Source organism: Ruegeria sp. AL1, assembly GCF_056540905.1.
Window position 1 is genome coordinate 111,495 of sequence record NZ_JBQFXP010000012.1, and the last position, 54,345, is coordinate 165,839.

General features: G+C 58.6%; 62 protein-coding genes and 1 tRNA gene (1 of these 63 cut by a window edge). 17 read left to right on the plus strand and 46 right to left on the minus strand.

Annotation, left to right across the window (positions count from 1 at the left end; all coding sequences use genetic code 11):
* Positions 1-2,798, plus strand: the 3' portion of a protein-coding gene (locus tag ACRZ9X_RS18620) for an aminotransferase class III-fold pyridoxal phosphate-dependent enzyme (protein WP_480521595.1). Its footprint begins 268 nt before the window's first position; only the last 2,798 of its 3,066 coding nucleotides appear in the window; the start codon falls outside the window, past its left edge; its stop codon occupies positions 2,796-2,798.
* A gap of 49 nt (positions 2,799-2,847) precedes the next feature.
* On the opposite strand, the gene ACRZ9X_RS18625 is transcribed toward ACRZ9X_RS18620, so the two are convergent.
* Together ACRZ9X_RS18625 and hemP are read right to left on the minus strand one after the other, a co-directional pair.
* Positions 2,848-3,324 carry a hypothetical protein gene (locus tag ACRZ9X_RS18625; protein ID WP_480521596.1) on the minus strand — a complete coding sequence of 159 codons (477 nt, stop codon included), beginning with the start codon at positions 3,322-3,324 and terminating at the stop codon, positions 2,848-2,850.
* Positions 3,321-3,488, minus strand: coding sequence for a hemin uptake protein HemP (gene hemP, locus ACRZ9X_RS18630; RefSeq protein ID WP_480521597.1), 168 nt, complete (start codon positions 3,486-3,488; stop codon positions 3,321-3,323). The genes ACRZ9X_RS18625 and hemP overlap by 4 nt, the downstream gene beginning before the upstream one ends.
* 227 nt (positions 3,489-3,715) lie before the next feature.
* On the opposite strand from hemP, the gene gph reads away from it, so the two are divergent.
* Positions 3,716-4,381, plus strand: a complete 666-nt coding sequence (gene gph / locus ACRZ9X_RS18635; protein ID WP_480521598.1) for a phosphoglycolate phosphatase — start codon at positions 3,716-3,718, stop codon at positions 4,379-4,381.
* 211 nt (positions 4,382-4,592) lie between these two features.
* Here the strand turns inward: gph and ACRZ9X_RS18640 are convergent, their stop codons facing one another.
* The 3 genes from ACRZ9X_RS18640 to ACRZ9X_RS18650 form a co-directional block, all read right to left on the minus strand.
* A complete protein-coding gene (locus ACRZ9X_RS18640) occupies positions 4,593-5,765 on the minus strand; it encodes an acetate/propionate family kinase (RefSeq protein WP_480521599.1) in 1,173 nt (390 codons plus the stop codon).
* Positions 5,765-7,150 (minus strand): bifunctional enoyl-CoA hydratase/phosphate acetyltransferase, encoded by a 1,386-nt coding sequence (locus ACRZ9X_RS18645; RefSeq protein WP_480521600.1) that lies wholly within the window; start codon positions 7,148-7,150, stop codon positions 5,765-5,767. Before ACRZ9X_RS18645 ends, ACRZ9X_RS18640 begins: the two co-directional genes overlap by 1 nt.
* A 271-nt stretch (positions 7,151-7,421) precedes the next feature.
* A complete protein-coding gene (locus ACRZ9X_RS18650; RefSeq protein ID WP_480521601.1) occupies positions 7,422-8,702 on the minus strand; it encodes a cytochrome-c peroxidase in 1,281 nt (426 codons plus the stop codon).
* 6 nt (positions 8,703-8,708) lie between these two features.
* On the opposite strand from ACRZ9X_RS18650, the gene ACRZ9X_RS18655 reads away from it, so the two are divergent.
* The gene (locus ACRZ9X_RS18655; RefSeq protein WP_480521602.1) at positions 8,709-9,179 is read left to right on the plus strand and encodes a tetratricopeptide repeat protein; all 471 of its coding nucleotides are present in this window, start codon (positions 8,709-8,711) and stop codon (positions 9,177-9,179) included.
* 4 nt (positions 9,180-9,183) lie between these two features.
* Here the strand turns inward: ACRZ9X_RS18655 and ACRZ9X_RS18660 are convergent, their stop codons facing one another.
* From ACRZ9X_RS18660 to ACRZ9X_RS18690, 7 genes are all read right to left on the minus strand, one after another.
* On the minus strand, positions 9,184-9,888 hold the full coding sequence (locus ACRZ9X_RS18660) for a phytanoyl-CoA dioxygenase family protein (protein ID WP_480521603.1): 705 nt from the start codon (positions 9,886-9,888) through the stop codon (positions 9,184-9,186).
* A 98-nt stretch (positions 9,889-9,986) separates the two neighbouring features.
* Positions 9,987-11,054, minus strand: coding sequence for a TRAP transporter substrate-binding protein DctP (gene dctP / locus ACRZ9X_RS18665; protein WP_480521604.1), 1,068 nt, complete (start codon positions 11,052-11,054; stop codon positions 9,987-9,989).
* 25 nt (positions 11,055-11,079) lie between these two features.
* Positions 11,080-12,369: a TRAP transporter large permease gene (locus tag ACRZ9X_RS18670; protein ID WP_480521605.1), complete on the minus strand. Its 1,290-nt coding sequence runs from the start codon at positions 12,367-12,369 to the stop codon at positions 11,080-11,082.
* Entirely contained in the window at positions 12,370-12,957 is a 588-nt protein-coding gene (locus ACRZ9X_RS18675; RefSeq protein ID WP_480521606.1) for a TRAP transporter small permease, read from the minus strand.
* Between the two features lie 53 nt (positions 12,958-13,010).
* Positions 13,011-13,526: a flavin reductase family protein gene (locus tag ACRZ9X_RS18680; RefSeq protein ID WP_480521651.1), complete on the minus strand. Its 516-nt coding sequence runs from the start codon at positions 13,524-13,526 to the stop codon at positions 13,011-13,013.
* Positions 13,526-14,416 (minus strand): aldo/keto reductase, encoded by an 891-nt coding sequence (locus ACRZ9X_RS18685; protein WP_480521607.1) that lies wholly within the window; start codon positions 14,414-14,416, stop codon positions 13,526-13,528. Before ACRZ9X_RS18685 ends, ACRZ9X_RS18680 begins: the two co-directional genes overlap by 1 nt.
* Positions 14,416-15,570 (minus strand): LLM class flavin-dependent oxidoreductase, encoded by a 1,155-nt coding sequence (locus ACRZ9X_RS18690; RefSeq protein ID WP_480521608.1) that lies wholly within the window; start codon positions 15,568-15,570, stop codon positions 14,416-14,418. The genes ACRZ9X_RS18685 and ACRZ9X_RS18690 overlap by 1 nt, the downstream gene beginning before the upstream one ends.
* Positions 15,571-15,677: 107 nt before the next feature.
* Between ACRZ9X_RS18690 and ACRZ9X_RS18695 the strand changes: the two genes are divergently transcribed.
* Entirely contained in the window at positions 15,678-16,388 is a 711-nt protein-coding gene (locus tag ACRZ9X_RS18695; protein ID WP_480521609.1) for a GntR family transcriptional regulator, read from the plus strand.
* A 12-nt stretch (positions 16,389-16,400) separates the two neighbouring features.
* Positions 16,401-17,498, plus strand: coding sequence for a Gfo/Idh/MocA family protein (locus ACRZ9X_RS18700; RefSeq protein WP_480521610.1), 1,098 nt, complete (start codon positions 16,401-16,403; stop codon positions 17,496-17,498).
* Positions 17,499-17,759: 261 nt separating this feature from the next.
* Here the strand turns inward: ACRZ9X_RS18700 and ACRZ9X_RS18705 are convergent.
* The 4 genes from ACRZ9X_RS18705 to ACRZ9X_RS18720 form a co-directional block, all read right to left on the minus strand.
* Positions 17,760-17,836 (minus strand) — tRNA-Arg (locus ACRZ9X_RS18705).
* Between the two features lie 64 nt (positions 17,837-17,900).
* Positions 17,901-19,283 (minus strand): sensor histidine kinase, encoded by a 1,383-nt coding sequence (locus ACRZ9X_RS18710; protein ID WP_480521611.1) that lies wholly within the window; start codon positions 19,281-19,283, stop codon positions 17,901-17,903.
* A gap of 18 nt (positions 19,284-19,301) precedes the next feature.
* Entirely contained in the window at positions 19,302-20,720 is a 1,419-nt protein-coding gene (locus ACRZ9X_RS18715; protein ID WP_480521612.1) for a dihydrolipoyl dehydrogenase family protein, read from the minus strand.
* Between the two features lie 4 nt (positions 20,721-20,724).
* On the minus strand, positions 20,725-21,456 hold the full coding sequence (locus tag ACRZ9X_RS18720; RefSeq protein ID WP_480521613.1) for a TVP38/TMEM64 family protein: 732 nt from the start codon (positions 21,454-21,456) through the stop codon (positions 20,725-20,727).
* A gap of 296 nt (positions 21,457-21,752) precedes the next feature.
* On the opposite strand from ACRZ9X_RS18720, the gene rpmH reads away from it, so the two are divergent.
* The 3 genes from rpmH to yidD are packed head-to-tail and all read left to right on the plus strand — an operon-like array spanning position 21,753 to position 22,569.
* Positions 21,753-21,887 carry a 50S ribosomal protein L34 gene (gene rpmH / locus ACRZ9X_RS18725; RefSeq protein WP_005980833.1) on the plus strand — a complete coding sequence of 45 codons (135 nt, stop codon included), beginning with the start codon at positions 21,753-21,755 and terminating at the stop codon, positions 21,885-21,887.
* 26 nt (positions 21,888-21,913) lie between these two features.
* Positions 21,914-22,339, plus strand: coding sequence for a ribonuclease P protein component (gene rnpA / locus ACRZ9X_RS18730; RefSeq protein ID WP_480521614.1), 426 nt, complete (start codon positions 21,914-21,916; stop codon positions 22,337-22,339).
* Positions 22,336-22,569: a membrane protein insertion efficiency factor YidD gene (gene yidD / locus ACRZ9X_RS18735; RefSeq protein WP_480521615.1), complete on the plus strand. Its 234-nt coding sequence runs from the start codon at positions 22,336-22,338 to the stop codon at positions 22,567-22,569. The genes rnpA and yidD overlap by 4 nt, the downstream gene beginning before the upstream one ends.
* Positions 22,570-22,575: 6 nt before the next feature.
* Here the strand turns inward: yidD and ACRZ9X_RS18740 are convergent, their stop codons facing one another.
* Positions 22,576-23,511: an alpha/beta fold hydrolase gene (locus ACRZ9X_RS18740; RefSeq protein WP_480521616.1), complete on the minus strand. Its 936-nt coding sequence runs from the start codon at positions 23,509-23,511 to the stop codon at positions 22,576-22,578.
* A gap of 109 nt (positions 23,512-23,620) precedes the next feature.
* Between ACRZ9X_RS18740 and ttcA the strand changes: the two genes are divergently transcribed.
* The 8 genes from ttcA to ACRZ9X_RS18780 all read left to right on the plus strand — a co-directional run bounded on the left by ttcA (position 23,621) and on the right by ACRZ9X_RS18780 (position 31,583).
* Positions 23,621-24,514 carry a tRNA 2-thiocytidine(32) synthetase TtcA gene (gene ttcA / locus ACRZ9X_RS18745; RefSeq protein WP_480521617.1) on the plus strand — a complete coding sequence of 298 codons (894 nt, stop codon included), beginning with the start codon at positions 23,621-23,623 and terminating at the stop codon, positions 24,512-24,514.
* Between the two features lie 71 nt (positions 24,515-24,585).
* Positions 24,586-26,127 carry a putative bifunctional diguanylate cyclase/phosphodiesterase gene (locus ACRZ9X_RS18750; protein WP_480521618.1) on the plus strand — a complete coding sequence of 514 codons (1,542 nt, stop codon included), beginning with the start codon at positions 24,586-24,588 and terminating at the stop codon, positions 26,125-26,127.
* Positions 26,128-26,252: 125 nt separating this feature from the next.
* Positions 26,253-28,082, plus strand: coding sequence for a membrane protein insertase YidC (yidC, locus tag ACRZ9X_RS18755; RefSeq protein ID WP_480521619.1), 1,830 nt, complete (start codon positions 26,253-26,255; stop codon positions 28,080-28,082).
* Positions 28,079-28,816 carry an MOSC domain-containing protein gene (locus ACRZ9X_RS18760; RefSeq protein WP_480521620.1) on the plus strand — a complete coding sequence of 246 codons (738 nt, stop codon included), beginning with the start codon at positions 28,079-28,081 and terminating at the stop codon, positions 28,814-28,816. Before yidC ends, ACRZ9X_RS18760 begins: the two co-directional genes overlap by 4 nt.
* Positions 28,813-29,466: a ribosome biogenesis GTP-binding protein YihA/YsxC gene (gene yihA / locus ACRZ9X_RS18765; protein ID WP_480521621.1), complete on the plus strand. Its 654-nt coding sequence runs from the start codon at positions 28,813-28,815 to the stop codon at positions 29,464-29,466. Before ACRZ9X_RS18760 ends, yihA begins: the two co-directional genes overlap by 4 nt.
* 59 nt (positions 29,467-29,525) lie before the next feature.
* Positions 29,526-30,389: an acetylglutamate kinase gene (gene argB / locus ACRZ9X_RS18770; protein ID WP_480521622.1), complete on the plus strand. Its 864-nt coding sequence runs from the start codon at positions 29,526-29,528 to the stop codon at positions 30,387-30,389.
* A gap of 19 nt (positions 30,390-30,408) precedes the next feature.
* Positions 30,409-31,089, plus strand: a complete 681-nt coding sequence (locus ACRZ9X_RS18775) for a ferredoxin (protein WP_480521623.1) — start codon at positions 30,409-30,411, stop codon at positions 31,087-31,089.
* The gene (locus tag ACRZ9X_RS18780) at positions 31,086-31,583 is read left to right on the plus strand and encodes a SixA phosphatase family protein (RefSeq protein ID WP_480521624.1); all 498 of its coding nucleotides are present in this window, start codon (positions 31,086-31,088) and stop codon (positions 31,581-31,583) included. The genes ACRZ9X_RS18775 and ACRZ9X_RS18780 overlap by 4 nt, the downstream gene beginning before the upstream one ends.
* Positions 31,584-31,631: 48 nt before the next feature.
* Here the strand turns inward: ACRZ9X_RS18780 and ACRZ9X_RS18785 are convergent, their stop codons facing one another.
* The 17 genes from ACRZ9X_RS18785 to ACRZ9X_RS18865 form a co-directional block, all read right to left on the minus strand.
* Positions 31,632-32,423, minus strand: a complete 792-nt coding sequence (locus tag ACRZ9X_RS18785; RefSeq protein ID WP_480521625.1) for an amino acid ABC transporter ATP-binding protein — start codon at positions 32,421-32,423, stop codon at positions 31,632-31,634.
* Positions 32,424-32,435: 12 nt separating this feature from the next.
* A complete protein-coding gene (locus tag ACRZ9X_RS18790; protein WP_480521626.1) occupies positions 32,436-33,734 on the minus strand; it encodes an amino acid ABC transporter permease in 1,299 nt (432 codons plus the stop codon).
* A 3-nt stretch (positions 33,735-33,737) separates the two neighbouring features.
* Positions 33,738-34,970, minus strand: coding sequence for an amino acid ABC transporter permease (locus ACRZ9X_RS18795; RefSeq protein WP_480521627.1), 1,233 nt, complete (start codon positions 34,968-34,970; stop codon positions 33,738-33,740).
* A 126-nt stretch (positions 34,971-35,096) separates the two neighbouring features.
* The gene (locus tag ACRZ9X_RS18800) at positions 35,097-36,116 is read right to left on the minus strand and encodes an amino acid ABC transporter substrate-binding protein (protein WP_480521628.1); all 1,020 of its coding nucleotides are present in this window, start codon (positions 36,114-36,116) and stop codon (positions 35,097-35,099) included.
* Between the two features lie 208 nt (positions 36,117-36,324).
* Positions 36,325-37,032 carry an ATP12 family chaperone protein gene (locus ACRZ9X_RS18805; RefSeq protein ID WP_480521629.1) on the minus strand — a complete coding sequence of 236 codons (708 nt, stop codon included), beginning with the start codon at positions 37,030-37,032 and terminating at the stop codon, positions 36,325-36,327.
* 4 nt (positions 37,033-37,036) lie between these two features.
* Complete coding sequence (locus ACRZ9X_RS18810; protein ID WP_480521630.1) at positions 37,037-37,708, minus strand: HAD-IA family hydrolase; 672 nt, start codon at positions 37,706-37,708, stop codon at positions 37,037-37,039.
* On the minus strand, positions 37,705-38,748 hold the full coding sequence (locus ACRZ9X_RS18815; RefSeq protein ID WP_480521631.1) for an RluA family pseudouridine synthase: 1,044 nt from the start codon (positions 38,746-38,748) through the stop codon (positions 37,705-37,707). The genes ACRZ9X_RS18810 and ACRZ9X_RS18815 overlap by 4 nt, the downstream gene beginning before the upstream one ends.
* Positions 38,749-38,857: 109 nt before the next feature.
* Entirely contained in the window at positions 38,858-40,171 is a 1,314-nt protein-coding gene (locus ACRZ9X_RS18820) for a replication-associated recombination protein A (protein ID WP_480521632.1), read from the minus strand.
* 3 nt (positions 40,172-40,174) lie between these two features.
* On the minus strand, positions 40,175-41,560 hold the full coding sequence (locus ACRZ9X_RS18825; protein WP_480521633.1) for a trypsin-like peptidase domain-containing protein: 1,386 nt from the start codon (positions 41,558-41,560) through the stop codon (positions 40,175-40,177).
* 132 nt (positions 41,561-41,692) lie between these two features.
* The gene (gene rplQ, locus ACRZ9X_RS18830) at positions 41,693-42,112 is read right to left on the minus strand and encodes a 50S ribosomal protein L17 (protein WP_480521634.1); all 420 of its coding nucleotides are present in this window, start codon (positions 42,110-42,112) and stop codon (positions 41,693-41,695) included.
* Positions 42,113-42,230: 118 nt separating this feature from the next.
* Positions 42,231-43,247, minus strand: a complete 1,017-nt coding sequence (locus ACRZ9X_RS18835; protein ID WP_480521635.1) for a DNA-directed RNA polymerase subunit alpha — start codon at positions 43,245-43,247, stop codon at positions 42,231-42,233.
* A 115-nt stretch (positions 43,248-43,362) separates the two neighbouring features.
* Positions 43,363-43,752 (minus strand): 30S ribosomal protein S11, encoded by a 390-nt coding sequence (rpsK, locus tag ACRZ9X_RS18840; protein ID WP_008757289.1) that lies wholly within the window; start codon positions 43,750-43,752, stop codon positions 43,363-43,365.
* A 15-nt stretch (positions 43,753-43,767) separates the two neighbouring features.
* Positions 43,768-44,136, minus strand: a complete 369-nt coding sequence (rpsM, locus tag ACRZ9X_RS18845) for a 30S ribosomal protein S13 (RefSeq protein ID WP_008757392.1) — start codon at positions 44,134-44,136, stop codon at positions 43,768-43,770.
* 413 nt (positions 44,137-44,549) lie between these two features.
* On the minus strand, positions 44,550-45,194 hold the full coding sequence (locus ACRZ9X_RS18850; RefSeq protein ID WP_480521636.1) for an adenylate kinase: 645 nt from the start codon (positions 45,192-45,194) through the stop codon (positions 44,550-44,552).
* The gene (gene secY / locus ACRZ9X_RS18855) at positions 45,191-46,555 is read right to left on the minus strand and encodes a preprotein translocase subunit SecY (protein ID WP_480521637.1); all 1,365 of its coding nucleotides are present in this window, start codon (positions 46,553-46,555) and stop codon (positions 45,191-45,193) included. The genes ACRZ9X_RS18850 and secY overlap by 4 nt, the downstream gene beginning before the upstream one ends.
* A 109-nt stretch (positions 46,556-46,664) precedes the next feature.
* Positions 46,665-47,138: a 50S ribosomal protein L15 gene (gene rplO / locus ACRZ9X_RS18860; protein WP_039523401.1), complete on the minus strand. Its 474-nt coding sequence runs from the start codon at positions 47,136-47,138 to the stop codon at positions 46,665-46,667.
* A gap of 228 nt (positions 47,139-47,366) precedes the next feature.
* A complete protein-coding gene (locus ACRZ9X_RS18865) occupies positions 47,367-47,582 on the minus strand; it encodes a DUF1127 domain-containing protein (protein WP_480521638.1) in 216 nt (71 codons plus the stop codon).
* A gap of 343 nt (positions 47,583-47,925) precedes the next feature.
* Here ACRZ9X_RS18865 and ACRZ9X_RS18870 point away from each other — a divergent pair, with 343 nt between their 5' ends.
* On the plus strand, positions 47,926-48,912 hold the full coding sequence (locus ACRZ9X_RS18870; RefSeq protein WP_480521639.1) for a sulfotransferase: 987 nt from the start codon (positions 47,926-47,928) through the stop codon (positions 48,910-48,912).
* A gap of 246 nt (positions 48,913-49,158) precedes the next feature.
* Here ACRZ9X_RS18870 and rpmD read toward each other — a convergent pair whose 3' ends face one another.
* From rpmD to ACRZ9X_RS18930, 12 genes are all read right to left on the minus strand, one after another.
* Positions 49,159-49,347, minus strand: coding sequence for a 50S ribosomal protein L30 (rpmD, locus tag ACRZ9X_RS18875; RefSeq protein WP_008757946.1), 189 nt, complete (start codon positions 49,345-49,347; stop codon positions 49,159-49,161).
* A 12-nt stretch (positions 49,348-49,359) separates the two neighbouring features.
* Positions 49,360-49,923: a 30S ribosomal protein S5 gene (gene rpsE, locus ACRZ9X_RS18880; RefSeq protein WP_480521640.1), complete on the minus strand. Its 564-nt coding sequence runs from the start codon at positions 49,921-49,923 to the stop codon at positions 49,360-49,362.
* Positions 49,924-50,093: 170 nt separating this feature from the next.
* Positions 50,094-50,453 carry a 50S ribosomal protein L18 gene (rplR, locus tag ACRZ9X_RS18885; protein ID WP_039523386.1) on the minus strand — a complete coding sequence of 120 codons (360 nt, stop codon included), beginning with the start codon at positions 50,451-50,453 and terminating at the stop codon, positions 50,094-50,096.
* 11 nt (positions 50,454-50,464) lie between these two features.
* Positions 50,465-50,998, minus strand: coding sequence for a 50S ribosomal protein L6 (gene rplF / locus ACRZ9X_RS18890; RefSeq protein WP_170440485.1), 534 nt, complete (start codon positions 50,996-50,998; stop codon positions 50,465-50,467).
* A gap of 11 nt (positions 50,999-51,009) precedes the next feature.
* Entirely contained in the window at positions 51,010-51,402 is a 393-nt protein-coding gene (gene rpsH, locus ACRZ9X_RS18895; protein WP_068340741.1) for a 30S ribosomal protein S8, read from the minus strand.
* A 13-nt stretch (positions 51,403-51,415) separates the two neighbouring features.
* On the minus strand, positions 51,416-51,721 hold the full coding sequence (gene rpsN, locus ACRZ9X_RS18900) for a 30S ribosomal protein S14 (protein ID WP_068340744.1): 306 nt from the start codon (positions 51,719-51,721) through the stop codon (positions 51,416-51,418).
* A gap of 19 nt (positions 51,722-51,740) precedes the next feature.
* Entirely contained in the window at positions 51,741-52,301 is a 561-nt protein-coding gene (rplE, locus tag ACRZ9X_RS18905; RefSeq protein WP_480521641.1) for a 50S ribosomal protein L5, read from the minus strand.
* Complete coding sequence (gene rplX / locus ACRZ9X_RS18910) at positions 52,294-52,605, minus strand: 50S ribosomal protein L24 (RefSeq protein WP_170749559.1); 312 nt, start codon at positions 52,603-52,605, stop codon at positions 52,294-52,296. Before rplX ends, rplE begins: the two co-directional genes overlap by 8 nt.
* Before the next feature lie 2 nt (positions 52,606-52,607).
* The gene (rplN, locus tag ACRZ9X_RS18915; protein ID WP_008757934.1) at positions 52,608-52,976 is read right to left on the minus strand and encodes a 50S ribosomal protein L14; all 369 of its coding nucleotides are present in this window, start codon (positions 52,974-52,976) and stop codon (positions 52,608-52,610) included.
* Between the two features lie 76 nt (positions 52,977-53,052).
* A complete protein-coding gene (rpsQ, locus tag ACRZ9X_RS18920) occupies positions 53,053-53,283 on the minus strand; it encodes a 30S ribosomal protein S17 (protein ID WP_152459158.1) in 231 nt (76 codons plus the stop codon).
* A 5-nt stretch (positions 53,284-53,288) separates the two neighbouring features.
* Entirely contained in the window at positions 53,289-53,495 is a 207-nt protein-coding gene (gene rpmC / locus ACRZ9X_RS18925) for a 50S ribosomal protein L29 (RefSeq protein ID WP_480521642.1), read from the minus strand.
* A 186-nt stretch (positions 53,496-53,681) separates the two neighbouring features.
* Positions 53,682-54,044: a type II toxin-antitoxin system death-on-curing family toxin gene (locus ACRZ9X_RS18930; RefSeq protein WP_480521643.1), complete on the minus strand. Its 363-nt coding sequence runs from the start codon at positions 54,042-54,044 to the stop codon at positions 53,682-53,684.
* Positions 54,045-54,345 lie beyond the last annotated feature (301 nt).

Sequence of the window (54,345 nt, forward strand, 5' to 3'; positions counted from 1 at the left end):
AGATCACTGACGAACGCGGGCAACCTCGGTTGGTTTGGCTGCTGCAACGGCTACCGGGCACGTGCTACGCGAAAACGCCACGCAAGACGGACGCACTGATCCTGAAGCTTGGCCGGGTTCTCGGCGCAACCGGTCGCGTATTGGAGCAGTTTTCGCATCCGCATTTGCATCGCGGCGTGTTCAAATGGGATTTGACCCAAGCAGGCTGGGTGGGCCCAGAACTCCGGGTCATTGAAAACGCCGAACAGCGTAATCTGTTGGCGCAGATCGTATCGGACTATGAGCGCATTCAGGGTCGACTTGCGGCGTTGCCCAAACAGGCGATCCACAATGACGCAAATGACTACAACATTCTTGTCGAAGGCGCTTTGGATGAGCGTCAGAGCGTCTCGGGGCTGATCGATCTGGGGGACATGTGCGCAGCGCCGCGCGTTTGTGATCTGGCCATTGCCGCGGCGTATATTGTTCTGGATCATCCCAAGCCCGAACGCGCACTGGCCTGCCTTGTGCAAGGGTATCATGCTGCCAATCGCCTGACTGCGGACGAGGTCGATCTGATCTGGCCCTTGCTGCGGATGCGGTTGGCGGTCTCGGTTGTGAACTCGACACTGATGGCGCAAGACAACCCGGACGATCCCTATATCACCATCAGCCAGGCCCCGGCCTGGCGGTTTCTGGAAAACGGCGCGGTCAATGGTGGCCTGATGTCCGCGCGCTTGCGGGTGGCCTGCGGTCTGCCTGTGACGGAGGGGGCTGCGCGAATTCACAGCTATTTGTCAGCTCATCGCGGGCGGTTCGCCCAGATGTTTGATCAGGACCTGAGCGATGCACCGATGGGATCGCTGTCTGTGGAAAACTGTACCTGGCCGCAGAACCCGTTTCACATGCCGCTGACGGAGGCCGCGCGTGTAGGTGCAGAATTTGGGGAAGGTCTGTGGCTGGGGTATTACAACGAACCCCGGTTGATCTACGCTGAGCCGGGGTTCCGCAAAGGGCCTTGGAAGGCTTCGGACAGGCGCACGGTGCATTTGGCGGTGGACGTGTTTGCCCCGGCGGGAACGGTGCTGCACGCACCGATGAGCGGGCGGGTCGAAGCGATTGAAAATCGTGACGCGCATCTGGATTATGGCGGCGTCGTCATTTTGCATCATGAAACCTCGGAGGGTGATGCGTTCTATTCCCTTTATGGGCATCTGGACCCGGAAGTGTGCGACCGGCTGAAGCCCGGTGACCCCGTGGCTCAGGGTGCGGCTTTTGCGCGGCTTGGGGATGCATCGCAGAATGGCGGCTGGGCCCCACATGTGCACTTCCAGTTAGCTCTGACAACGGACGGCATGCAAAACGACTGGCCCGGTGTGGGCGACCCGGATGAGGCCGAGTTGTGGCAGGCGGTCTGCCCGAACCCGGCTGCGATGCTAAATCTGCCCGATGACAAAGTGTTCTATCGGCCCACGGATAAAGAGGCGATCCTGAAGGGAAGACAGGAGCACTTTGGTGGCAACCTGAGCCTGACCTATGACGATCCGGTCATGCTGGTGCGCGGGTGGAAACATCACCTGTTTGACGAATGGGGCCGCCCATTTCTGGATGCCTATAACAATGTGCCCCATGTCGGTCATGCACATCCGCGTATTCAGGCGGTCGCCGCCGAACAATTGAAAAGAATGAATTCGAACACGCGGTATCTGCATCCGGCGCAAACGGCATTCGCCGACAAGATTCTGTCGAAAATGCCGGATCACCTGCAGGTCTGTTTCTTCGTCAATTCCGGAACCGAAGCAAATGAACTGGCCTTGCGGCTGGCTCGAGCGCATACCGGGGCCAAGGGGATCGTGACCCCGGATCATGGCTATCACGGCAACACCAATGCGGCCGTTGCCATCTCGGCTTATAAGTTCAACAAACCCGGTGGAATCGGTCAGGCAGATTGGGTCGAACTTGTCGAAGTGGCGGATGACTACCGTGGATCGTTTCGGCGAGATGATCCCGAGCGCGCCACAAAATTCGCGAATTTTGTCGACCCAGCCATTGCCGCGCTGCAGGAAAAAGGCCACGGCGTCGCTGGATTCATTGCCGAGACCTTCCCCTCGGTCGGTGGGCAGATCATCCCTCCAAAAGGGTATCTGCCCGCAGTCTACGATAAGATTCGTGCAGCGGGCGGGGTCTGCATCGCCGATGAGGTACAAACAGGGCTTGGTCGATTAGGGAAGCACTATTTCGGCTTTGAACATCAGGGCGCGCTGCCTGACATTGTGGTTCTGGGAAAACCTATCGGCAACGGGCACCCGTTGGGCGTGCTGGTCACCACCAGGGAAATCGCGCAAAGCTTTGACAATGGGATCGAGTTCTTCTCGACCTTTGGCGGTTCGACCTTGTCATGTCGCATCGGGAAAGAGGTTCTGGACATCGTCGATGACGAAGGACTGCAAGACAATGCAACGGTCATGGGCGCACGGCTGATGGACGGGCTGCGCAGCATCGAAGCCGGTTTTGAATGCGTCGGTGATGTGCGGGGCATGGGTCTGTTCGTGGGGGTTGAACTTGTCAACCCGGACGGGTCCGAAGGCACTGAGATCTGTAGCTATGTCAAGAACCGTATGCGGGATCATCGCATTCTGATCGGAAGTGAGGGGCCAAAGGACAATATTCTGAAAATCCGGCCGCCTTTGACAATCGACGCCGAGGACATCGACATGATCTTGTGGGCGCTTGAGTCGGTATTGACAGAAGTCGGCGATTACGCGCCCGAGCACAACGGCGACCACCCACAACATACCCCTGGCTGCGGATGTTGCTGATTCACCAGAACCCCGACGCAAGAAACGCCGGGATTCTGGCTTGTACCGATTAGTGGAACACCAGGTTTGGGGTGTGGTGCCCAGTCGTCGGTATGGGAATGGCAGTTGTCATGCGGTGCAGCGTCAGGCCAAGTTCTTGTGAAAGCGAGGCAAGCGCGGGTGCAAAATCCGGCCGCACGATCAATGTGGCCATCATCATCGCATCTTCCCGCGCACCCTCGGCCGCGGCAGCAATCATCTGGGCGAAACAATTTTCGTCCGCTCCCAGACAGTTACAACGCATTCCGTGGCTGATAAGGGGACGCCGACCATGATGGGCACATAGCATACAAAACCGCTCGAGTGTCAGCATCACGGCCTGACCCTGAGCAGAGCCGAAGGCGATGTCGAAATCCCGCGCTGCCTGTTCTCGTCCGCCGGCACCTGCGCTCCACATCCGCAGACACATGACGGCGGCTGCCTCGACCGGTCCAAGGTCTGCCAAATGGCCCACCGGCGCGCCGCCGCGGGCTGATGACGCACTCATTTCGTGAGGATCAATTTACCGGCGCGGGTGATGCGCAGGGTATACAGCTGATCGCCCAGCGCAATATGGGCCAGATTTCCGCCCTTAGTCAGGTCTTCGGCCTTGTGCGCGGGTAGCATGGAAACTGCGTAGCTGTCTGCGGGGGTCGGTGTCTGCATGTTCATCGGGTCATCTCCAGAACGTATTAGGCATATGGGCCGGTTTTCTTTTGATTTCATCGATCTGGCTGACCCTGAACAGGGGTGGCTGATTGGTCTTGAGCATTAATCTGATAAAAACACTAAGATTTGTCAAGTCAGAGAAACCAGACCAATGGATTTAAGTATCAGTTGCGCCCAAATCCGCAGCATTTTAAGGCTTTGAGGTTGTTAACATGGAAGGAAACCGCCAGATGACCGCCGTTGTAGTTTTTGATCTGGACGGAACTCTGATCGACAGCCTCGCAGATCTTGCCGGTGCCGTGAATCGTATGCTCGCCGACGAGGGGATGGCCCCCCTGCCCCGCGAAACGGTGCAACACTTCGTAGGCAACGGCCTGCCCAAACTGGTCGAGCGCACAATCGTGCATTGTGGCTTGCCGATGGACAGGCACGAGGTCCTGACGCAAACCACATTGGCGCATTACAACGCATCTTCCAGTGAGAATACGGTCGTTTATCCCGGCGTTCCTGAAGCGCTTTCGCAGTTGCGCGATATGGGATGTGCGCTGGGTGTTTGCACAAACAAACCGGAAGACCCGGCCCGGCATATCCTGACTGCTCTGAACCTGTCCGGGTATTTTGACTCTGTAATTGGCGGAGATTCATTGCAGACCCGAAAACCCGACCCCGATCACCTATTCGCCAGTTTTGACGCACTGCCTTCGGTTGGGCCACGTGTTTTTGTGGGGGACAGCGAGGTGGATGCTGAAACCGCACACCGCGCGCAAGTGCCATTTCTTCTATTCACCCAGGGCTACCGAAAATCCCCCATCGACCAGATTCCCCATACGGTCAGTTACGACGACAGCGCCCTGTTGCCCCGACTGGTGCAGGATATCGTTCGACAGACCCAATGAGATCGAAGGCCCCTAAAAGGTTAGAGGGGCCGGCTGAGGGGGTAGAAGCCAGCCCCTCTTTCGGGGGAAATTAATGAAAGTGGTAGTGGCGCATTGGCCCATTCATTAACCAGAAGTTAACGAATCACGCCTGATCACGAAATTGGGGGTTTCCCGTAGTGGGTGGTTTTTTAGGTGCCAACGCGATCCTTGCGTGTCGATCTGCGGTGATTCAGACGATCAGTTCAGCCGCAGCCCTGGCGATCACAAGCTCTTCATTGGTGGGGATCACCATCACCTGCACCTGCGATTCTCCGGTCGAGATCACGCGGGCATTTCCGGCATTGGCCTCAGCGTCCAAATCCAGGCCCAGCCATCCCATATCGCTGCAAATCTGTTCCCGCACCAGAACCGAGTTCTCTCCAATCCCTCCGGTAAAGACCAGCGCATCCAGACCGCCAAGAACAGCGGCCAGTGCACCTACCTCGCGTCGCGCACGAAACGTGAAATAAGCGATGGCCCGTTGCGCTGCGGGCGTGTTGGCTTGCTCCAGAGTACGCATGTCGTTGGACAGGCTCGACAGGCCCAACAAACCTGATTGCCGATACAGAAGATCCGAAATCTCGGACGGACCCATTCCTTTCTGATCCATCAGAAACAGCATCACACCCGGATCAAGCTGCCCGCACCGTGTACCCATTGGCAACCCATCCAGCGCCGAGAACCCCATGCTGGAACCGATGGATTGTCCCGCCTTCATTCCACACATGGACGCCCCGTTGCCCAGATGCGCCACCACCACGCGGCCACGATGCAGCGCGGGTTCGGTTTGCGCCAGATGACCGGCGATATAGTCATAGCTTAACCCGTGAAAGCCGTACCGCCGGACACCCATGTCGTAATACTCGGTCGGCAAAGCAAATGTATCGTTGACCCAGGGGTGATTGCGGTGAAACGCCGTGTCGAAACAAGCCACCTGAGCGGCATCGGGAAACCGCTTGATCGCGGCCATGGCTCCGGCAAGGTTATAAGGTTGATGCAAAGGTGCAAACGGCTCCAGTTGCCGAAGCGCAGACAGAGTTTCCGGCGTCAGAACCAATGGGCGGTCATTGTCAGGTCCACCATGTACGATCCGATGCCCGACCGCGCCGATCCGAGCGCCGGGAAAAGCGCTTTGCAGCAGGGACAGAACCCGGTCCAGCGCGTCGGTGTGGTCTCGGACCACATCCGAGACCTCATCCGTCAGAACAGTGTCATCGGCCATTCGCGCCTTGATACGCGCGTCAGAGCTGCCAATCCGCTCGACCAGGCCGGTGCAGACGGGTTCGGGGTCTGCTCCAATCGTTGAAAACAACCCGAACTTCAGCGAAGAAGACCCAGCGTTCAGGGTTATGATATGCGTCATCAAATCGTCCCGGACAAACGCGCCGCGTGCAGCGCCGCAACCGCGCATGAGGCCAAACGGGCCTTGTCATCATCCGCACGGCTGTTGAGAATGATCGGAACCTTTGCCCCAAGCACAACACCCGCGCCTTCTGCATGGGCAATATAGGTCAGCTGTTTGGCCAGCATATTGCCAGCGTCCAGATTGGGTACGACCAGAATATCCGCGCGCCCCGCCACTTCGGACACGATCCCCTTGGTGCGGGCCGCCGCCAGGCTGACTGCGTTGTCCATGGCCAGCGGGCCATCTACCAGCCCACCTTTGATCTGCCCGCGTTCGGCCATTTTCGACAACAGGGCTGCATCAATTGATGACCGGATCGAAGGGTTCACCGTTTCAACGGCCGACAACACACCCACTTTGGGCGCGCCGATCCCGATCGAGATCGCCACATCGATGGCGTTCTGGGTGATGTCGATCTTGGTCTCCAGGTCAGGCTCGATATTGATGGCGGCATCGGTTACCAGCAACGGGTGCGGCTGGCCCGGAACATCCATCACGAACACATGAGTAAACCGCCGCCCCGCGCGCAGACCTCGGTCGCGCCGCAAGGCTGCGCGCAACAGGTCATCCGTGTGCAAATGCCCTTTCATCAGCGCTTGCGCCCGGCCATCTGCCACCAGATCCACCGCCGTGTTGGCCGCATCGAAATGACCGCTGACCGGGATGATCTCGATGTCACCCAGTTCCATCCCGGTTTCCCGCGCAGCTGCGGCAATCTTGTCGGGATCACCGATCAGGATCGGGTCAATGATCGTTTCTTGTGCCGCCAGCAGCGCGCCGCCCAGCGAGTTCGGCTCTTCCGGCGCGACGACGGCTGTGGGCACCGCATCCAACGGGCGGGATCGTTCAAGCAATGCGTCGAAATGACGATGACGCTGGACAACGAGGCCGGGCAGCTCGATTTCCCGAAAGAACAGCTCTTTTTCCGGCGCGATCACCACCGCTTGCCCGGTCACGATAACCGCGCCATCACTGGGCCGTGTGACGCGGGTGTCCATAAGCACTTCGCGATCTTCGCGCTTTTCGATCACTTCGACCCGGGCCAGCAATTCCTCGCCCGCATGGGCACGATTGCCGAATTCAAGATTCTGCGATTTGTAAAGCGTGCCAGCGCCGGGAAGAATGTTCCCCAATACCGCCGAGATCAGAGCACCTATAAACAATGCCGGAGCAATCGCCTCATTCACGGAATCCCCGTCGCCGTCTTCGGTCGACAGGTGCAGCGGGTTGTGGTTGCCCGAGTTCGAGGCAAAGACGAAAAAGTCGTCCTCGGTACAAATCCGAGAAAGCTCGGCGCTGTCACCGATCTGCAGTTGGTCGTATGTTTTGTTGTGATAGCGCATGAATCTTCTCAGTTGGTGAGGGCCAGAGCGGGCTTCGCGCACATGGCGCCGGATGTTCCGGACCGGGTGACGCGTGCCCGAGGTTTAGGGGCAATTGAGCGAAAAACCAATGCTGCAATCCTCTTTCGGTCCCGCCGGCGACGCGCGCTTGGGATTTCGCCGGAGCGTCAGTTTTGATCGGCGCAACGCGTCATCTGTGTATATCGTCGAGCCGAATACACCATTCCTTTTTGACGTGCGGATGACGGGCCGTCGCCTGCACAGTCCGCCTTCAGGGAGAGAACGTATCCGGCACACCAAACGGCGGATGATCAACACCGGTGCCTGTGAGCGCATGCATGAAGGCAACAAGGTTATCGATTTCCTGATCCGACAGGCTGAGCGGTTGGATATCGATCTTGTCTAGCTGTCGCTGCAATTCGGGCTTGTCCTGCCAGACGATAAAATCCACCTTCTCCAGCCAGGGAACTTTTGGCAGGCGCGCCATGTCCTGCGTCCAGCCGCTCAGGCTTTCGGTGGGGCTCAGATGATGTCGGATCATGCTTTCGAGATCAGGAAATGCGCCATTATGGCCATAAGGTGCGGTCAGCGCGACGTTGCGCAACATCGGCGTGCGGAAACGATAGGCATCCTCCAGCCGGTTGCTTTCCCCCATTCGACCCACGTCACGGACGTATGGGTCCCATTGCCGCGTGCGTCCGGGCCCGAACGGCGGCAGGGACAAGGCGTGAAATTCCTGATCCGACAGCAGTGACCCAGAATGGCAGGTGGCACATTGCGCCTTGCCATAGAACAGCTCCATCCCCTCTTTTTGCTCCGGCAACAGGGCATCCCCGTCTCCGGCCAGATACTGATCGAACGGGCTGTCGGTGCTGCGCCACTCGATTGCCATGAAAGCCGCCAGCGCGTTGGCGATCTGCGTGATGGTGATGTCTTCGGTGGTGTCGACCTCGGCAAAGGCGTCAACCATGGCAGGCCCGTATCGCGGATCGGTTCGGACGCGCTTGGCCAGAATGGGCCAGCCCCGGTCGATCCGGTCATGCACCGCGCCCGTGACCTGATTTTCGCCAACGTTCCCGGCCATTTCGAACTGCGAGGTCAGCGGGAACAACGCCTGCGCGGCCAGCAGCGAATTCAGCCCCTCGGGCAACCATTCCTGCGCGGGCGAGTTGAACCCGTTGCCGTAAACATCCGAAATACTCAGACGCCCATCGTGGAAAATCGTGTGGATTTCCTTGGCGCCAAGGTTCCACAGCCCGGGCGAGTTCCGGGGGATGCGCTTGCGGATTCTGTCCTCTCCGACCCCTGGTGTGCGATCCGGCCCCAGCCCCTGCCCGCCTTCGCCGATGCCCAGCGACAGCCCGTCTGATGTGCCGAAATCCGGGTGATGGCAATGGGCGCAGGCGATGTTGTTGTTCCCCGACAGGATCGGATCGTAAAACAGTTGATGACCGATGGCGGCCTGTTCCCTATCAAAGGAGATGAAGTCATCATCGGTCAGCGCGCGCGGCATGTCCTGCGCCACCGCCGTACCGACCCAGAGGAGAGCCATCGCCCCATGCGCCAGCTTGTATTTGCCCTTTGCCTTTTTGCGACCCCGGCGTTGGCCGAGCTGGAAGAGGCGCGCGACCTTATGGAAGCCGGAGAGTTTGAGGCCGCGCGTCAGGAATTGCTGCCAGCGGCCCGGTCCGGCAATGCCGAGGCCGAAGAACTGATCGGCGTGATGTACGGGCTGGGCCTTGGGGTTGAACAGGATTATGAGCGGGCGTTCGAGTGGTATCTGCGCGCCTCGCTCAAGGGGCATCCCGGGGCGCAGTCCGGGGTCGGCTGGTATTATGAACTGGGCCTCGGCATGCCTGCACCCGATCTGGTCCGGGCCTACATGTGGTACACGCTCAGCGCCATCGGCGGCGACCCCGATGCGGCGATCAGCCTTGAAGAGGTGGTCAAGAAGATGACGCCAGAGGAAATTGCAAGAGCTCATGTGCTGGTCAATGATTACCGCCCGTGGATGTATCCGTTCCGCTGATGCCTCAGGCCCTGAGCGGTTTCGCAAATCGCTTTGGTGCGTTGGTTTCGGGGTCAATGATCGGGCCCGAGGAGTATTGGCACACAAAAGCCCGCCTCGGATCGGTCGTCGAATTCGCGCCCGAGCTGTGAAGCGTCAGGCTTGAGAAGGCCACAATCGTGCCCGCCTTGCAGGTCATCGGCGTGCCTGTTTCATCGCCGAAATAGCCGTTCAGCTCATTGCTGTCTTCCTGCCATTCATGGCGGTCCAGATCCGGCTGCGCATCCAGGTCGCGCGGCAGAATGTAGACACAGCCGTTCTGTTCGGTGGCATCATCCACCGCGATCCAGACCGTCAGGTAAGGGACGTGATCGAACCCGACATATGCACCATCCTGATGCCACGCAAAACTCGCGCCTTTGCCCGCACCCTTGACCACGAATTGTTCGTTGAACAGCATCGCGTCCTCAATCCCGCAGGCTCTGGTGATGTCGGCGATCTTGTCGCCCAGCAGGAAATCCTCCAACGGCGGAAAATCCGGATGCCGGTGCCGCAGAAAACGGCGCGCGTCACCGAGGCCGATCTTGTGCAAGTCTCCTCCGCCGTCGTGGGCGGGTTCCTCTAACAGTGTGTCGCAGGTGCCGCGAAGCATCTGCAGTTCATCGTCGCTCAGCGCATTTTCAAATACCAAGTAGCCTTGGCGACGGAATGCATCGGTCTGGTCGAGCATGTGAGCCTCATTGGCGCAGGGTTTGAATGTTGTAATGGGATTTTGGGTAAATCGCGCGCGGTGTGATCCGCGCGCGACGTCTTTTTTATTATACCGCCTTACTGTGTTTCAGCAGCGCGGGTGGCCGCAATTGACTCTTCTGCTTCGGTCACGGCTGCGACCAGCGCATCAAAGGCTGCTTCTCCACCGTCCACATTGGACTTGAACCAATCGTAAACCGGAGCGGCCGCTTCTTTGAACGCTGCTTTTTCTTCCGGTGTCGGCACATAAAGATCGCCACCTTCGGCCACGAACTCTTCATAAGCCTGAATCGACTTGCGCTTGGGCGATGCGAATGTCGCCTGTTGCAGCTGATAGAACCCGTCGACCACAACACTGCGCAACTCCGGCGGCAGCGACATGAACTTTTCGTTGTTCATGAACCACAGCGCGCCCATATACGCGTGCCCGTCCAAGGTGACATATTTCAGACCGGCATCGGGGAACTTCATGCTCATGATGTCGGTAATGCCGTTTTTAGAGCCTTCAACAACGCCGGTTTGGAACGAGGTGAACAGTTCAGGCCACGGGATCGGGGTCGGGGCCGCGCCAAGAGCCTTGACCAGCTCCTGCGGCAGGTCCGCGACCACGGTCCGGATCTTGAGCCCTTCCATATCGCCCGGGCTTTGGATGCGGCGCTGGGTGTTGGCAAAATTGCGCCATCCGCCGGTGTTCCCGATGGTCATCAGACGCAACGCGCCGCCCGAGTTTTCGGCGACCATCTCTTGCATCTTGGTGACAAAGGGCGATCCGTTGGCAAGCGCTGCCTCGGCCACCCGGTCATCCGACATCAGGTAAGGCAGATCAAGCACCTGAACAAAGGGGAAAATACCAGATGTCCCGCCTGAGGTCTGGATCACGATATCGATCTGACCTTCGGCCACACCCTGCAGGCATTCCGCGCCGTTTGAGCACAGCTGCGTCCCGATGAACAGTTCCACCTCGATCGCGCCGTTCGACGCGGCCTCGACATAGTTCTTGAAAACGATCAGACCGTCATAGTCTTCATCGTTCTCATTCGAGTTCGCGGTTGCCCGCAAGGTAAAGTCGGCAGCCGTCGCCGCCAGGGCCGATACGGCCACAAGCGAGGTCGCCACCGCGGCGGTTTTCATAAATCTTCTGAGCATTCGTTTCCTCCCTGTGATACTCAGTTCAGTTTGCAAATCCCGTTATCCTCGGGATCGTCATGGATATTGCGGGGACATAGGTGATCAAGAAGATCACTATGATTTCGACCGCCAGGAACGGCAGGATCGCCTTGGCTATGGTTTCCACTTTCTCACGCGACACGGCGGCCGCCACGAACAGCACAAGCCCCATTGGTGGCGTCGCAAGGCCAACGGTCAGGTTGACGCTCATGATAATGGCGAAATGGATCGGGTCCACACCCAGGCTGGTGAAGATTGGCCCCAGGATCGGGCCCAGAATGATGATCGCGGGGCCTGCATCCAGGAACATGCCAACAACGAACAGCAGCAGGTTGATCAGGAACAGCAGGATCAGCGGGTTTTCCGACAGACCGAGGATCAGCGCAGCCAGTTGTTCCGGCGCATGGCTGAGGCTGACCACCGTCTTGAACGCCATCGCCGCCCCCACCAGCAGCAGAACCACCGCCGAGGTCAGTCCCGCATTGCTGAGAATTTCCGGGACTTCCTTGAAAGTGAGCGTCCGCAGAACGAAAAATCCGATAATGAACGCATAGGCAACGGCGACCGCGGCCGCCTCGGTCGGCGTGAAGACACCACCCAGAATACCGCCCAGAATGATGACAGGGGTCAGCAGCGGGAAGAACGCCTTGAGGCTGGCCTGACGTCGCTCGCCCCATGTGTATTTGCGGCTGGCGACAGGGAAATCGTACTTGTCGGCCATGACCTTGATCATCAGCATCAACCCGACGCCCACCATCACGCCGGGCACGATGCCGGCAAGGAACAGGGCCGCCACGCTTTCGCCCATGACATAGGCATAGATGATCATGATGCCCGAGGGCGGAATGATCGGCCCGATTACCGAACTGGCCGCGGTGATCGCGGCGGCGAATTTGCGGGTATAGCCCTGTTTCTCCATCGCCGGGATCAGCATCGACCCCAGCGCCGAGGTATCCGCCACCGCCGAACCCGAAAGCCCCGCGAACAGGATGGAGCTCAGCACGTTCACATGCGCAAGGCCGCCCCGCAGGTGGCCCATCAGGGCCTGGCTGAACTCGACCAATCGAATGGTGATGCCGCCGCGGTTCATCAACTCTCCGGCCAGCATAAAGAAGGGGATTGCCATCAGCGGAAAGCTGTCCATGCCGTTATAGACATTGCGATAGAGCAGCGTGATGTCGTTGGTCTGGCCGTTCAGCCACAGCAGAATACCGGGCGCCGCCAGCAAGGCGAAAAAGACCGGCAGGCCGATCATCAGGAAAACTAGGAAAGTTGGCAGGAACCAGATCAGCATTTATTCAGCCCCCACCGGTGCATCCGCGATTTCAGGCAGCAGATCGCCACCGCCCATCAGGGTCACGATGGACCGCAGGATCAATTCGACATTGACCGAAATCAGCAGGACAACGCCGACAAGCAAAGACGCCATCATCCAACTGCGCGGGATGCGAAACCATTCGTCGAAACCAAATGAGGTCGGCAGATACAGCGCGGCGGTCGCGAATTTTCCGCCAAAGCCGGTCACTTCGGACCAGCCGATATTCACCGCAACCAGCAAAACCGCCAGCGAAACGAATAGCAGGAACAGCATCAGCACCTGCCCGATTGCCTTCGGCAACATCATCGGCACCATGTCGATGGCCACAAACCCGCCACGGCGAAACGCGGTCGGGGCCATAAGACCCGTCATCCACAACATGCAGAAGCGGGCCGCCTCATCGGGCCAGGGTAAAGCGTTGCCCAAAACATATCGAAAGAACACCTGAATCAGGATTGCGATCACCATCAATGCAATCGCAACGACGCCAACCGCGCGGCCAAAACGCAGCACGGTTTCGTTCACGAATGCAATCGGCGCTAACGCCGACGCCAGTCCGCCCATGCGGATCCTCCCTTGTTCAGCCGCGGGTTTGGCCTGCGGTCGTCAAATCACGCTTAGGGCTGCGCGAATTGGCCGAGTTTACCGGCGTAAAAAGTCAGCGCGTCTCCGTCCCACATGCTGGCCTTCAGAACTTTACCCACGACGATAACGTGATCGCCCGCGTTGTGATACGCATGTTGTTCGCATTCAAACCGCGCAAGGCAGTCCGGCAGCAGCGGCGTGCCATTCACACAGCGCTCATGCTCGATCTCGCGCAAGGCATGAGCATTTTTCGAGCAGCCAAAACACAGCTCGGCCTGTTCGGCTGACAGGACATGCACGCTGAAATGGCTGGCTTTGTGGAAATACGGGAACCGGCGCGAGTTGCGATCACCGGCCCACATCACCAAAGGCGGGTCCAGCGACAGGGATGAGAAACTGTTGGCCGTGATGCAGATCGGCCCGTCTTCGCTGTCGCAGGTGACGATGGTAACACCGGTGGCAAAGCGGCCAAAGGCGTCGCGCAAACGACGCGTGTCATCCTTGTGCGGGACGAATGTGTGCGGTGTCATCTTTGAAATAGCATTCATCATGGTACCTCTTGTCCCAGCGCCGCCTCATAAAGGCGGAACCAGCTTTCGCGATCCAGATTGACTTTGAGCGCATCGGAAATGCGTTTGATCCGGTCCAGATTATTGGTGCCCAGAACCGGCAGGATGCCAGCCGGGTGTGCCATCAGAAACGCAATGGCGACAGCGGCGCGGTCAACGCCGAAGTCCGCCGCAATCTCATCCGCCACGACACCGACTGGCGGGTTTCCCGCCATCAGCACGCCGCCACCCAGCGGCGACCACGCCATAACCGGATGTCCGTGCCGCTGGTGAAAGGCCAGATCGCCATTGGTGAACGGGCTGATCTGTCCCAGCGACACTTCGATCTGGTTTGTCACCAGCCGGGTTTTCATGCCCGATTGCAGCAATTCCCAATCCCAGGGGCGGAAATTCGACACGCCCACCGCGCGGACCTTGCCACTGGCCACAACATCATCCAGCGCAGCACCGGTTTCGTTATGGTCCATGAATGGATCAGGGCGGTGCAGCAGCAGCAGATCGATATGGTCGATCGCCATTTCGGTCAGCGATGTCTCGACCGAGTTCAGGATATGCGCGCGTGACGTGTCATAATATTTGACCCTGGCATGCGCATAGCGACCGCAGGGCGCGACGATATCGCATTTGGTCACGATCTCCATTTTCGTGCGCAGTGCAGGGTTGGCCCGAAGGGCAGCGCCCAGAACAGCCTCGGCGTTGTAATCACCGTAGATATCCGCTTGATCGAAGGTTGTGATGCCCTGATCCAGACAGGCGTGAATCTTGGCTTCGACATGTGCAGCCGACGTATCGTGGTCATCGCCCAAGCGCCACATGCCATAGACAAGGCGGCTCAGGTCCAGAGTGTCGGAAAGCGCTACACGTTGCATCAGCGGCGCATCCCGTAGCCCAACGGTGTCGCCGGCACGTCAGCGGGGACTCGCCCGTAAGCCTGTGGCAGGGAACATGTTTTCAGGTTCGGCAGCACGCGCGCGCCGAAATGGCGGGCCTCATCGACATGCGGATAGCCCGAGAAGATGAAAGCGCGAATGCCCATCTTCTGGTATTCTTCAATCTTGCTCATGACCTGATCCGTGGAGCCGACGAGGGCTGCACCGCATCCTGACCGCGCCCGCCCGACACCGGTCCAAAGCCCGGGTTCGACATAGCCATACTCATCCGCCAGATCCCGGTTCTTGGACTGGTGCGCCACACCCAGCGAGGTGGCATCCAAAGCCCGCTCGCGAATGGCGCGGCCATATTCGTCGTCCAGTTTCGATACGATATAGTCCGCATATTCCTGCGCCTCGGCCTCGGTATCGCGGACGATCATGTGGACACGCAGGCCGTAATCCAGCGTGCGGTTGTAATTCTCGGCAACCGCATGGACCGCTTTCATCCGCTCGGCCAGTTGATCCTTGGTCTCGGGCCACATCAGATAGACGTCACAATGCTCGCCGCACAGCTCCAGTGCGGACGGGGAATAGCCTCCGAAATACAACAAGGGACCGCCAGTTTGATAAGGTTTGGCAGGATCTGTCGTTAGACCCGAGAAATTGTAGACCTCACCGAAATGATTGATCTCGTCCTGCGTCCATGCCTGTTTCAGAATCTCGACCACTTCGCGTGACCGCTGGTAACGATAGGCGCTTTCGGCTTTTTCGCCCGGGAAATCCGACGAAATGATATTCACCGTCAGCCTTCCTTTCAGCATGTGATCCAACGTCGCGATGGTGCGCGCCAGCATGATCGGCTGCATCTCGCCACAGCGCACGGCGGCCAAAAGGTTGATTTTGTCGGTGATCGGCGCACAGCCTGCCACAAAGCTCAGCGTGTCCTGGCCAACCTGATAAGAAGACGGGCAAAGAATATTGCGAAAGCCCTGCGCCTCGGCCTCCTTCACGATGCCAGAACAATGGTCCCAGCTTGACCGCAGATCGCCATCGGGCACGCCCAGAAACTGATAATCGTCCGAACACAGCGCCGCGAACCAGGACACTTCCGCCGCATCCAGATCGGGCGATGTGATGGGGACGATGGCCATTTGATTCGTTCTCCGTGCATCTTTTGACTTTCCTCTTGCGTAGCAAGCACATTGATGTAGATCAATAGTGTATCAATTATTTCTGCGACTCAGTGAAGCGCGCTCTGATGGCAACAACCCACCGCAATCCCAACGCCTTGCCGATCTATGTTCAGATCGCGGAACTGCTGATCCGCGACATCGCTGCCGGGCGTCTGATCGATGGCGAGCGTTTGCCACCGGAAAGGGACATGGCGGCCAACCTGAATGTCTCGGTCGGAACCTTGCGAAAATCGCTGGCCGAGCTTGAGAAAAAAGGGATGCTGGAGCGCATTCAGGGCTCGGGAAACTACATTCGCGAGACCGGAACCCAGAACAGCGTCTATGCCATGTTTCGGCTGGAGCTGCCCGAAGGCGGGGGCCTGCCCCGCGCGGATATCCTGTCGGTCGACCAGTTGGGAAAGCCCGCTGACCTGCCGCAATTTGGAGCGACACATCGCGGATCACGGGTGCGCCGCATGCGCTATCTGAATGACACAATCATCGCGGTCGAGGAAATCTGGCTGGACGAATCGGCGGGGCAGATCAACCGGGCGCTGCTGTCCGACTCGCTGTACCGTTATTACCAGCAACAACTGGGCTTCTGGATTACGCGGGCCGAAGACAGGGTTTCGGTTGCCCGTCTGCCCGACTGGACCCCACCTGGCTTTACCAAACAGGCCGGTGAAACAGCCGGATTTATTGAACGGTTCAGCTGGTCGGAAAGGCCAGAGCCCGTCGAATTCTCAAGAACCTGGTTCGATCCGGATCGGGCCACCTACGTCCAACGTCTGAAGTAAAAGGAAACGCGCATGACCCGGACCATCAACTACGGGCTGATCGGATGCGGCATGATGGGGCAAGAGCACCTGCACAACATCGCCTTGCTGGAAGGAACCCATGTCGCAGCCATTGTCGAGCCAGATCCGGGTATGGCCGAAAAGGCCGCGCAGATTGCCCCGGATGCATTGATCGTTCCTGACATTCAGGCGCTGCTGCGAGTTGAGGACCTGGATTGCATCGTCATTGCCAGCCCGAACCATCTGCATGTCCGCCAGGTGACGGAAATCGCAGCCACCCGCCCCTTGCCCTTGCTGGTCGAAAAACCGCTCTTCACCGATGCGGCTGACGCGGATCGCCTGGCGGAATTGGACAAGACATACCCTCACCCGATCTGGGTTGCGATGGAATACCGCTATATGCCGCCCATTGCTGCGCTGATCGCCGAGGCACAAGACACGACCGGCGGCATCAAGATGCTGTCCATCCGCGAACATCGTTTTCCATTTCTTGAAAAGGTCGGCAACTGGAACCGGTTCAGCCGCAACACCGGCGGAACATTTGTCGAAAAGTGCTGCCATTTCTTCGATCTCATGCGTCTCATCCTGAATTCTGATCCGGTGCGGATCACCGCGATCGGCGATCAGTCGGTTAACCATCTGGACGAGACCTATGACGGAGAGACCCCCGACATTCTGGACAACGGCTATGTCATCGCCGAGTTCGCCTCGGGCGCGCGCGCCATGCTGGAGCTTTGCATGTTCGCCGAGGGCGCACGGTATCAGGAAGAACTCAGCGCGATCGGACCCGATGCCAAGGTCGAAGCACTGATCCCCGGCCCCGGTCGGTTCTGGCCCGAACATCTGGGCACGCCCCCTGTGCCGCAACTGATCATCAGCCCGCGCGACCCCAAGGGCCCTGTGACCCGCGACATCCCTGTCGACCCCAAATTGTTGGCGGCCGGCGATCACAATGGCTCGACCTATTTCCAGCATCAGGGTTTTCTGGATCTGGTGCGCGGTGAACGCTCCACCCCTGACGTGTCTCTAAGCGATGGGATATGGGCCGTCAGAATGGGACTGGCCGCGCAAGAGTCACTGCGACTTGGTCAAACGGTTGATCTTGGATGATGGGTGAACAGGCGATATGTCGCTTCAATCGCCTGCTCACAACTGGTTCCACGGATTAGCCTCGGAAATCGGGCGTCGTCTGCGCGCCCTTTATCTTACGGAGAATTTCCCAAATCACATTCGGGCGGCAAAGAGGTCGGCCCTCCTTTGCGCGAAGAGCCGAGTGTTTCTTGGCAATGCCTAGGGAACGGACTTCTTGACAGCCAAGGCAGATCTTCGCAGCAGCTGGCCAAGATTCTGATTTCAAATGATTTTACCAAGTGGCGGACCGAGGAGGATTCGAACCCCCGACCCCTTGATTCGTAGTCAAGTACTCTATCCAGCTGAGCTATCGGTCCGCGTTGGTGAGGCGCTATGTAGACCCGGGGCCGGGTGCGTGCAAGCGGATTCTGCAAAAATAATTCAAAAAGTCCCGTCGCCTCTGGGAAGCCTTATTTCAAAGGTCGTACCCTTAGGGCCCGTGTCTTTCAGCAGCAGATCGCCGCCATGACCGCGCACCAGTTCCTGAGAAATCGCAAGGCCGAGGCCCGAGCCGCCTTTGCGGACACCGCCTTGAAACGGGGTAAACAGATTCTCGCGGGCCTTAGGAGGCAGGCCGGGGCCGGTGTCGCTGATCTCGATGCGCCAATCCGCCTCGTGCTCGGCGGCCGAAACCGTGATCCTGCCCGGTTTGCCTGCGGCCACCAGCGCTTGTCGGGCATTGCGTACAAGGTTCATGATCACACGGAACAGTTGCTCGGGGTCGGCGCGGGCAACCAGATCTTCGGGCACGTCATTGATCAGCTCGACGCAAGCGTCGGCAACCGCGAGCTGCTCGCTGGCAACCACGTCTGATGCGACGTCGCGAACCGGAACCATCGTCAGGGTCGGCGCGGGTTCTTCGGCCCGCCCAAAAGCCAAAGTGCTTTCGCAAAGGGACACCGCGCGGGTGATCGAGTTGACCAGCTTTGGCGCCATACGGTTCACCAACGGGTCATTGCTGGCCTCAATCCGGTCCGTGAACAGCTGGGCCGAAGTCAGAATGTTACGCAGATCGTGGCTGACCTTGGCCACGGCCCCTCCCAACTGTGCCAAGCGCTCGCGTTGTTTCAAGGCCTGCGTCAGATCGGTCTGCAAGGTCTGCAGCGCCTCTTCGGCCTCGCGCAGTTCGGTCACTTTGGAATTGGGCGAGATGATGCCGCGGGCATCCTCGGGCGCGCTGGCATAGCGCTGCATATAGCCGACCACGCCCTTGATCGGCTTCACCAGAACGACCCGTACAGCCAGGAACAGGAAGAACGCGGTGATGATCGAAATGACAAAAGACAAAAACAGAATGCGCAGCCCGTAATCGGTCATCGCCGAGCGCAACGGATCACTGTCGGTCGTCACCTCGATCAACAAACCGGCCTCTTTCACCGGGGCACCGATGACGCGAATGATTTCATTTCCCGGCGTAAACAGACGAATCGTGGCGTCCCGGATCAGCACCCAGGGACTGGCATCCCGCAGGTCATAGGTTTTGGTGATCTGGTCGGGAATAGCCGAGGACAGCATCAGCTGACGCACCTCATCCCGGCGCAGAACCACATTGTAGACACCCGCATTGGCCAGCAATTCAGCCTCAAGATCATCGGCCAGCATGTCATCGGCCAGCAAAGCCAACGAGGCGATTTGCGCCCGTTCCAGCCTGTTCAGCAGGAAATCTTCGCGAAAGCGTGCAATCGACGGCACAAAGATCAAAACCTCGGCCAACATGACGAAGACCGTGGTCAGGATCAGAAATCGGCCCGAAAGCGAGTTCACTTTGCGCTCCTCCTCAGGTCAGGGCATCCAGCGCTGGACCAACCCGACCACTCGTTTAACTGTTTGATTCTCAAACAGCCTTGGCGAGAAATAGGCACCCGCCACACGTTTGTTAAGCTCTCCGATCGTCGGATAGGGCGAAACCATTGCGGCGATCTGACCCATCTTCAGGTTATTGGCCAACGCCAGCGACCACAAGTTGATCAGTTCGCCCGCCTGGTGACCTACGATTGTAGCCCCGACAGGGCGGCCTTTTACGACCATGACCTTAATGAAGCCTTGCGTCTTACGCTCGGAAATTGCGCGATCATTGTGGTGATACTCAAACCGCGCGACTTCGACCCTGTCGCCATGCTGAGCACGCGCCTGCGCCTCGGTCAGTCCCACTTGCGCCAATTCGGGGTCGGTATAGGTCGCCCAGGGGATATGTGCAGTTTTGGCCTTGGACTGCAAGCCGAACAGGGCAGACCGGATGATGATCCCCGCGTGGTATCCGGCCACATGGGTGAATTGCAGCCCTCCGGCAACATCGCCGATGGCATAGACTTTGCGGTTTGTCGTCCGCAACGTGTCATCAACCTTGATACCGGTTCGCGTCGGCTCGATCCCGGCGGCCTCGAGGTTGAGCCGGTCGGTATTCGCCTTGCGCCCTGCTGCCAGCAGAAGATGCGACCCACAGTAAATCTGCCCCGTTTCCGTAACGACGTCGATCTTGCCGTCCGACCCGCGAATCTGGGCGACCATGGCCTGTTCGTGAATCTCGACCCCTTCGGCGCGAAGGGTATCCAAAACGATTGCGGCGGCTTCGGGATCGTCTTTGCCCAGCGCCTGCAGACCTTCGATGACAGTGACCTTGCAGCCCAGCCGAATATGCGCCTGCGCCATTTCCATGCCAATCGGGCCACCACCGATGATCACCAGATGGTCGGGTTTGTCGCGCAGGTCAAAAATCGTCTCGTTTGTATAATACGGCACCTGATCCAGACCGGGGATCGGTGGAACCAGCGGCGACGAACCGGTTGCGATCACGAGACGGCGCGCGGTGATCAGAGTGTCACCCGCCTGCACCTGCGTCGGAGAGACAAAGCTGCCGTATTCACGGATCACCTTGACGCCGAACCCTTCGAACCGTTCCTGACTGTCCATCGGTTCGATCTGCGCGATGACTTCATGCACATGGTCCTTGGCGGCAGCGTAGTCCACCTGAGGCATCACGTCCGCAATCCCCAGCGCCGAGGCGTGGGCCTGACCATAAGCCGCCTTGCCGCTGGCGATCAGCGCCTTGGACGGCACGCACCCGAAGTTCAGGCAATCGCCGCCCATCTTGTGGCCTTCCAGCAGGATCACCTTTGCGCCCATCTGGCTGGCACCCGCCGCAACGGACAGCCCCCCTGACCCGGCGCCAATCACCAGGATATCGGTCTTGAGTTCTTGCATGAGGTCAGCCGTCCTTTCGGCCACGCAGAGTTTTGATCACAATGGGCAACGCGGCCAGCACACACAAGCCGATGATTGGCCCGATGACAAACGGCTCCCACAGGAGAGAGACATCCGGCGTCTCACCTCGGTCGAAAACGCCGCCCAGACCAACACCGATCCAGGTATAGACGATGCCGCCGGGGATAATGCCCAGCGCGGTCGTGATCAGAAAGTTGCGGAACCTTACACCCACAAGCGCAGGCACAAGATTTGCAACAAAGAACGGAACCACCGGAACAAGTCGCAACAGAAAGAGCACCGAGATCTCGTTCTCGCGCAGCCCGTCCTTGAGCTTTTTGACGGTGCCCTCCGAAGATTCGAGCCGCGCGGTTAGGGATTCGCCCAATCCCCAGCGCGCCGCCAGAAAGATAGCCGATGCTCCAATGGTGGCGGCAAAGACGTTGAACACAGTTCCGGCGAACAACCCGAACAAGAACCCGCCGGTCATCGAGGCCACGGCTGCGCCAGGCAGCGAAAACGCAACGATCACGATATAGATCGCGACAAAGGCACCGACCATCGCCCAATAATTTGCGTCCCGCCATGCCAAAAGCGCTTCGCGGTTGTCCCGCAGCGTCTCAAATGTCAGGTAGTCGCCCAGTGTAAAAAATCCCAGCACGGCAACCGCAAGGATCACCATCAAAGGAATATGACGCGCAAGTCCGTTGCGCGGGGCCTGAGTTGCATCGCTCATGGGGCTGTCCGGTTTTGTGCGTTTCATCTGCACCCAACATGCGATGTCTGGCGGCGCGGCAACAGGGACCTCACGCCGCGTTGATGTTTACGGCAGGGAATGTGAGTGTCGGGGCCAGCAAAACGCTCATTTTGAAACTTTTTGACCTACGCGGTTACAGAATTGTTGCAAAAGCGGGCAAAACCCCCACCTAGGGGTTTGACTTACCCCCCGCCACCCAGTAGAGGACGGGCTTCGAACACTCGGGCCAGGCGAATCCGCGCCGCACCCCACCGCTATTGAATGGAGACGGAGCGATGAAACGCACCTATCAGCCTTCGAACCTGGTTCGCAAACGCCGCCACGGTTTCCGCGCGCGCATGGCTACCAAAGCCGGCCGCAAAATCCTGAACGCGCGCCGCGCACGTGGCCGCAAATCGCTGAGCGCGTAAACCGCTCGACTTTTCAGGTTATGAACATGACGCCGCCGGAGGCCCCTGAGGATGGTACGAACCACCCCGGGGACACGCCCCCGGCGGCGTCCGTTTGTGCGCCTGTCTCTCTGACCGTTCTGAAAAAACGCGCCGATTTCCTGAAGGCCGCCCGCGCCCGCAGGCATGGCACCGCGTCGATGATGGTGCAAGCCCGCAAACGCGCCTTGGGCGAGGCCGAGGGTATGCGCGTCGGTTTCACATGTTCAAAGAAGGTCGGCAATGCCGTGGCCCGCAACCGGGCCAAGCGCCGTCTGCGCGAAGCGGCCCGTGCGGTGTTGCCCGCGCAAGGCCGCGACGGTTGGGACTATGTGCTGATCGGGCGCGCCGACGTGACCGCAGATCGCCACTTCCCTGCCTTAATGGACGACCTGAGATACGCCCTGCGCAAACTGCACGGGGACAAGGGATGAGCGTTCTGGCGAAGCTTATCGCCCTGCCCATTCGTGCCTATCGCTTGATCCTCAGCCCATGGGTGGGATTCAACTGCCGCTATCAGCCCACCTGCTCGGCCTTTGCGCTGGAAGCGCTGGAAAAACACGGCGCGATCAAGGGGGCGTGGCTGGCCATCCGCCGTATTGGCCGGTGTCATCCATGGGGCGGCACCGGTTATGATCCGGTGCCGGACAGCCACAAGGACTGAGGCGCATCAAACCAGTGCCAGATTTCCACGGTCCGTGCGCGACCGCGTCGGAATGACCTCACGATCCAGATTGCCCATAAACGTGTGATACAGGTCTTCGTAGAACCGCGGCGCATCGAAATACCAACTGTGCGAGGCGGATTTCCCATCGGGATAGCTGTCTTTGGTCTTCTTGTAGAAATCCCCGCAATACAGGTTCACCGCCTTATCCGCCCGATCCTCGGGCAGCCCGACCCGACCGGCCCGGCGCGAGACCCCGATGCGTTTGATTTCCGAGACCGACAGAGCCTCGTCAAACGGGCTGTAATAGCAGGTCAACCGGGTGCTGCGGCGTAACAAGGATGAGGTCTTGGGGTTCCCCTCGCGGAAGGATTTCGACGACACATCCGCCGCCACAAAGGCAACCTGGCTGGTGGTCCAACTGGTCTGCGCCGTGGCATGGTCGTCATCGGCATAATCCATCGCCTCACGCACCAGATAGGTGCCCATGGAATGCGCCAGAACGTGAATATTGTACCGACAATCCGCCGTCTGCATCCGCGACAACCGATTGATGCCGTGCACAAACAGCTTGTCCGCCGACCGCCGCGCATCGGCCCGGTCCGAGTTGTAGCCCAAAACGGACCCGTCGCTGGGCCAATCATAGCTGATAACAACGCCTTTGAACCCGTGGGCCTCAAGCCCTTTGCGGATTTTGCGATGACGTTCCAGCATCTCGAACTGCTCGGTATTGAACCCGTGCACAAAAACAACGATGTGGCCTTTGTTCTCATCGGTTGCCCCGGCGGCAGCCTGAACATCGCGCAACCAGTCAGACACCCTGACCTCGTGTTTGCGCATGGGCTGTTTTGCGGTGCCGGGGATCGCCAGATACCGGGCGGCCCCCAGTTTATTAGTGTAGTGATCGCCACTGCGGGCGCGGACGGAAAAGAAATAGTCCATGAATTCGCTCCTGCTTGAAATGCCGCTGTCCTAGCACATCCGGCGGACTTTCCCAAACACGCAGCGTTGCACCTTGCCCGGACGCAAGGCCCGGTGTACGCACAGCCCCATGTTTGATGAAGCCGACGATATCCATCCGCTCTTTGCGGGCGCCCCTTCGACCACCGAGTTCAAGAAGCTGCGCAAACGCATTGTGCGCCAGACCCGCGAAGCCATCGAACAATACGGGATGGTCGATCCGTCTGCCCATGACAAAGACGCCAAGCCGCCGCGGTGGCTGGTTTGTCTGTCCGGGGGCAAGGACAGCTATACTCTGCTGGCTGTGTTGTATGAGTTGAAATGGCGTGGGCTGCTGCCCGTCGATCTGCTGGCCTGCAATCTGGACCAGGGTCAGCCCGGGTTTCCCGCAACCGTGCTGCCGGAATTTCTGGAACGCATGCAGGTCCCGCATCGCATTGAATATCAGGACACCTATTCGATCGTTGTCGACAAGGTTCCGCAAGGCCGGACCTATTGCGCGCTCTGTTCGCGCTTGCGTCGGGGCAATTTGTACCGGATTGCCCGCGAAGAGGGCTGCAGCGCCGTGGTTCTGGGCCATCATCGTGATGACATTCTGGAAACCTTCTTCATGAACCTCTTCCACGGGGGTCGGCTGGCAACCATGCCACCAAAACTGGTGAATGAAGAAGGCGATCTGTTCGTATTCCGCCCGCTGGCGCATGTGGCCGAGGCCGATTGCGAGAAATTCGCCAAGGCGATGAATTATCCGATCATTCCCTGCGATCTGTGCGGCAGCCAGGATGGCTTGCAGCGGCAACAGGTCAAGCAAATCCTTGACCAGTGGGAAAAGAACGCGCCCGGGCGGCGACAGGTGATGTTCCGGGCCCTGACCAACGCCCGGCCCTCGCATCTGCTTGACCCGAAACTATTCGATTTTGCCAACCTGGCGATAAGTCCGAGTCAAATAGACGAAAATTCGGAAGAAATCCCCCGGCTGCGTTAACGACTGACTCAGAATGCTGACCTACGGTTGACCCGAGCGATCCCCGCCCAAGTCAAAGGCCGTCGGAACCCATGCGGAAACCAATCTCTGTCGCAGGTATTGTGAACACATCGCGCGTCGTCCTGTCAGGACCGCAGGCCTTGGCATTTGTGCCTGCGATCTGTCTGGGCGCCTTTTGGCTGGGGGGCGAGGTCGCGTTGTTGGGCACGGCATTGGGATTGCCACTGGCGGCAGCGATCACGGGCCTTTGGGCCGGGCGATCATATACCGCCACAAGTTCAGGCATTGGGCCCAGTGGACAGGTCCCCAACGACGTGTTCGAAGCCGAATTGCAGGGTCTGCAAACCGCGGCGCAGCATAAGGGCGAAGACGCCGCCTGTGTTGCCGTAGCGCTGGATGATTACGCGGAAGTTATGGACCTTCATGGCCACGCCGCCGCCAATCATCTGACAGTGCAATTCGGCGAGCGCATTCTTTCGATCATCCGCAGCCAGGACCTGTTTACCCAGATCGGACGGAACAAATTCCTGATCGGCCTGGCCCCGTCGCCCAATCTGGACCTTGAGGCCTGTATCCAGATGGCTGGCCGCATCCACAGCGTAATTGAAGAGCCTGTCATGGTGAACGGCACCAGTGTCTACCTCACGTGCTGCGTCGGGTTTTGTCAAAAGTCGCTCTTGCCTGACACCGAGGCTGCAGAATGGATTGATGCGGCAACAGCGGCTTTGTGCGAAGCGCAACGAAGCGGGCCCTCCACCATTCGCGCGTATTCCTCTGACACACGGCGCAGATCAATGGTGCGCGTCAACCTGCGCAAGGAATTTGAAACCGCACTGGACAACGGCCAGATCCGGCCTTGGTTTCAACCCCAAATCTCGACCGATACTGGCGACATCACCGGTTTCGAAGCATTGGCCCGGTGGGAACATCCGACCAAGGGTGTGCTTGCGCCCGGTGTGTTTCTTCCCTTTGCTGAACAGGCGGAATTGATGGACCGGCTGGGTCAGGCCATGCGTCACCACGCGTTCGAGGCAATGTGCGCCTGGGAGGCCGCCGGGCAACGCGTGCCTCGGATTGGCGTGAACTTTTCGTCCAACGAATTGCGAAATCCCGGCCTGATCGACCGGCTGAAATGGGAACTGGATCAATTCGATCTGACCCCGGACAGGTTGGCGGTTGAAATCCTCGAGACGGTATTCTCGCGCGGGCCCGAGGATGTCATAACGCGAAACGTCACGGGCTTGGCCAGTTTGGGCAGTTGTATTGATCTGGATGATTTTGGCACCGGACATGCTTCGATTGCTTCCATCAAGCGTTTCAACGTGTCTCGCCTGAAGATCGATCGTACATTTGTTGCTAAATCGGATCAGGACCCCGGCCAGCAGCAACTGGTCAGCGCTATTCTGACTATGGCGGAAAGACTGAATCTGGAAACTCTGGCCGAAGGGGTGGAATCCCCGGGCGAGCATGCATTGATGGCGCAATTGGGGTGTAACCACGTCCAGGGCTTCGGCATCGGCAAACCCATGCCATTTGACAAAACGCAGGACTGGATCTCCGCGCATCGCAACAATATCAAGAACGCGCCGAAAATCGGGCGAAAAACCGGATAAATACACTAAATCCGCCATTCGATCATCATGTCCTGGTCAAATCGAAGGCGAATCCACTTGACCTTTCGGGCTGCACTCTGTTGAACCCACCGGGTGTGTTTCCCTGCTCAAGGTGGCTGTCCCAGATGGACGATCAGAACAAGAACCTCATCCTCGCAACCGTGCTCAGTTTTCTGGTGATCCTCGTATGGTTCGTTTTGTTCCCACCGCCAGAGCAAACCCCTGTGCCGGATCAGGCAGAAATCAGTGCAGCAGAAGGCGAAGCGCTGCAAACCCCCAGCGCGGCTGATACCGGTTCGGTCGGCGAAGCAACCGTCGCCGCGGAAGAGGTTGAGGCCGAAGCGCAGGCACCGCGTGTGCAGATTGACACGCCGCGCCTGTCGGGCAGCCTGTCGCTGTCTGGTGGCCGGATCGATGAGCTGTTTCTGAAGGACTACAAAACCTCGATTGCCGAAGGCGCACCCGTCGTGGAATTGCTGTCGCCGGTCGGCTCTGAATCCGCCTATTATGCCCTATACGGCTGGGCTCCGGGTGCGGGCCTGGTTGGTGAGGACGTGCCCGGCCCCAATACAATCTGGTCGCTCGAACAAGGCGAAGCTTTGGGTGTGGATACACCGGTCACGCTGGCATGGGATAATGGCAAGGGCCTGACCTTCCGCCGCACGATCGAGGTCGACGCCGACTATATGTTCACCGTCACGCAATCGGTTGAAAACGCAACGGGGTCCGAAGTTGCCATGGCACCTTACGGCATCCTTGCCCGGCACGGGGTCGGAGAAGATGGCGACCTGCCCGGTCTGAAGAATTTTTTTATCCTGCACGAGGGCGTCATCGGCATGTCCGATGGCACTTTGACCGAGGTCGACTATGGTGATGTTCGCGATTTCGATATCGACCCCAACGAGCGGGCGCAGGCAGAAGTGTATCAGGTCAAGCAAGATGGCTGGATCGGCTTCACAGACCACTATTGGATGACCACGTTGATTCCCGAACCCGGATCGGCGTTCAAGGCTGCCGCCAAATATGACTCGCGCCGGAAAATCTACCAGACTGAGACGGTTCTGCCGACGTTGACCGTCGCGCCGGGCGCCACCGAGCAGGTCACCACACGCCTGTTCGCCGGCGCCAAAGAATGGGAGGCCATTCGCGAATATCAGGCAGACGGCGTTCAGAAATTCATCGACAGCATCGATTGGGGCTGGTTTTTCTTCCTGACCAAACCGATCTTTTGGCTGTTGCATAACATCAATGTCCTGATCGGCAACATGGGCTGGTCGATCATCGGCCTGACCCTGATCATCAAGGCGATCCTGTTCCCGCTGGCGTTCAAATCCTACGTCTCGATGGCGAAGATGAAGGAACTTCAGCCGCAGATGGAAGCCCTGAAAGAGGCCGCTGGCGACGACCGCCAGAAGATGCAGCAGGGGATGATGGAACTGTACAAGAAAGAAAAGGTGAACCCGGCCGCAGGCTGTTTGCCGATCTTGATGCAGATCCCGATCTTCTTCTCACTGTACAAGGTGATTTTCGTCACCATCGAACTGCGTCAGGCCCCGTGGTTCGGTCCGTTCCAGGACCTCAGCGCGCCTGACCCGACGTCGATCATGAACTTCTTTGGCCTGCTACCCTGGGCCGGTCCGCAGCCCGAAACCTTCCTCGCGCTGATTTTCCTGGGCATTCTGCCAATCCTGTTGGGCATCTCGATGTGGTTGCAGCAAAAACTGAACCCGGCACCAACCGATCCGACGCAGGCGATGATTTTCGCGTGGATGCCGTGGGTCTTCATGTTCATGCTGGGCAGCTTTGCCAGCGGGCTGGTGGTCTACTGGATTGCGAACAACACGATCACCTTCACGCAGCAATATCTGATCATGCGCAGCCAGGGATATACGCCGGATGTGTTTGGCAACATCAAATCCGGCTTCAAGAAAACACCAAAGACAGACGGCAAATGAGCGGCGCAGTCACCAGCCTGTGGCGGCACCCGATCAAAAGTCACGGGCGCGAAAGCCTTGATCACGTTACCATGACCCCCGGGCAGACCATGCCCGGGGATCGTGTTTGGGCCGTTGCGCATGAGGCATCCAAGGCAGATGGATCAGAATGGGTGCCCTGCCCCAATTTCAGTCGGGGCGCGAAGGCCCCTCAGTTGATGGCAATCTCGGCAGAGCTACAAGGCGACAGCGTCACACTGCACCATCCCAACCGACCCGATCTGAGTTTCCAGCCTGATACCCAGCAGGATGCGTTTCTGGACTGGGTCCAACCCTTGATGCCCGCTGACCGCGCGGCCTCGGCCCGCATTATCCGCGTCCCCGGGCGCGGCATGACGGACAGCGATTTTCCGTCGATCAGCCTGTGCAACATGGCCTCGCACCGGGCGGTTGAGCAAAAGCTGGGGCGCGACCTGTCCATCGCCCGCTGGCGCGGCAACATCTGGTTCGATGGCCTGCCTTTGTGGGAAGAGTTCGACTGGCTGGACCGCGATATCCGCATCGGCGAAGCCGTGTTCCACGTCCGTGAGCGTATCACACGTTGTCTTGCGACGACTGCCAGCCCCGAAACGGGCGAGCGTGACGCGGATACTTTGGGCGCGCTCAATAGCTGGAGCCATCAGGATTTTGGTGTCTATGCCGAAGTGCTGGAAGGCGGAACCGTACGAACTGGTGACAAGGTGCAGGTACTATGACCACGCTGCCCTTCCCCTTGGCCGAAGACCCCGACGCGCTGGCCAAAGAAACCGGGCGAAAGCTGTTTGCGGGTGAATCCGAGTTCGTCAAAGGCGTCGTGGCCATGGATGGTCTGCCCGCCCCGGATCGGCTGGAAGTCTGCTTTGCAGGCCGGTCAAACGTGGGCAAATCCAGCCTGATCAATGCGCTGACCGGCACCAGGGGGCTGGCGCGCGCCTCGAACACGCCAGGCCGCACGCAAGAGATCAACTTTTTCACCCAGGGACCCGAGCTCTATCTGGTCGACCTGCCCGGCTATGGCTATGCGAACGCGCCGGTCAAGGTCGTGGAAAAGTGGCAGCGCCTGCTGAAACAGTATCTGAGCGGCCGTCAGACCCTGCGCCGCGCCTTCGTCCTGATCGATGCGCGCCATGGGGTAAAGCCGGTCGATGCCGAGATCATGAAGCTGCTGGACACCAGCGCCGTGACCTTTCAGGTCGTGCTGACCAAGGCCGACAAGGTCAAGGCCAAGGATCGCGACAAGGTGCTGGATCAGGTGCGCGGGGCACTGTCGAAACACCCCGCGGCCTTCCCCGAGATCGTGCTGACATCCTCCGAAAAAGGGGATGGCATTCCAACCCTGCGCGCGATCATCGCGCATCTGGAGTAACCTGGCCCTTGGCAGCACCGCTCAAAGGCCCTAACACGGTGGGCCAGAGGGACTTAGCCATGAAGACACGAGACATGAACCGGGACTGGATCGCCACCGCAGCCACACTCAACAGCGCGTTGCCTTATCTGCAGCGCTACGATGGCGCGATTGTCGTCATCAAGCTGGGCGGGCACGCCATGGGCAGCGACGAAGCGATGGAGAGCTTTGCCCGCGACGTGGTGCTGATGCGTCAGGTGGGGGTGAACCCGGTGGTGGTTCATGGCGGGGGTCCGATGATCAACGCGATGTTGGACAAGCTGGATATCCAGTCCGAATTTGTGGGCGGAAAGCGCGTGACCGACAAAGCCACCGTTGAAGTGGTCGAGATGGTCCTGTCCGGCCTTGTGAACAAGCGCATCGTGCAGGCGATCAACGGTCAGGGTGGGTCTGCTGTAGGACTGTCGGGCAAGGATGCGAACCTGATGATCTGCGACCAGACCGATCCGTCGCTGGGGTTTGTGGGCTCTCCGTCGCAGATGAACCCCAAGGTGCTGCATGACTTGTTCTCGCACGACGTGATCCCGGTGATCGCGCCCTTGGGTGCTGGCCGGGATGGAGAGACGTTCAACGTCAATGGCGACACGGCTGCGGGGGCGATTGCCTCGGCATTGAAGGCGGATCGCCTGCTGCTGCTGACCGATGTGTCGGGTGTCAAGAATGCTGCAGGGGAAGTGGTGACCGAGCTGAAAGCCGGGCAAATCCGCGAGATGACGCTGGAAGGCACCATCGCGGGTGGCATGATCCCCAAGACGGAAACCGCGCTGGATGCCCTGCACAGCGGTGTGAGAGCGGTTGTGATCCTCGATGGGCGTGCGCCTAATGCCGTGCTGCTGGAATTGTTTACCGAGCACGGTGCGGGTTCGCTGATCCGACCCGACTGACTGGCGCGGAGGGCGTGGCATGGATCAAACGAACACCCCAGCAAACCCAAGCCCCGAATTCGCTCGCGTTGAACAAGCGGCTCAGTCTGTCGGCCTGATCGTTATGGGGGCTGTGCATCCCCGAACGACCGAAACCAGGCAGTTGGATAGCGGCACCCTGATCCTGCTGGGCACCGCTGGCGCATTCTGGCCAGTGCTGAAAGCCGCACCGGAATGGGGTGGGCCTGATCCGGTGGACCGATGGTCGACCCGCGTGATTGAACAGATGGCGCTAGAGCTGGGCGCGCAGGCGCATTTCCCCTTTGGCGGGCCGCCCTATGCGCCCTTCATCGACTGGGCGCTGAAATCCGGGCGGGCGTTCAGCAGCCCCGTGGGCGCGCTGGTGCATGATACCGTGGGGATGCTGATTTCCTATCGTGGCGCGCTGCACTTCACCGAAGAATTCGCAGTGCCCGAGGCCACAGCCGCATCGCCCTGCACCACCTGCCCGGCCCCCTGTACCGCGGCCTGTCCGGTCGGTGCCCTCAATACGCACAGTTTTTATGATGTGGCCGCCTGCCACGGTCATCTCGATACGGATGAGGGGCAAACCTGCATGACCGGCGGCTGTCTGGCGCGTTTGGCCTGCCCTCTCAGCATCGGGGCCCAACGTGACCCGGATCAATCCGCCCACCATATGAGGGCCTTCCACCCGTCATGACCCGCACTCTGATCCTGACCCGCCACGCGAAATCCAGTTGGGATGATCCCGCACTTGCAGATCATGATCGGCCGCTGACCAAGCGTGGGCGCAAATCGGCCACCGCAATCGGGGCGTGGCTGCGTGAACATGACTGGCTGCCGGATGAGGTGCAAAGCTCGACATCTGCGCGCACGCGCGAGACATGGGATCGAATGGGGTTACAGGCCGAAAAGGTCTCGTTTCACCCAAGCCTGTACCATGCGAGTGCTCAGGCCATGCTGACGCAGCTGAGGCAGGCCACCGGGCAGACTGTTCTGATGCTGGGGCACAACCCCGGCATTGCCGATTTTGCCGAACGCCTGGTGCGGCAGGCCCCGGACCATGACCGGTTCTTTGACTACCCGACCTGCGCGACCACGGTGATCCAGTTCGACATCACGGATTGGGCGGGCTTGGAATGGCGCAGCGGTGAGGTTCAGGGCTTCGCTATTCCACGCGAGTTACTGGAATAGAAAAAGGCGAGAAAACTCCCGCCCCTTCCATGCCAATGTCAGTCCGGTTCAGTGCCCCAGAATCTGGCTGAGGAACAGTTTGGTGCGCTCGCTTTGCGGGTTGTTGAAGAACTCTTCGGGTTCGTTCTGTTCCACGATCTGACCGGCATCCATAAAGATCACGCGGTTGGCGACCTGACGGGCAAAGCCCATCTCGTGCGTCACGCACAGCATGGTCATGCCTTCCTCGGCCAGTTCGATCATGGTGTCGAGCACCTCTTTGATCATCTCGGGGTCCAGAGCCGAGGTCGGTTCATCGAATAACATGATCCGCGGCATCATGCAGAGCGAGCGGGCAATCGCCACACGCTGCTGCTGACCACCCGAAAGCTGGCCGGGATATTTCAGCGCCTGATCCGGGATTTTCACCTTTTCAAGAAAATGCATCGCGCGCTCTTCGGCCTCTTTCTTGGGCGTCTTGCGCACCCAGATCGGGGCCAGCGTGCAGTTTTCCAGAATGGTCAGATGCGGGAACAGGTTGAAGTGCTGGAACACCATGCCAACCTCGGAGCGGATCTTGTCGATGTTCTTGAGGTCATTCGACAACTCGGTCCCGTCCACCACGATCGTGCCCTGCTGGTGTTCTTCCAGCGCATTCAGGCAGCGGATCAGGGTGGACTTGCCCGATCCTGAGGGCCCCGCGATCACGATCCGCTCGCCTTGATTGACGGTGAGATTGATGTCACGCAGCACGTGGAAAGATCCGTACCACTTGTTCATGCCGTTGATTTCGATGGCGACCTCGTCGCTCACCTGCATCTTCGAGCGGTCGATATCGCGTTCTACTGCAAGTTCAGACATATGTTGAACTCCTTAATGGTGATCCGTGGCAAGACGACGCTCGAGCCACTGGGAATATTGAGAAATGCCGTAACAGACGACGAAGAACAGAAGCGCGGCAAAGCCCAAAAGCTCCCAATAGACGCCGTTCCATTCGGTTGACGCCAGGATGGGGCCCCGGATCATGCCCACCAGATCGAACATCGAGATGACCGAAACCAGTGTGGTGTCCTTGAACAGGCCCACGGCCACGTTCACGATACCCGGGATCGAGATCTTCAGAGCCTGCGGCAGGATGATCAGACGCATCGCCTGCGGGTAATCCAGGCCCAGACTATCTGCTGCCTCGTACTGTCCACGTGGAAGCGCTGCCAGACCGCCGCGGATCACCTCGGCGATATAGGCGGCCGAGAACATGGTGATCATGATCACAACGCGCAGGAACAGATCGACCGTGCTGTCGGGCGGGAAGAAGTACGACAACATCACCGAAGCCACGAACAGCAGCGTGATCAGAGGCACGCCACGGATGAATTCGATGAAGATGACACAAACCCATTTGATCAGCGGCATGTTCGACTGACGGCCCAGCGCCAATGCAATGCCTAACGGCACAGACAGTGACACGCAGGTCAGCCCCAGCATCATGTTGAGCATGAAGCCCCCCAGATCGCGGCTGGGAACAGCGGAAAGCCATGCGCTTTCGGACGCATTCTCGGGGATCAAGGCACCGCCAAGCTTCCAGACAACCAGCGCAACGATGATGGCCCCAAAGAACCCGGCAGCAAAACTGTTCTTGCCGAATTTCTGGAAAACAGCACCGGCTGCAACACAGCCAAGCAACGCAACGATGGGCACAAAGATCGTGCCGCCCCAAATCAGCCAGAAGGCGACAAAGGGATAGAGTGCTGTAAAAATCAGCAGTTTGCGCGGCAGGTCAAAGAACAGGACCGGTGCAATCGCAACAAGCATCAGCACAAAGGCCAGATTGGGGCGCCAATAGGCATCGACCGGGTATTTGAACCCATAGATCAGCTGCGGCCAGCGTTCCGTTAGAACCGCGAAACACGCGCCGGTCTTGCCCGCGAGAATCTCACGGCATTCCGCCAGAGAGTTCGCATTCCAAACCCCATTCAGAATCCACGGTAAGGTGTTCTTCAGAATGAGGTAGATCAGCACCAGCGAGGCAAGGGTCAGGATCGTGTTTGTCACGCCCGAGAACAGGTTCTCGCGCAGCCATTTGACGATACCCGTTTCATTTGCAGGTGGCGGAGACGGCGGGATGGTGCCATCGGCCACGAATGCGATCGGATTGGTTGTTTGATCAGCCATGGCTCAGCGCTCCTTCAACTTGACGGACGCGTTATAGACGTTCATCACCATCGAGATCAGCAGCGAGGCTGTCAGATAAAACAGCATCAGCAACAGAACACATTCGATCGCGCGACCGGTCTGGTTCAGCGTGATACCACCCAGGGTCGCAGTGATGTCAGCATAGCCCACCGCAATCGCCAGAGACGAGTTCTTGGTGATGTTCAGGTACTGTGAGATCAGGGGCGGGATGATCACCCGCAGGGCCTGAGGCAGGATCACAAGGTTCATGATCCGCCCGGGACGAAGACCCAGCGCAGCAGCAGCCTCGGTCTGACCTTTGCTGATCGCCTGAATACCCGCCCGCACGTTTTCCGCGATAAACGCGCCGGTATAGATCGACAACGCAAACCATAGTGCAATCAGCGGACCGCCAACCTTGATCCCGCCGCTGAAGTTAAAGCCTTTCAGTTCGGGAATATTCCAAGTCAGCCCCATCAGGAACATCACGATGACAAGGGGGCCCAGCCAAACAGCCAATTTGGGCAACATGGTTTTCGGACGTTCGCCCGTTTCCTCTTGCTTCTGCGTGGCTCGTTTTTCGATTTCTTTCGAGACGAACCAAGACCCGACAAGCACTGCAAGAACCACGATCCAGTTCAGGAATGTCGAGCTGAAGAACCCGTTGGCGAAGTCCGGCCGCGGAATATACACACCACGGTTGGTAAAAGCGAAAAGATCCAGAACCATGCTTGACTTCGGATTGTCGCCCCGGAATTCGCTCGGAGCCGGCATCACAGCCGTCATGATGGTGAAAATGATAATGATCCAGATCAGTACCGGAATATTCCGGAAAATCTCGACATACACCGACATCAGTTTCGAAACGAGCCAGTTGTTCGACAGACGCAATACGCCCGCGATCACTCCGAAAAACGTGGCGGTGATGCAAGCGAGAAACGCCACCAGCAGAGTATTCAGAAGCCCAACGACAGCAGCGCGCGCATGCGACGACTGGCTGTCGTAGTCAATCAGAACCTGGTTGATATCGTACCCGGCGGGATCACCCAGAAAGGTGTAGGAAATGTTAAGACCGGCGGCTCTGAGGTTCTGGATCAGGTTGTTGCCAAGATACCAGATGGAAAGCGCAATAACGACGGCCGCAATCACTTGGAATGTCAGTGAACGATAGCGGGTGTCGTTTATGAGCATAGACAACCGAAAGTCAGCTTTCGGTGGGTCAGTCATAGTTGACATATTTTGGAATCCCCGTGCTTTTCGGACGCTTCGTTACCGGCGAGGTTTTCCCCGCTCATGAGCTATCCGCAGCATTATGATGAGAAAGAGGGCGCGGGGTAAGCCGCGCCCTCTTCTTTGGATGTCTTAGCGGAACGGAGGCGCGTACAGAAGACCGCCATCGGTCCATTGCGCGTTCAGACCGCGCGCAAGACCAATCGGGGTCTCTTCACCGATGTTCTTCGCGAAGATTTCACCATAGTTGCCATCCGCGGCGATCGCACGCGCGGCCCAGTCGGCATCCAGACCCAGCATTTCGCCCAGCGTGCCTTCAGCACCCAAAAGACGCTTGATCTCAGGATTGGCATCAGCGTTTCCGGACATTTCTTCCAGGTTCACCGATGTTACGCCCAGCTCTTCTGCCGCAACAAGTGCGTTCAGGGTCCAGCGGACAACATCACCCCATTCATGGTCGCCGTGACGGACCAGCGGGCCCAGCGGCTCTTTCGAGATGATTTCGGGCAGAATGACGTGATCGCCCGGGTTCTCAAAAGTGGCACGGGTGGCAGCCAGACCGGACGCGTCGGTGGTATAGACGTCACAGGCACCGGCCAGATACTGCTGCTGCCCTTCGGCATTGGTCTCCACCGGAACCGGCTCATAGCTGATGTTGTTCGAGCGGAAGAAATCCGCCAGGTTCAGCTCGGTTGTGGTACCGGTCTGAACACAGACGGTTGCCCCGTCCAGTTCCTTGGCCGAGCTTACACCCAAGGCCTTAGGTGCCAGGAAACCCTGACCATCATAGTAGTTGATGCCGGTGAATTCGAACTTCAGGTCGACGTCGCGGCTGAAGGTCCAGGTGGTGTTGCGGGCCAGCATGTCGATTTCGCCGGATGCAAGCGCGGTAAAGCGGGTCTTACCGGTGGTCGGTACAAATTCAACTGCGTTTGCGTCGCCCAGAACGGCAGCTGCAACAGCGCGGCACAGCGAGACATCAAAGCCTTGCCATTCGCCATTGGCGTCGGGTGCAGCAAAGCCGACCAGACCAGTGGTCACACCGCAGTTCAGCTTGCCGCGTGCTTTGACATCGTCAACAGTCCCCGCCGCAGCCGCGCCAGCAGCCAGGCCAGCAATCGTTGCCACGCCCAAGATTACGGATTTTTTCATTTTTACCTCTTCCTGATTGTCCACCCCTGTCCAGAGGCGGTTCTGTCCGGCACCTTTGGCACCGGAAAGGTTACCCCAAAGGTGTCTCCCCTTTAGTGGGCTTGAGTTTGGTCGCATTCATAAACAAACGTCAAGGGCCGGATCAGCGAAAACGATGAGTCTGCTGGCAGATCACCGTGCCAAGTTTTGAAAAAGCCGTAAGTAAGGCTCAAACCGAGATGTCAAAGAATCGTTTGGCGTGCAGAAACGCTGCGTGTTTGACCTCGGCAGCAGCGTGGGCTTCGTCGTCATGGCCCCATTGTTCAATCTGCCAAAGTTCGTCCAATCTGGAAATGCGCCAGATTTCATCAGCTGTGCGCCAGTTTTGGGCGGCGGCAAATCCCAGGATCAAAGATCCAGACAAGCTGACCAGATCGTGAAAGGCGGCCATCTGGAAATCGTTGAGCGCATGGACCCGTTTTCTGAGCAAAGCCAGCGCTGCCTTTGGTTGTGGCTGGTGCAAAACACCTGCAACAGGCAGCAAACGCGCCGACAACACCTCGGCCGCCCATTCCAAAGCCGGGTCCCATTGGTCAGCCTGCCGTTGCTGCAACTCCTGTGGATGCGTTGCGCGATAGCACAACAAATCCGAATCTCCATAGTCGGCCAGCATATCCGCAACCTCGGCGTGCTGATGACGCACCTTGTCGATTGCGGCATTGGCCGAACGCGTGAAGGGCATCACAACTGGATCAACCACCTCTTGTTGTGCGTCCCATTCGGCGGCAATTTCCTGTGCCATGGCCCGGCTTGGGACAATCAGATCCGCCTTGGCCGGTGTTTTTACCAGACGACCGTCCAGTGCGACGGTATAGCCCCCATCGGTTTCAACAACGGTGCTTTCAGTCCAAAATCGTTTCGGTTTCCATTCACTCATATGTTCAGGTCCAGATGTCGCCAAGCGCGCCGTGCAGCTGATCAAAGGATTCGATAATGGTCGTCGCCGCGTCCAGTGCTGAACGCGGATGATACCCCCAGGTCACGCCGATTCCCGCCACACCGGCGGCGGCTGCCATCTCCATGTCAAACCGGGTATCGCCGATCATGGCAGTTTGCGCAGCATCCACGCCGGTTTCGTTGCGCGCTGCTTCAATCATCGATGGATGCGGCTTCGACGGATGATGATCAGCGACCTGACGTGTGATGAAATACCGCTCCAGCCCATGACCTTCAATCAGCGCATCCAGCCCGCGCTGCGATTTGCCGGTGGCCACGCCCAACAGCACTTCGGGTATGGCATGCAGCGCCTCAATCGTCTGACGCGCGCCGGGATAAAGCGGAGAGCTGGTAACCCCGTCCTGCAGACGTTGGGCGTGGTAGGCCTGTTTATATGCCTCGACCAGTCTGGACTGATCCGCCTCAGACCGGTCGGGCGCAAGCTGCGACATGGCCTTGGGCAGAGACAAACCAACGATGGACAAAATGGCTTTGCGGTCGGGCACCGGCAGGGAAAGCGCGTCGAAACCGGCCGTCATTGCCGCGACAATGCTGCCCTGGCTGTCGACCAGAGTGCCGTCAACATCGAACAGCACCAGACGCAGGGGTGCGCTCATTGCAAAGCCTCGAACGGGTCATCTGTGGCCAGATCTTCCGTCCAGCCAAACGTGTCCCAGCTGTGTTTCATATGATCGGGCAGAGGTGCGGTGACTGTGATTGTCTTGCGCGTCACTGGGTGCTGGAACGAGGCCTGACGCGCATGCAGATGCAGCTTTTTACTGATGATGCCGCCCAATTGCGCGCCCCAGCCATCGCCAAGGTTCTCTTGTCCCGAACCGCCATATTTGCCGTCGCCCACAATCGGATGCCCGATCGCGGCCATATGAGCCCGCAACTGATGCGTCCGGCCAGTGATCGGCTCCATCGCGACCCAGGCGGCACGACCTGCAACACGGTACAGCGTGGCATAGAGCGTATGTGCCCGCTTGGCTCCCGGCGTCTCATCGATCTCGTTCAGGTGCAGGGCGATCATCTTTTCGCCCTCGCCCTGCTTGCCGTGACCACTGGCTTTGACCAGACCGGTCTTGATCTCGCCCAGATAAGGGGTCGGGACGCCCGCGACCAATGCCCAGTAAATCTTGCGCGTGTCCCGGTGCCGGAAAGCTGCGGTCAGCCCCTTGGCGGCCTCGCGCGTGCGGGCCATCAGCAGAACACCAGATGTATCCTTGTCGAGGCGATGCACCAGACGCGGGTTTTCCTCGTACCCGAACCGCAAAGCGTCGGACAATCCGTCCACATGGCGCGTCTGGCCGCTGCCGCCCTGAACCGGCAGGCCATGCGGTTTGTTCAGCGCCAGAACGTGGTCATCGCGATAGATCACGCAGGACCGGATCATCTTCGCATCCGCATCCGAGACGCGACGTGTCATCTCTGCGGGTTTGTGATCGGCATTGGGCAAAGGGGGCACCCGCACAACCTGACCGGCCTCAAGCCGGGTCGCGGCTTTCACCCGGCCGCCATCCACCCGCAATTCACCCTTTCGGCACATCTTTTCGATACGGCCCTGGCTGACATGCGGGAACAGACGGCGCAGCCAGCGGTCCACCCGCTGGTCTCCGTCCCCGTCTGCCACGGTGATCATCTGTACGCCGCTCATATCGATATCCTCCGCGCCACACAGGTGGACCCTGCGCATCGCGTCCGAGTAAGTGCCTTTGAAAACATGCGCGTCTGTGGCGTGCCCGACTGCAAGAGTCAAGCCGACCTTACTGCCGGTTCCGCTGCGCGCGAAGTTTGGCAAAATACTCCAGCCGCTTTTTCAACTCACGCTCGAACCCACGTTCCACCGGCTGATAAAGATCGGGCCGTTTCATCCCATCGGGAAAATAATTCTGACCGGAAAACCCATCTTCAGCGTCGTGATCATAAGCATAGCCTGCGCCATATCCGTGATCTTTCATAAGCGATGTCGGGGCGTTCAGGATATGCTTGGGCGGGGGTTCACTGCCTGACTGCTTGGCCAGCTTCATCGCCGCTTTATACCCCACATAGGCCCCGTTCGATTTCGGAGCCAATGCCAGATACACAACCGCCTGCGCCAGCGCCAGTTCGCCCTCGGGCGATCCCAACCGTTCGTAGGTTTCCCAACCCTGCAGGCAAATCGCCTGCGCCTGCGGGTCCGCCAAACCGATATCTTCGACCGCCATGCGGGTCAGGCGGCGCGCCAGAAAGCGCGGGTCTTCCCCGCCGGTTAACATCCGCGCAAACCAATAAAGCGCCGCATCCGGGTCAGATCCCCGCACCGATTTATGCAGCGCCGAGATCAGGTTGTAATGCTCCTCACCCGACTTGTCGTATTTTGCGGCGCGTCGCATCAGACGTGTCGACAGGTCGTCCGGGCCCAGCGGGTCTTTGACGGTCCAGGCCACCACCTGTTCGATCAGGTTAAGCAGAGCGCGCCCGTCACCATCCGCCATCTCCTGCAGGGCCTCACGTGCTGCTGTCGTCAAATGCAGAGTCTGCTCAAGCTCTGTCTCAGCGCGTTGGGTCAGACGCTCCAGGTCATCAAGGCTGAGCCGTTCCAGCACCAGCACCTGCGACCGGCTGAGCAGAGCCGCGTTCAACTCGAACGAAGGGTTTTCCGTGGTGGCCCCCACCAGAAGGATGGTACCATCCTCCATATGCGGCAGGAACCCGTCCTGCTGCGCCTTGTTGAAGCGGTGAATCTCATCCACAAACAGCAGAGTCCCCTGCCCGTTCTGACGCCGGATTTTCGCCGCCTCGAACACCTTCTTCAGATCGGGAACACCAGTAAAAATCGCGCTGATCTGGACGAAATGCAGGTCCGTCTCTTGCGCCAGAAGACGCGCGATGGTCGTCTTTCCCACCCCCGGCGGCCCCCAGAAAATCAGGCTCGACAAGCTGCCCGAGGCCAGCATCACGCCCAAAGGTGCATCCGGTCCCAGAACCTGTGCCTGCCCGATCACCTCGGACAGCGCTTGCGGCCGTAGCCGATCCGCCAGGGGACGGTGCGGTGCAGCGGCTGGCTGGGATGCGCCGGTATCGAAAAGATCAGCCAAGGATCACAACCTGAACCGCAATGATACAGACCGCCCTTTGCGTTGCAGGTCAAACTGAAGACTGCGCCCCGGGTTTGTCAGGGCGTCGACCACATCCGCGGGATCGCTGATCTCGGCCCCATTGATGCGGCTGACAACATCGCCGACACGTAACCCGGATCGACCGCCATAGCGCCCGGCATCCACCACAACGACACCGGTCTGCGACAAGGACAGCTGCAACTTGAGGATCACTGCAGGATTGATCCGCGATACAGCCAACCCCGGCATTACGGTACGGTCATCCAAAATCGTCTCATCCGCAGCGGGCGTGTCCGGAGCCCTGATCAGCGCCACATCGACATCCGCGCTGTCATCTCCGCGCAACCGGGTCAGGACCGAGGTCCCGCCAACGCCCGCGATGGACATTCGGAATTTCATCTCGGCGGGCGAATTCACCTCATCCCCATCCACATGCGTCACCACGTCCCCGACCCGCAGGCCCGCCGCTGTCAAAGGGCTGAGCGGATGCAGGTTGGAGATCACGACCCCCATGGGAAAGACAAGCCCAAGCGACTCCGCGATATCCGCGCTCATGTGTTGGCCGGACATACCGGCCCAGGGGCTGATGAAACTGTCATTGCCCGCCTGCGCCTGCCGCAGAAACTCGGCCACCAGATTGGCCGGGATGGCAAACCCGATTCCGTTTGAGCCGCCCGAACGCGTCAGGATCGAGGTGTTGATGCCGATCAGATCACCGTTCACATCGATCAGAGCACCGCCCGAATTCCCCGGATTGATCGCCGCGTCCGTCTGAATGAAATACCCGCGCGCGTTGCCGGTCGCCGTCCCAGTGCGCGCCAGCCCTGAAATGATGCCCGACGACACAGTCTGGCCCACGCCAAACGGATTGCCGATGGCCAGCGCCAGTTCGCCCACTTCAACATGATCCGAGTCGCGCAGCGTCAGAAACGGCAGGTCTTCGGCCTCTTCCATCCGCAGGATCGCAATATCGCTTTCCTTGTCCCCAAGCACCACCTGTGCCGAGTATTCGCGCCGGTCCGTCGTCACCACACGGATTTCGGTGGCCGTACCGACCACATGATAATTCGAAACCACATAGCCATCTGCCGAAAGGATCACCCCCGACCCCAACGAGTTTTGCACGCGCTTTCGCGGTTCGTTAAACCCTCGACCAAAGAAATCCTGAAAGAACGGGTCTGAAAACAGCGGATTAGCCCGCCCCTCGCGCACGATCTTGGCATAGATATTCACCACGGCAGGCGAGGCCTGTTTGACCACCGGGGCGAAGCCGAGGCTGATTTCGGCTTGCGACTGCGGCACTCGCGTCTGGGCGCTGCCTTGGGTCGCGAGTGCGAAAAAAATCAGGATCAGAAAGGCGCGTATCATGGGGCCTCCGGGGATTTGGATCAGCCCAGATATGCGGGCCGCGCCACCCGATTGCAAGCAGGCGATGCGGCAAAAGAAAAACCTCCGCCCGGTTGCCCGAACGGAGGTTTCTGATCGGCAATATGCCTGATCTTATTCTTCTGCGGCCTCTTCGGCGGCAACACGGGCCTTGTCGGCCGCGCCTTTGGCGTCGGCGTCCCGATCCACGAATTCGATGATCGCCATCGGGGCCATGTCACCATAGCGAAAGCCAGCTTTCAGGATGCGGACATAACCGCCCTGACGCTCGGCATAGCGGGGGCCAAGAACTTCGAACAGCTTGGCGACGTCTTTGTCTTCTTTCAGCTGTGCTGCGGCCTGACGGCGGGCGTGCAAGTCGCCGCGCTTGCCCAGAGTGACCAGCTTTTCGATGATCGGGCGCAGCTCTTTTGCCTTGGGCAAAGTTGTTTTGATCTGCTCATGTTCGATGAGCGAGCCAGCCATGTTCGCAAACAGCGCCTTGCGGTGCTCATGAGTACGGTTCAGGCGGCGGTAACCACGTGCGTGACGCATTTTTCAATTCCTATCTTGCGTTTTTGCTTTGTCTGGCCGGCGATGCGTGTCACCGGCTCTCCTTGGGGCGGAAGTGCCCATTTCGTCCCCGGAATTCCGGGCATTGGGGAAGACGCGCTTAGAACGCGTCTTCGAATTTCTTCGCCAGATCTTCGATGTTGTCGGGCGGCCAGTCCTCGACATCCATGCCGAGGTGCAGACCCATGCCGGACAGCACTTCTTTGATCTCGTTCAGCGACTTGCGGCCGAAGTTCGGAGTGCGCAGCATCTCGGCTTCGGTCTTCTGGATCAGGTCGCCGATGTAAACGATGTTGTCGTTCTTCAGGCAGTTTGCCGAACGGACCGACAGTTCCAGCTCGTCGACTTTCTTCAGCAGCAGCGGGTTGAACTCCAGACCATCGTCTTCGTCCTGACGGCCAGCCGATTCCGGCTCGTCAAAGTTGACGAAGATCGACAGCTGATCCTGCAGGATACGCGCGGCATAGGCCAGCGCGTCTTCCGGCGTGATCGAACCGTCGGTGTCGATTTTCAGAGTCAGCTTGTCATAGTCCAGAACCTGACCTTCACGGGTCGGCTGAACGTCATACGCAACCTTTTTGACCGGCGAATAGATCGCGTCGATCGGGATCAGGCCAATGGGTGCGTCTTCGGGCTTGTTCTTCTCAGCCGAGACGTAACCCTTGCCGGTGTTGACGGTCAGTTCCATGAACAGGTCGGCACCATCGTCCAGGTGGCAGATGACGTGATCGCGGTTCAGAACCTCGATACCGGCGCTTTCGCTGATGTCGCCAGCGGTGACAACTGCGGGGCCTTTGGCATTGATCGACAGGCGCTTGGGGCCTTCGACTTCCATGCGCAGCGATACGCCTTTGAGGTTCAGGATGATGTCGGTGACGTCTTCACGAACGCCCGCGACCGAGGAGAACTCGTGCAGGACGTTGTCGATCTGAACGCTGGTGATGGCCGCGCCTTGCAGGCTGCTCATCAGAACGCGACGCAGCGCGTTGCCCAGGGTCAAACCAAAGCCACGCTCCAGCGGTTCAGCGACCAGAGTTGCCTGACGCGCAGGGTCGTTGCCCGGCTTGCCGTCCAGTTGGGTCGGCTTGATCAATTCTGCCCAATTCTTGTGGATCATGTAATCCCTCCATTCCTGTCCGCGCCCCATGACCAACAAGGTGCAGACGCCCGAGGTTCAAAATGACGTGCTGGGGCCGTGCAAAAACACGGGCCCCAGCCAAATTCGAATTCGCTTAGACGCGGCGGCGCTTCGGCGGGCGGCAGCCGTTGTGAGCGATCGGGGTCACGTCGCGGATCGACGTGATGTTGAAGCCCACGGCAGCCAGCGCGCGCAGAGCCGATTCACGACCCGAACCGGGGCCCTGAACTTCGACTTCCAGCGTCTTGACGCCATGTTCCTGCGCCTTCTTGCCTGCGTCTTCTGCAGCCATCTGAGCCGCATAAGGCGTCGATTTCCGCGAACCCTTGAAGCCCATGGTACCGGCAGACGACCACGAGATGGCGTTGCCCTGTACGTCCGAGATCAGGATCTTTGTGTTGTTGAAGGTCGAATTCACATGGGCAACGCCCGATGCGATGTTCTTGCGCTCTTTGCGCTTAACGCGAGTCTTGTCACGTGCCATCTGTCAGACCCTCCCTTATTTCTTCTTACCAGCGATGGCCTTTGCGGGGCCTTTGCGGGTACGAGCATTGGTGTGGGTGCGCTGACCGCGAACCGGCAGGTTGCGGCGGTGACGCAGACCGCGATAGCAGCCCAGGTCCATCAGACGCTTGACGTTCATCTGAACTTCACGACGCAGATCACCTTCAACGGTGAAGTTCGCGTCGATGTGTTCACGGATGGCCAGAACTTCGGCGTCGGACAGTTCGTTGACGCGACGGTGCGCTTCAATGCCTACGGCTTCGCAGATCGCTTTGGCCGAAGTGTTTCCGATACCGGTGATATATGTGAGGGCGATAGGTACCCGCTTTGCAGTCGGGATGTTTACGCCGGCAATACGTGCCACGTGTCACTTTCCTTTTCGTTGCGGTTCCGTAGCTCCGGAACCTTTTTTCACAACACCTGACCGTGGCAGTGACGCCAGAGGGCCCTGTATTATTCGAGGTGGTCGGGGCGGTTGGGACGAATCCCGCGCGCGGTCTTGATTCCCTTTAGGGATGGGGGTCGATATGGGCTTTTGGCAACGCCGTCAAGCCCATATTCAATCTGGCCAGCAAACCTTCTCTCTGACGTATTGATCGAAGATGAAGTGCTTGCTGGTTTGGTCGTTGCAAAAGTCCATGTGAGCATTAAGGCTATCCATGCTCATCACGGCGAAACCGCCCAACAACAGCCCTCCGACAAGGCCGGCGGCAAGCCCAGCCAAGAACGCAGCAGAAGCTTTGTTGTAGTCATTCCAGAACACAAATTACCTGACGTTTAGCCCAGAACGGCCTCAATCGACGCGGTGACTTCCTTGATATCGGCCAATCCGTTCACCGGGCGCAGATCGCCTTTGGCGTAGTAGTAACCAATCAGCGGCGAGGTCTTCTTGTAGTATTCCATCAGCCGCGTGCGCAGGCTGTCTTCGTTGTCATCGGCGCGGCGGGTAAAGTCGTTTTCCTTGCCGCAATTGGTGCATTTGCCATCGGCTGGAATGGGCTTGGTGTGATCATTGTAAACCTCGCCGCAGCCCGCGCAGGTTGACCGCGCGGTGATCCGGTCGACCAGTGCGTCGTCATCCACGCGCATTTCGATCACGGTGTGCAGCGACTGGCCCAGCTTAGTCAGCAGAGCCGACAGCGCGTCGGCTTGTGCCAGCGTCCGAGGGAAGCCATCAAAGATGAAGCCGGCGCCTTTTTCGGTGGTCAGTTTCTCTTCGATCAGTCCGATCACGATCTCGTCGGTGACCAGCTTGCCCGCGTCCATGATTGCAGCAACCTTCTGGCCCATCTCCGTGCCCGAGGTCTTGGCCTCGCGCAGCATGTCTCCGGTGCTGAGTTGCACCATACCGCGGGTTTCAACCAGGTGACGCGCCTGCGTTCCTTTGCCTGCCCCCGGGGGGCCGAGAAGAATGATGTTCATCGACGAGCAGCTCCCTTTCTGCCGCGTTTCTTGCTTTTACCGCGCAGTTGGGACTTTTCGATTAGCCCTTCATATTGATGCGCCAGCAGGTGGCTCTGAACCTGTTGGATCGTGTCCATGGTCACCGAGACGATGATCAGAACCGACGTGCCGCCGAAATAGAACGGAATGGCAAACTGTCCGCGCAGGATTTCCGGTAGCAGGCAGACGGCGGCCAGATAGGCCGAACCCAAGACCAGCACGCGGTTGACCACGTATTCCAGATATTCAGCGGTTTTCTTGCCGGGACGGATACCCGGCACAAAGCCGTTCTGCTTTTTCAGGTTGTCCGCCACATCGTCCGGCTTGAACGACACGTTGAACGTATAGAAATAGGCAAAGAACACGATCATCGAGGCGAAGAACAGCAGGTACAGCGGCTGTCCGGGGCCAAAATTGGCCAGCAGCCAGGACATCACCGGCCCGTTGGTCGCCCCCGACGAGAAGGTCGAGATCGTCACCGGCAGCAGCAGCAGCGAGCTGGCAAAGATCGCCGGGATAACGCCCGCCGGGTTCACTTTGACCGGCAAGTGGCTCGATCCGCCCTCATAGATTTTCATACCGGCTTGACGGCGCGGATACTGGATGTGGATCTTGCGCAGGGCGCGTTCCATGAAGACCACAAAGGTGATCACGGCGATGACCATGATGATGACGCCAACGATCACGGCGGGGCTGATCGCACCCGAGCGGCCAGACGCAAAGAACTGCGCCAGTGCGGCGGGAACCTCGGCAATGATGCCGACAAAGATAATCAGAGAGATGCCGTTGCCGATACCGCGCGCGGTGATCTGCTCACCCAGCCACATCAGGAACATGGTGCCGCCAACCAGCGTGATCATGGTCGACATACGGAAGAACAGGCCCGGATCGGTCGCCAGATCGCCCGACTCCAGCGAAACCGCCAGACCATAGGCCTGAACGGTGGCCAGCGCCACGGTGCCGAATCGGGTGTATTGGTTGATCTTCTTGCGCCCCTGCTCACCCTCTTTCTTGAGTTGCTCAAGCGCGGGAACCATCGAGGTCAGCAGCTGCACGATGATCGAGGCCGAGATATAGGGCATGATACCGAGGGCAAAAATCCCCATCCGCCCCAGCGCTCCGCCGGTGAACATCGAAACCATGCCGCCGATGCCCTGCCCCGCCTGCTCCATGAACTCGCGCAGCGCTTGGCCGTCGATGCCCGGAACCGGAATGAAGGTGCCCAGACGATAGACGATCAACAAACCCAGCGTGAACAGGATGCGGTTGCGCAGATCGGTGGCTTTGCCCAAAGCAGCCCAGCTTGTGTTGGCTGCCATTTGTTCTGCTGCTGATACCATAAATCGGTCTCTCTTATGCAAACACCGCCCGGAACCGTTTTCCGGCTCGGGCGGCGTCTTGGAAAACTCTGAGGTCTATGTAAGCGGGTCTTGGTCCGCTCACAAGCGCTTACTCTGCCGCAGCAGCTTTTGTGACCGTCAGTGAACCGCCCGCTTTCTCAACTGCTTCAACAGCAGATTTCGAAGCACCTGTGACTTCCAGGTTCACTTTGGCGGTAATCTCACCTTTGGCCAGAACGCGGACACCGTCCAGCTTGCGGCGGACCAGACCGGATGCGACCAGCGCGTCCTCGGTGATCGCAGCGGATGCGTCCAGCTTGCCGGCGTCGACGAATTTCTGGATCAGACCCAGGTTGATAACGGCGAATGCCTTACGGTTCGGCTTGTTGAAGCCACGCTTGGGCAGGCGCTGATACAGCGGCATCTGGCCGCCCTCGTAGCCATTGATGGCCACACCCGAACGGGATTTCTGGCCTTTGATACCACGGCCACCCATTTTACCTTTGCCGGAACCCGGACCGCGGCCAACGCGGGTGCGTTTCGGTGCTGCGCCAGGATTGTCGCGCAATTCGTGCAGTTTCATATCGCTTCTCCTTCGCCGGAAATGACCCCGAAGCGTGATGGGTCAGACACGGCATTTTTTGGTTTTGATTCTCGTGGCGCAAAGCCACCGGAGCGCTCTACAGCGTTGGGCTTTTGGTTGCAAGGTTTCTTATTGCAACGGAATCGGTGGCGATCCGGCAGGGTGGTGCGACCAGAACCCAAAAGAGGCGCCTGAGGCGCCTCACGGGTCAGGTTCCGACAATTGGGTTTACGCGCAGTAGACGTGGTTGCGAACAATATCCCCAATGTCACAGCGACGGACGCCAATGTCGTTCAGTTCGCGGTCGCTGAGATTCTGAAGTTCGGAATAAGTCCGGTTGTATTCAACCCGCAGCGCGTGGTTGGCTTTCACCTTCGAGATGAACGCGACGATGCGGTCGTTCAGGGTCAGACCGCCATGGGTGTGTGTTGCTACATGTGCCATATCTTTAGTCCTTTCTGCTACCGAGGCGAATTCCCCGGTCTTTGCTGTTCTGTTCCGTATCGGGACACGGCTCAGATAGGCGCAACGGATATCGCCAACAACGTTGAAATCCGTCTAGCCGCTATGCGTTGAGCGAATGGCTGCCCACAAGTTTCCTGCATAATCTTGCATAGCTTTCACGGGAGGATCTGGCCTTGTTCACGCCTGTCCGGCCATCCGTGCATAAGGCTCGGCGCACACCGACACTAAGTCGGAACGTGATCGCAAGAGCGATTGCCTGCAGGGGTCATACGTAGTTAGATGAGCTTGGAAGTGTCCCTCCTAAAGAAACGCGGAGCAGAATTTGGCAGGTTGGTCATCACAGGCGGCAGGGCCGGATTTCTTGTGTATCGGGTTGCAAAAGGCCGGAACGCGGACTCTGCAGCAAATCCTCGCACTGGACGGCCGGTATTGGATGCCTCTGGTCAAGGAGTTTCACCATTTCGATGGCAGTGAGATTGCAAAACGCCACGAACGCCAGCAAAAGCTGTTTGACGCGCTGTCTGGGGGCGGTGTCCGGCTGTCGCTGTTGAACACGCGCCGCGTGCGGGACGGCGAGCGAAAAGTCGATGAGCGCGACCTGCAATTTTTGTACAAGAGTCAACAATACCTGAAAAACGGCTGTCGGGATGCCGATTACCTGGACATGTTTTCTCTGAAACCCGATGGGACAATCACCGGCGACATAACTCCCGGGTATTCGCGGCTCGATGTGTCTCAGGTTCAGCGCGTTCATGCGCTTGTGCCGCAGGCCAAGATCGTCCTGTTGTTGCGTGATCCCATTTCCCGGGCATGGTCTGCGATCAACATGCGCCTGCGCAAAGAGACGCGCAGGAACTGGTTCAGGATAACCTCACAGCAACAAGCCCGTATGGTTGCGTTTCTGACGACGTCGGCCGGGCAAAAGATAATCGACCAAGAAGCCGTCTCACCCCCGCTGAATTCGCAACCTTCCGAGATTTACAAGGTGTGGAGCGGTGTTTTTGGCGAAGATGCCATACGTGTGTTTTCGCTGGACGAGATTATCTCAAGTCCCAAAGGGATCAGCGACGAAATCCATGCTGCGGTGACGGGCGCAAACGGCTCCGGGACGGATTGGTCGCTGGACAAATGCCTGGCTAAGGACAGCAATCTTGTCGCGCCGCCCAACGACAAAGGCAGCAAGGCACAGGTCGTACTTGAGGGCGATATCAAGGCGCAGCTGATAGATACTTATGCAGATGAAATTCGGAAGTCCGCTGAATTGTTTGGAGAGCGGGCAGCGGGCTGGGCGGCAAAGTACGGTTTATAAAGACAGTCTTTGAGTGGCAGTAACAAGCGTTCGGTGCCTTTTGAGGTTGCGAAGGGAAAAACCGGCTGGTTGCCGCTCACAACATAAGTGTTGGCGCAATCAGACAGTGCCTTGAGGACAGCGTCATATTCTCTATTAGTCTTTGAATCCACTTGGATCAATTTCTGAGGAGATGTCGTCAACGTGTCCACAAAAAACGCCCCCGACGTCGTCGAGGGCGTTCCAAGTTCGACAAGGAAACCGCGGTTAGCCGCGTTCTTCGATGATCTCAACCAGATGCGGGATCTTGTTGACCATGCCGCGGACCGAAGGCGTATCTTCCAGTTCGCGGGTCTTGTGCATCTTGTTCAGGCCCAGACCGATCAGGGTTGCGCGCTGTTCGGCGGGGCGGCGGATCGGGGAACCGATCTGCTTGACGACGATGGTTTTTGCCATGACTCGCTCTCCTTACGCTTCGGCTTCAGCCGGTGCTTCGTCCCGCTTGGGCAGGATGTCGGCAACTTTTTTACCACGACGTGCGGCAACCGAACGCGGGCTCTGCTCTTTGGTCAGGCCGTTGATGGTGGCGCGGATCATGTTGTACGGGTTCTGAGAGCCCAGCGATTTGGACACAACGTCCTTGACGCCCAGCATTTCGAACACGGCACGCATCGGACCACCGGCGATGATACCGGTACCTTCAGGCGCGGTGCGCATAACCACTTTACCAGCGCCGTGACGGCCTTCGATGTCGTGGTGCAGAGTCCGGCCTTCGCGCAGTTGCACGCGGATCATCTGACGCTTGGCTTGTTCGGTCGCCTTGCGGATGGCCTCGGGTACTTCTTTCGCTTTACCCTTGCCAAAGCCGACGCGGCCTTTCTGATCGCCGACAACCACCAGAGCGGCGAAGCCAAAGCGCTTACCACCTTTTACGGTTTTCGACACGCGGTTGATTGCGACCAGACGATCTGCAAATTCCGGTGCTTCTTCACGGTCGCGGCCACGGCCCCGACGGTTTTCACGTTCTGCCATTTGGCATCCCTTTTCTCATGTGGCGTTGTGACGCCGTTTTTTCAATCGAAGTGGGCCGGAAAGCCCCCCGATCATCGAGGCAAGTGACCTTGCCTTCAAGTGCCGGTGTCGGGCTGAAGCCCGGCCTACGGCGGTGTTTCAGGTAGGCCGGGCTTCAGCCCGGCACACCATCAGATCTTCAGACCACCTTCACGCGCGGCGTCGGCTACTGCCTTCACCTTGCCGTGGAACAGGAAGCCACCACGATCGAAATAGGCCTCTTCGACGCCTGCCTTCTTGGCACGCTCGGCGATGGCCGCGCCCACTTTGGTGGCCGCTTCGACGTTGTTCTTGCCAACGACGCCCAGATCTTTTTCCAGGGTCGAGGCCGATGCCAGGGTCACGCCACGAACGTCGTCGATCAGCTGAACGCTGATGTTTTTGTTCGAACGGTGAACCGACAGGCGTACACGGCCGGCGTTGACTTTGCGAAGTTTGTTCCGAACGCGCAGGCGGCGCTTCAGAAACAGGGTTCTTTTGCTGTTTGCCATTGTTTGCGTCCTTACTTCTTCTTGCCTTCCTTGCGGAAGATGAACTCGCCCTTGTAGCGGATGCCCTTGCCTTTGTACGGCTCGGGACGGCGCCATTCGCGGATTTTGGCCGCGACTTCGCCCACCTGCTGCTGGTCGATACCTTCCACAACGATCTCGGTCTGCTTCGGCGCGGTGATGGTGACACCTTCCGGAGCAGTGAAATCAACATCGTGGCTGTAGCCCAGGTTCAGCTTCAGGGTGTTGCCCTGCATCTGAGCCCGGTAACCAACACCCTGGATCTCCAGCTCTTTTTTGAAGCCTTCGGTCACACCGGTTACCAGATTGGCAACCATGGTGCGGCTCATGCCCCACTGCTGGCGGGCACGCTTGGACATGCCACGAGGGTTGATTTGCACAACGTTGTCTTCGACCGACAGCGTGACGTCATCGGTTGCGGTGAAGCTGCGGGTGCCTTTCGGACCTTTCACTTCGATGGTCTGACCCGACACAGAGGCGGAAACGCCGCTGGGCAGCTCGACCGGTTTTTTACCAATACGAGACATTGCAGACCTCCTTAGAAGACGGTGCAGAGCACTTCGCCGCCAACATTGTTGGAGCGAGCGTTTGCGTCCGACATCACACCTTTCGGAGTGCTGACAATCGACACGCCCAGACCCTGACGGACCTGCGGGATGTCATTGACGCCCATGTAGACGCGACGGCCGGGCTTTGAGACCCGCTTCAGTTCGCGAATAACAGGGGTGCCTTCGTAGTACTTCAGGCTGATTTCGATGGCCGGATGACCGTTTTCACCGGTCGTCTTTTCATAGCCACGGATGTAGCCTTCGTCCGCCAGCACGTCCAGAACCCAACCGCGCAGCTTGGATGCGGGGGTGGAAACGGTGGACTTGCCGCGCATTTGCGCGTTGCGGATACGGGTGAGCATATCGCCGATAGGATCATTCATATCTATGTCTCCCTTACCAGCTCGATTTCACCATGCCGGGGATCTGACCAGCAGAACCCAGCTCGCGCAGCGCGATACGGCTGACCTTCAGCTTACGGTAGTAAGCGTGGGGACGACCGGTCAGCTGACAACGGTTGTGCAGACGGGTGGCCGAGCTGTTGCGCGGCAGTTTCGCCAGTTTCAGACGCGCTTTGAAACGCTCTTCCATCGGGCGGCTCTCGTCATTCGCGATTTCTTTCAGCTCGGCACGCTTTGCGGCATATTTGGCCACCAGGCGTTCGCGCTTCTTTTCGCGTTCGATCATTGCTTTTTTAGCCATGTCTCTATCCTTCCGGCGCTTACGCGTTGAACGGCATGTTGAACGCTTTCAACAGGCTCTTCGCTTCAGCGTCGGTCTTCGCTGTGGTGGCAATTACGATATCCAGGCCCCAGACTTCATCGACCTTGTCGAAGTCAATCTCGGGGAACACGATGTGCTCTTTCATGCCCATGGCAAAGTTGCCACGACCATCGAAAGACGGCTTCACACCGCGGAAGTCACGAATACGCGGCATCGCGATGGTGATCAGACGATCCAGGAATTCGTACATCCGGTCACCGCGCAGGGTCACTTTCGCGCCCAGCGGCATGTCTTCACGGACGCGGAAACCCGCGATCGACTTTTTCGCCTTGGTTGCAACGGCCTGTTGACCGGCAATCGCAGTCAGATCCTCGACGGCAGCTTTCGCTTTCTTCGAGTCTTTGACAGCCTCAGCACCACAACCGATGTTCAGAACGATTTTTTCCAGCTTGGGCAGCTGCATGTCGTTCTTATAGCCGAACTCTTCTTTCAGAGCGGCGCGGATGGTTTCAACGTACTGAGCCTTCAGACGCGGGGTGTAGGTTGCGGTATCAAGCATCGATCACGTCCCCTGTGGTCTTGGCGAAACGCACCTTCTTGTCACCTTCCATGCGGAAGCCAACGCGGGTTGCTTTGCCGTTTGCGTCCAGCAGAGCCAGGTTCGACAGCTCGATCGGGTTTGCCTGAGGCAGGCGGCCACCCTGGCTGTTCTGGGTCTGGCGGGTGTGGCGGATGGCGATGTTGATGCCGTCGACAACAGCTTTACCGGCTTTGGGGTCAACCGAGGAAATGGTTCCCTCTTTGCCCTTGTCCTTGCCGGCCAGCACGACGACCTTGTCGCCTTTGCGGAGTTTAGCAGCCATGATTACAGCACCTCCGGAGCCAGCGAGATGATTTTCATGAAATTCTTGCCGCGCAGTTCGCGAACAACGGGGCCAAAGATACGGGTACCGACGGGCTCGTTGTTGTTGTTCAGGATGACGGCGGCATTGCGATCGAAACGGATCGCGGTGCCGTCTTCGCGACGGACTTCTTTGGCGGTGCGTACGACGACGGCCTTGCGGACGTCACCTTTCTTTACGCGGCCGCGCGGGATGGCTTCCTTCACCGAGACGACAATGATGTCGCCGACGGAGGCGTATTTACGCTTGGAACCACCCAGGACCTTGATGCACTGAACTCGGCGTGCGCCGGAGTTGTCAGCGACATCCAGATTGGTCTGCATCTGGATCATGTGGTTTCTCCCGACCTGTGGGGGCTGGTCTGATTAGATCCCCCAGGGTTTCGACAAATGGAAAAGTCCCGGGGGCTTACGCCTCCAGAACCTCCCAACGTTTCGTCTTCGATTTCGGCGCGCATTCAATGATGCGAACGGTGTCACCGACCTTGAAGGCGTTCTTTTCGTCATGAGCCCGGTATTTCTTGGACTTACGAACGGTTTTGTGCAGCAGCGGGTGCTTGAAGCGGCGTTCGACCGAAACGGTCACGGTCTGCTCGTTGGCGTCGCTGGTTACTACTCCGGACAGGATACGCTTGGGCATCTGATTTACTCCTCGGATACCGCGGCAGCGGCCTTTTCGTTCAGGATGGTTTTGACGCGGGCAGCATTGCGGCGGGCCGCTTTGATACCGGCTGTGTTTTCCAGCTGACCGGTTGCCTGTTGAAAGCGCAGGTTAAAGCTTTCTTTCTTCAGGTTGGCCAGTTCCTCGCGGAGCTGGTCCGGGGTCTTGTCACGCAGTTCTTGGGCGTTCATCGCCTTTTTCCTTTGCTCAAAACACCAGAAGGCCCCCTTACAGGGTCACCTTTGACCTGGTGGATGAATGATAGACATACGAATCGCCCGACAACGCCGGGAGACCGCAGGATGCCGCCGTATAAGGGTTTGGGAGGTGGGTGGCAAGAGGAAGTTTGGTACTGGCCGAAACGCTTTCAGCGCATGTCAGGAATTTGCGATCAGCCGCGCCTTGAACCAGAGATGCAAGCCATCGAAATCCATTTCTCTTGCGGCAACCGCAACAACAAGATCGTCGATTGGCTCATCATCACTGACATCCAGAAAATACCCACTTCTTTCTATGAGAATTTCCACCAGCAACCATGCAGTGCGCTTGTTACCATCCACAAAGCCGTGGTTGCCCACCATACTTTGCAAAAGCGCTGCCGCCTTGCGAGAAATCGAACGGTGATATCCCGAATACGGTCGCCCCAGAGCCGACTCGATGAGGTCAAGGCTCGTTACTCCGTCGCGACCTCCATAAGTCAGTGCCTCATCATGCGCAGCGATTGCGTCTGCCAGAGTCACGCGGTAGTGCGTTCTACCGATCGGCCAAACGCTTCAACGCTGAGTGGCGTTTTTTCGAAGCCTCCTTGACCACCGACACCGACTTTGGCGCGGCCCATTTGACACCCGATGACGACTTCACGCTGACAAAGCGCCCGGTTTCAGCGCTACGGGATATGTACCCGCCCTTTACAGATGTTTTCTTTGCGCTGGCAGCCATAAAACTTTCCTCGACATAGCTATAATATGGACGGCGTTCATCGCATTCGCAAGATCGTAACACTTAGGCCAAAGTGATGAAGAGTTCGTTAACGTTGTCTTG

What these genes read in the sequence shown, in the direction of transcription:
- ACRZ9X_RS18625 (WP_480521596.1), bottom strand. Translation starts at nt 3,324, where the DNA reads ATGAGTGCGTCATCAGCCCGCGGCGGCGCGCCGGTGGGCCATTTGGCA.
- hemP (WP_480521597.1), bottom strand. Translation starts at nt 3,488, where the DNA reads ATGAACATGCAGACACCGACCCCCGCAGACAGCTACGCAGTTTCCATG.
- gph (WP_480521598.1), top strand. Translation starts at nt 3,716, where the DNA reads ATGACCGCCGTTGTAGTTTTTGATCTGGACGGAACTCTGATCGACAGC.
- ACRZ9X_RS18640 (WP_480521599.1), bottom strand. Translation starts at nt 5,765, where the DNA reads ATGACGCATATCATAACCCTGAACGCTGGGTCTTCTTCGCTGAAGTTC.
- ACRZ9X_RS18645 (WP_480521600.1), bottom strand. Translation starts at nt 7,150, where the DNA reads ATGCGCTATCACAACAAAACATACGACCAACTGCAGATCGGTGACAGC.
- ACRZ9X_RS18650 (WP_480521601.1), bottom strand. Translation starts at nt 8,702, where the DNA reads ATGGCTCTCCTCTGGGTCGGTACGGCGGTGGCGCAGGACATGCCGCGC.
- ACRZ9X_RS18655 (WP_480521602.1), top strand. Translation starts at nt 8,709, where the DNA reads ATGCGCCAGCTTGTATTTGCCCTTTGCCTTTTTGCGACCCCGGCGTTG.
- ACRZ9X_RS18660 (WP_480521603.1), bottom strand. Translation starts at nt 9,888, where the DNA reads ATGCTCGACCAGACCGATGCATTCCGTCGCCAAGGCTACTTGGTATTT.
- dctP (WP_480521604.1), bottom strand. Translation starts at nt 11,054, where the DNA reads ATGCTCAGAAGATTTATGAAAACCGCCGCGGTGGCGACCTCGCTTGTG.
- ACRZ9X_RS18670 (WP_480521605.1), bottom strand. Translation starts at nt 12,369, where the DNA reads ATGCTGATCTGGTTCCTGCCAACTTTCCTAGTTTTCCTGATGATCGGC.
- ACRZ9X_RS18675 (WP_480521606.1), bottom strand. Translation starts at nt 12,957, where the DNA reads ATGGGCGGACTGGCGTCGGCGTTAGCGCCGATTGCATTCGTGAACGAA.
- ACRZ9X_RS18680 (WP_480521651.1), bottom strand. Translation starts at nt 13,526, where the DNA reads ATGAATGCTATTTCAAAGATGACACCGCACACATTCGTCCCGCACAAG.
- ACRZ9X_RS18685 (WP_480521607.1), bottom strand. Translation starts at nt 14,416, where the DNA reads ATGCAACGTGTAGCGCTTTCCGACACTCTGGACCTGAGCCGCCTTGTC.
- ACRZ9X_RS18690 (WP_480521608.1), bottom strand. Translation starts at nt 15,570, where the DNA reads ATGGCCATCGTCCCCATCACATCGCCCGATCTGGATGCGGCGGAAGTG.
- ACRZ9X_RS18695 (WP_480521609.1), top strand. Translation starts at nt 15,678, where the DNA reads ATGGCAACAACCCACCGCAATCCCAACGCCTTGCCGATCTATGTTCAG.
- ACRZ9X_RS18700 (WP_480521610.1), top strand. Translation starts at nt 16,401, where the DNA reads ATGACCCGGACCATCAACTACGGGCTGATCGGATGCGGCATGATGGGG.
- ACRZ9X_RS18715 (WP_480521612.1), bottom strand. Translation starts at nt 20,720, where the DNA reads ATGCAAGAACTCAAGACCGATATCCTGGTGATTGGCGCCGGGTCAGGG.
- ACRZ9X_RS18720 (WP_480521613.1), bottom strand. Translation starts at nt 21,456, where the DNA reads ATGAGCGATGCAACTCAGGCCCCGCGCAACGGACTTGCGCGTCATATT.
- rpmH (WP_005980833.1), top strand. Translation starts at nt 21,753, where the DNA reads ATGAAACGCACCTATCAGCCTTCGAACCTGGTTCGCAAACGCCGCCAC.
- rnpA (WP_480521614.1), top strand. Translation starts at nt 21,914, where the DNA reads ATGACGCCGCCGGAGGCCCCTGAGGATGGTACGAACCACCCCGGGGAC.
- yidD (WP_480521615.1), top strand. Translation starts at nt 22,336, where the DNA reads ATGAGCGTTCTGGCGAAGCTTATCGCCCTGCCCATTCGTGCCTATCGC.
- ACRZ9X_RS18740 (WP_480521616.1), bottom strand. Translation starts at nt 23,511, where the DNA reads ATGGACTATTTCTTTTCCGTCCGCGCCCGCAGTGGCGATCACTACACT.
- ttcA (WP_480521617.1), top strand. Translation starts at nt 23,621, where the DNA reads ATGTTTGATGAAGCCGACGATATCCATCCGCTCTTTGCGGGCGCCCCT.
- ACRZ9X_RS18750 (WP_480521618.1), top strand. Translation starts at nt 24,586, where the DNA reads ATGCGGAAACCAATCTCTGTCGCAGGTATTGTGAACACATCGCGCGTC.
- yidC (WP_480521619.1), top strand. Translation starts at nt 26,253, where the DNA reads ATGGACGATCAGAACAAGAACCTCATCCTCGCAACCGTGCTCAGTTTT.
- ACRZ9X_RS18760 (WP_480521620.1), top strand. Translation starts at nt 28,079, where the DNA reads ATGAGCGGCGCAGTCACCAGCCTGTGGCGGCACCCGATCAAAAGTCAC.
- yihA (WP_480521621.1), top strand. Translation starts at nt 28,813, where the DNA reads ATGACCACGCTGCCCTTCCCCTTGGCCGAAGACCCCGACGCGCTGGCC.
- argB (WP_480521622.1), top strand. Translation starts at nt 29,526, where the DNA reads ATGAAGACACGAGACATGAACCGGGACTGGATCGCCACCGCAGCCACA.
- ACRZ9X_RS18775 (WP_480521623.1), top strand. Translation starts at nt 30,409, where the DNA reads ATGGATCAAACGAACACCCCAGCAAACCCAAGCCCCGAATTCGCTCGC.
- ACRZ9X_RS18780 (WP_480521624.1), top strand. Translation starts at nt 31,086, where the DNA reads ATGACCCGCACTCTGATCCTGACCCGCCACGCGAAATCCAGTTGGGAT.
- ACRZ9X_RS18785 (WP_480521625.1), bottom strand. Translation starts at nt 32,423, where the DNA reads ATGTCTGAACTTGCAGTAGAACGCGATATCGACCGCTCGAAGATGCAG.
- ACRZ9X_RS18790 (WP_480521626.1), bottom strand. Translation starts at nt 33,734, where the DNA reads ATGGCTGATCAAACAACCAATCCGATCGCATTCGTGGCCGATGGCACC.
- ACRZ9X_RS18795 (WP_480521627.1), bottom strand. Translation starts at nt 34,970, where the DNA reads ATGTCAACTATGACTGACCCACCGAAAGCTGACTTTCGGTTGTCTATG.
- ACRZ9X_RS18800 (WP_480521628.1), bottom strand. Translation starts at nt 36,116, where the DNA reads ATGAAAAAATCCGTAATCTTGGGCGTGGCAACGATTGCTGGCCTGGCT.
- ACRZ9X_RS18805 (WP_480521629.1), bottom strand. Translation starts at nt 37,032, where the DNA reads ATGAGTGAATGGAAACCGAAACGATTTTGGACTGAAAGCACCGTTGTT.
- ACRZ9X_RS18810 (WP_480521630.1), bottom strand. Translation starts at nt 37,708, where the DNA reads ATGAGCGCACCCCTGCGTCTGGTGCTGTTCGATGTTGACGGCACTCTG.
- ACRZ9X_RS18815 (WP_480521631.1), bottom strand. Translation starts at nt 38,748, where the DNA reads ATGAGCGGCGTACAGATGATCACCGTGGCAGACGGGGACGGAGACCAG.
- ACRZ9X_RS18825 (WP_480521633.1), bottom strand. Translation starts at nt 41,560, where the DNA reads ATGATACGCGCCTTTCTGATCCTGATTTTTTTCGCACTCGCGACCCAA.
- rplQ (WP_480521634.1), bottom strand. Translation starts at nt 42,112, where the DNA reads ATGCGTCACGCACGTGGTTACCGCCGCCTGAACCGTACTCATGAGCAC.
- ACRZ9X_RS18835 (WP_480521635.1), bottom strand. Translation starts at nt 43,247, where the DNA reads ATGATCCACAAGAATTGGGCAGAATTGATCAAGCCGACCCAACTGGAC.
- rpsK (WP_008757289.1), bottom strand. Translation starts at nt 43,752, where the DNA reads ATGGCACGTGACAAGACTCGCGTTAAGCGCAAAGAGCGCAAGAACATC.
- ACRZ9X_RS18850 (WP_480521636.1), bottom strand. Translation starts at nt 45,194, where the DNA reads ATGAACATCATTCTTCTCGGCCCCCCGGGGGCAGGCAAAGGAACGCAG.
- secY (WP_480521637.1), bottom strand. Translation starts at nt 46,555, where the DNA reads ATGGTATCAGCAGCAGAACAAATGGCAGCCAACACAAGCTGGGCTGCT.
- rplO (WP_039523401.1), bottom strand. Translation starts at nt 47,138, where the DNA reads ATGAAACTGCACGAATTGCGCGACAATCCTGGCGCAGCACCGAAACGC.
- ACRZ9X_RS18865 (WP_480521638.1), bottom strand. Translation starts at nt 47,582, where the DNA reads ATGGCACATGTAGCAACACACACCCATGGCGGTCTGACCCTGAACGAC.
- rpmD (WP_008757946.1), bottom strand. Translation starts at nt 49,347, where the DNA reads ATGGCAAAAACCATCGTCGTCAAGCAGATCGGTTCCCCGATCCGCCGC.
- rpsE (WP_480521640.1), bottom strand. Translation starts at nt 49,923, where the DNA reads ATGGCAGAACGTGAAAACCGTCGGGGCCGTGGCCGCGACCGTGAAGAA.
- rplR (WP_039523386.1), bottom strand. Translation starts at nt 50,453, where the DNA reads ATGGCAAACAGCAAAAGAACCCTGTTTCTGAAGCGCCGCCTGCGCGTT.
- rplF (WP_170440485.1), bottom strand. Translation starts at nt 50,998, where the DNA reads ATGTCTCGTATTGGTAAAAAACCGGTCGAGCTGCCCAGCGGCGTTTCC.
- rpsH (WP_068340741.1), bottom strand. Translation starts at nt 51,402, where the DNA reads ATGAATGATCCTATCGGCGATATGCTCACCCGTATCCGCAACGCGCAA.
- rpsN (WP_068340744.1), bottom strand. Translation starts at nt 51,721, where the DNA reads ATGGCTAAAAAAGCAATGATCGAACGCGAAAAGAAGCGCGAACGCCTG.
- rplE (WP_480521641.1), bottom strand. Translation starts at nt 52,301, where the DNA reads ATGCTTGATACCGCAACCTACACCCCGCGTCTGAAGGCTCAGTACGTT.
- rplX (WP_170749559.1), bottom strand. Translation starts at nt 52,605, where the DNA reads ATGGCTGCTAAACTCCGCAAAGGCGACAAGGTCGTCGTGCTGGCCGGC.
- rplN (WP_008757934.1), bottom strand. Translation starts at nt 52,976, where the DNA reads ATGATCCAGATGCAGACCAATCTGGATGTCGCTGACAACTCCGGCGCA.
- rpsQ (WP_152459158.1), bottom strand. Translation starts at nt 53,283, where the DNA reads ATGCCCAAGCGTATCCTGTCCGGAGTAGTAACCAGCGACGCCAACGAG.
- rpmC (WP_480521642.1), bottom strand. Translation starts at nt 53,495, where the DNA reads ATGAACGCCCAAGAACTGCGTGACAAGACCCCGGACCAGCTCCGCGAG.